Source organism: Serratia sp. CY44782, from assembly GCF_052168715.1.
GTDB lineage: Bacteria > Pseudomonadota > Gammaproteobacteria > Enterobacterales > Enterobacteriaceae > Serratia > Serratia nevei.
This window is the reverse complement of sequence record NZ_JBJNME010000006.1, coordinates 1-54761: the sequence shown is the minus strand read 5'-3', so window position 1 is coordinate 54761 and position 54761 is coordinate 1. Positions and strand designations below refer to the sequence as shown.

Annotated in this window: 61 protein-coding genes (1 of these 61 running past the window's edge); 31 read left to right on the top strand and 30 right to left on the bottom strand. The window is 61.6% G+C overall.

Annotated features, from left to right (window positions below):
• Positions 1 to 278: the 3' portion of a PA4780 family RIO1-like protein kinase gene (locus ACJ8HT_RS12575; protein ID WP_197652193.1), read on the top strand. Its footprint begins 571 nt before the window's first position; the window shows 278 of its 849 coding nt (coding positions 572–849); its start codon lies beyond the left edge, outside the window; its stop codon occupies positions 276 to 278.
• 9 nt (positions 279 to 287) lie between these two features.
• Here the strand turns inward: ACJ8HT_RS12575 and ACJ8HT_RS12570 are convergent, their stop codons facing one another.
• Entirely contained in the window at positions 288 to 506 is a 219-nt protein-coding gene (locus tag ACJ8HT_RS12570; protein WP_038879994.1) for a DUF7661 family protein, read from the bottom strand.
• 69 nt (positions 507 to 575) lie between these two features.
• Between ACJ8HT_RS12570 and ACJ8HT_RS12565 the strand changes: the two genes are divergently transcribed.
• Entirely contained in the window at positions 576 to 1403 is an 828-nt protein-coding gene (locus tag ACJ8HT_RS12565; protein WP_197652194.1) for an AraC family transcriptional regulator, read from the top strand.
• Here ACJ8HT_RS12565 and ACJ8HT_RS12560 read toward each other — a convergent pair.
• The 3 genes from ACJ8HT_RS12560 to lsrG all read right to left on the bottom strand — a co-directional run bounded on the left by ACJ8HT_RS12560 (position 1379) and on the right by lsrG (position 3339).
• Complete coding sequence (locus ACJ8HT_RS12560; protein WP_197652195.1) at positions 1379 to 1969, bottom strand: LysE family translocator; 591 nt, start codon at positions 1967 to 1969, stop codon at positions 1379 to 1381. The two genes, ACJ8HT_RS12565 and ACJ8HT_RS12560, sit on opposite strands and share 25 nt — an antisense overlap.
• 83 nt (positions 1970 to 2052) lie before the next feature.
• Positions 2053 to 2958: an EamA family transporter gene (locus ACJ8HT_RS12555; RefSeq protein WP_197652196.1), complete on the bottom strand. Its 906-nt coding sequence runs from the start codon at positions 2956 to 2958 to the stop codon at positions 2053 to 2055.
• 87 nt (positions 2959 to 3045) lie between these two features.
• Positions 3046 to 3339 (bottom strand): (4S)-4-hydroxy-5-phosphonooxypentane-2,3-dione isomerase, encoded by a 294-nt coding sequence (gene lsrG, locus ACJ8HT_RS12550; RefSeq protein WP_197652197.1) that lies wholly within the window; start codon positions 3337 to 3339, stop codon positions 3046 to 3048.
• A 192-nt stretch (positions 3340 to 3531) separates the two neighbouring features.
• Here lsrG and lsrK point away from each other — a divergent pair, with 192 nt between their 5' ends.
• The 7 genes from lsrK (at position 3532) to ACJ8HT_RS12515 (ending at position 9573) form a co-directional block, all read left to right on the top strand.
• Positions 3532 to 5097, top strand: coding sequence for an autoinducer-2 kinase (gene lsrK / locus ACJ8HT_RS12545; protein ID WP_195873573.1), 1566 nt, complete (start codon positions 3532 to 3534; stop codon positions 5095 to 5097).
• Positions 5098 to 5318: 221 nt separating this feature from the next.
• A complete protein-coding gene (locus tag ACJ8HT_RS12540; RefSeq protein ID WP_197652198.1) occupies positions 5319 to 6503 on the top strand; it encodes an MFS transporter in 1185 nt (394 codons plus the stop codon).
• Between the two features lie 59 nt (positions 6504 to 6562).
• The gene (locus ACJ8HT_RS12535; RefSeq protein WP_070914050.1) at positions 6563 to 7456 is read left to right on the top strand and encodes a LysR family transcriptional regulator; all 894 of its coding nucleotides are present in this window, start codon (positions 6563 to 6565) and stop codon (positions 7454 to 7456) included.
• A 53-nt stretch (positions 7457 to 7509) separates the two neighbouring features.
• A complete protein-coding gene (locus tag ACJ8HT_RS12530; RefSeq protein WP_194572131.1) occupies positions 7510 to 7971 on the top strand; it encodes a GNAT family N-acetyltransferase in 462 nt (153 codons plus the stop codon).
• 54 nt (positions 7972 to 8025) lie between these two features.
• Positions 8026 to 8367 (top strand): HNH nuclease YajD, encoded by a 342-nt coding sequence (gene yajD, locus ACJ8HT_RS12525; protein ID WP_016928619.1) that lies wholly within the window; start codon positions 8026 to 8028, stop codon positions 8365 to 8367.
• Between the two features lie 271 nt (positions 8368 to 8638).
• Positions 8639 to 9274, top strand: coding sequence for an AAA family ATPase (locus ACJ8HT_RS12520; RefSeq protein ID WP_038879975.1), 636 nt, complete (start codon positions 8639 to 8641; stop codon positions 9272 to 9274).
• A complete protein-coding gene (locus ACJ8HT_RS12515) occupies positions 9271 to 9573 on the top strand; it encodes a hypothetical protein (RefSeq protein WP_084826618.1) in 303 nt (100 codons plus the stop codon). Before ACJ8HT_RS12520 ends, ACJ8HT_RS12515 begins: the two co-directional genes overlap by 4 nt.
• Before the next feature lie 48 nt (positions 9574 to 9621).
• Here ACJ8HT_RS12515 and ACJ8HT_RS12510 read toward each other — a convergent pair whose 3' ends face one another.
• Positions 9622 to 10377, bottom strand: coding sequence for a CDP-diacylglycerol diphosphatase (locus ACJ8HT_RS12510; protein ID WP_197652199.1), 756 nt, complete (start codon positions 10375 to 10377; stop codon positions 9622 to 9624).
• 236 nt (positions 10378 to 10613) lie between these two features.
• Here ACJ8HT_RS12510 and ACJ8HT_RS12505 point away from each other — a divergent pair, with 236 nt between their 5' ends.
• A complete protein-coding gene (locus tag ACJ8HT_RS12505; RefSeq protein ID WP_197652352.1) occupies positions 10614 to 11414 on the top strand; it encodes an alpha/beta fold hydrolase in 801 nt (266 codons plus the stop codon).
• A gap of 28 nt (positions 11415 to 11442) precedes the next feature.
• On the opposite strand, the gene ACJ8HT_RS12500 is transcribed toward ACJ8HT_RS12505, so the two are convergent.
• The 5 genes from ACJ8HT_RS12500 to ACJ8HT_RS12480 all read right to left on the bottom strand — a co-directional run bounded on the left by ACJ8HT_RS12500 (position 11443) and on the right by ACJ8HT_RS12480 (position 15559).
• Positions 11443 to 12168: a substrate-binding domain-containing protein gene (locus tag ACJ8HT_RS12500; RefSeq protein ID WP_077267524.1), complete on the bottom strand. Its 726-nt coding sequence runs from the start codon at positions 12166 to 12168 to the stop codon at positions 11443 to 11445.
• Positions 12161 to 12940 carry an ABC transporter ATP-binding protein gene (locus tag ACJ8HT_RS12495; protein WP_089185661.1) on the bottom strand — a complete coding sequence of 260 codons (780 nt, stop codon included), beginning with the start codon at positions 12938 to 12940 and terminating at the stop codon, positions 12161 to 12163. The genes ACJ8HT_RS12500 and ACJ8HT_RS12495 overlap by 8 nt, the downstream gene beginning before the upstream one ends.
• A complete protein-coding gene (locus tag ACJ8HT_RS12490; protein ID WP_197652200.1) occupies positions 12933 to 13934 on the bottom strand; it encodes a FecCD family ABC transporter permease in 1002 nt (333 codons plus the stop codon). Before ACJ8HT_RS12490 ends, ACJ8HT_RS12495 begins: the two co-directional genes overlap by 8 nt.
• On the bottom strand, positions 13931 to 14980 hold the full coding sequence (locus ACJ8HT_RS12485; protein WP_197652201.1) for an ABC transporter substrate-binding protein: 1050 nt from the start codon (positions 14978 to 14980) through the stop codon (positions 13931 to 13933). The genes ACJ8HT_RS12490 and ACJ8HT_RS12485 overlap by 4 nt, the downstream gene beginning before the upstream one ends.
• A 186-nt stretch (positions 14981 to 15166) precedes the next feature.
• Complete coding sequence (locus ACJ8HT_RS12480) at positions 15167 to 15559, bottom strand: hypothetical protein (RefSeq protein WP_060421050.1); 393 nt, start codon at positions 15557 to 15559, stop codon at positions 15167 to 15169.
• Between the two features lie 355 nt (positions 15560 to 15914).
• Between ACJ8HT_RS12480 and ACJ8HT_RS12475 the strand changes: the two genes are divergently transcribed.
• Complete coding sequence (locus tag ACJ8HT_RS12475; RefSeq protein WP_197652202.1) at positions 15915 to 16943, top strand: methyltransferase; 1029 nt, start codon at positions 15915 to 15917, stop codon at positions 16941 to 16943.
• Here the strand turns inward: ACJ8HT_RS12475 and ACJ8HT_RS12470 are convergent.
• From ACJ8HT_RS12470 to ACJ8HT_RS12460, 3 genes are all read right to left on the bottom strand, one after another.
• Positions 16940 to 17863 (bottom strand): DUF7916 family protein, encoded by a 924-nt coding sequence (locus ACJ8HT_RS12470; RefSeq protein ID WP_142109464.1) that lies wholly within the window; start codon positions 17861 to 17863, stop codon positions 16940 to 16942. The genes ACJ8HT_RS12475 and ACJ8HT_RS12470 overlap by 4 nt on opposite strands.
• 71 nt (positions 17864 to 17934) lie before the next feature.
• Entirely contained in the window at positions 17935 to 20232 is a 2298-nt protein-coding gene (gene bglX, locus ACJ8HT_RS12465) for a beta-glucosidase BglX (protein ID WP_070914057.1), read from the bottom strand.
• A 112-nt stretch (positions 20233 to 20344) separates the two neighbouring features.
• Positions 20345 to 21265 carry a LysR substrate-binding domain-containing protein gene (locus tag ACJ8HT_RS12460; protein ID WP_197652203.1) on the bottom strand — a complete coding sequence of 307 codons (921 nt, stop codon included), beginning with the start codon at positions 21263 to 21265 and terminating at the stop codon, positions 20345 to 20347.
• A 118-nt stretch (positions 21266 to 21383) separates the two neighbouring features.
• On the opposite strand from ACJ8HT_RS12460, the gene ACJ8HT_RS12455 reads away from it, so the two are divergent.
• Both ACJ8HT_RS12455 and ACJ8HT_RS12450 read left to right on the top strand, forming a co-directional pair.
• Positions 21384 to 22538 carry a methionine aminotransferase gene (locus ACJ8HT_RS12455; RefSeq protein WP_197652204.1) on the top strand — a complete coding sequence of 385 codons (1155 nt, stop codon included), beginning with the start codon at positions 21384 to 21386 and terminating at the stop codon, positions 22536 to 22538.
• A gap of 34 nt (positions 22539 to 22572) precedes the next feature.
• On the top strand, positions 22573 to 23352 hold the full coding sequence (locus ACJ8HT_RS12450) for an ABC transporter substrate-binding protein (RefSeq protein WP_197652205.1): 780 nt from the start codon (positions 22573 to 22575) through the stop codon (positions 23350 to 23352).
• 34 nt (positions 23353 to 23386) lie between these two features.
• Here ACJ8HT_RS12450 and ddlA read toward each other — a convergent pair whose 3' ends face one another.
• Positions 23387 to 24490: a D-alanine--D-alanine ligase gene (gene ddlA, locus ACJ8HT_RS12445; protein WP_197652206.1), complete on the bottom strand. Its 1104-nt coding sequence runs from the start codon at positions 24488 to 24490 to the stop codon at positions 23387 to 23389.
• A gap of 168 nt (positions 24491 to 24658) precedes the next feature.
• On the opposite strand from ddlA, the gene ACJ8HT_RS12440 reads away from it, so the two are divergent.
• From ACJ8HT_RS12440 to ACJ8HT_RS12420, 5 genes are all read left to right on the top strand, one after another.
• Entirely contained in the window at positions 24659 to 24862 is a 204-nt protein-coding gene (locus ACJ8HT_RS12440) for a ParD-like family protein (protein ID WP_006324220.1), read from the top strand.
• A complete protein-coding gene (map, locus tag ACJ8HT_RS12435) occupies positions 24859 to 25653 on the top strand; it encodes a type I methionyl aminopeptidase (protein ID WP_197652207.1) in 795 nt (264 codons plus the stop codon). The genes ACJ8HT_RS12440 and map overlap by 4 nt, the downstream gene beginning before the upstream one ends.
• Before the next feature lie 125 nt (positions 25654 to 25778).
• A complete protein-coding gene (gene dld / locus ACJ8HT_RS12430; protein WP_197652208.1) occupies positions 25779 to 27485 on the top strand; it encodes a D-lactate dehydrogenase in 1707 nt (568 codons plus the stop codon).
• A gap of 231 nt (positions 27486 to 27716) precedes the next feature.
• Complete coding sequence (locus tag ACJ8HT_RS12425; RefSeq protein ID WP_060421025.1) at positions 27717 to 28142, top strand: PAS domain-containing protein; 426 nt, start codon at positions 27717 to 27719, stop codon at positions 28140 to 28142.
• 5 nt (positions 28143 to 28147) lie between these two features.
• Positions 28148 to 29671 (top strand): flavodoxin domain-containing protein, encoded by a 1524-nt coding sequence (locus ACJ8HT_RS12420; RefSeq protein WP_197652209.1) that lies wholly within the window; start codon positions 28148 to 28150, stop codon positions 29669 to 29671.
• A 13-nt stretch (positions 29672 to 29684) separates the two neighbouring features.
• Here ACJ8HT_RS12420 and ACJ8HT_RS12415 read toward each other — a convergent pair whose 3' ends face one another.
• The 3 genes from ACJ8HT_RS12415 to ACJ8HT_RS12405 are packed head-to-tail and all read right to left on the bottom strand — an operon-like array spanning position 29685 to position 32378.
• Positions 29685 to 30692, bottom strand: coding sequence for a FecCD family ABC transporter permease (locus ACJ8HT_RS12415; RefSeq protein ID WP_197652210.1), 1008 nt, complete (start codon positions 30690 to 30692; stop codon positions 29685 to 29687).
• A complete protein-coding gene (locus tag ACJ8HT_RS12410) occupies positions 30689 to 31645 on the bottom strand; it encodes an ABC transporter substrate-binding protein (protein ID WP_084826628.1) in 957 nt (318 codons plus the stop codon). Before ACJ8HT_RS12410 ends, ACJ8HT_RS12415 begins: the two co-directional genes overlap by 4 nt.
• A gap of 16 nt (positions 31646 to 31661) precedes the next feature.
• Positions 31662 to 32378 (bottom strand): ABC transporter ATP-binding protein, encoded by a 717-nt coding sequence (locus tag ACJ8HT_RS12405; RefSeq protein WP_060421015.1) that lies wholly within the window; start codon positions 32376 to 32378, stop codon positions 31662 to 31664.
• Between the two features lie 600 nt (positions 32379 to 32978).
• Here ACJ8HT_RS12405 and ACJ8HT_RS12400 point away from each other — a divergent pair.
• Positions 32979 to 33830 carry a DMT family transporter gene (locus ACJ8HT_RS12400; RefSeq protein ID WP_197652211.1) on the top strand — a complete coding sequence of 284 codons (852 nt, stop codon included), beginning with the start codon at positions 32979 to 32981 and terminating at the stop codon, positions 33828 to 33830.
• A 57-nt stretch (positions 33831 to 33887) separates the two neighbouring features.
• Here ACJ8HT_RS12400 and ACJ8HT_RS12395 read toward each other — a convergent pair whose 3' ends face one another.
• Positions 33888 to 34478 (bottom strand): Yip1 family protein, encoded by a 591-nt coding sequence (locus ACJ8HT_RS12395; protein WP_004939641.1) that lies wholly within the window; start codon positions 34476 to 34478, stop codon positions 33888 to 33890.
• A 205-nt stretch (positions 34479 to 34683) separates the two neighbouring features.
• Between ACJ8HT_RS12395 and ACJ8HT_RS12390 the strand changes: the two genes are divergently transcribed.
• From ACJ8HT_RS12390 to ACJ8HT_RS12365, 6 genes are all read left to right on the top strand, one after another.
• Positions 34684 to 35151, top strand: coding sequence for an N-acetyltransferase (locus ACJ8HT_RS12390; RefSeq protein WP_197652212.1), 468 nt, complete (start codon positions 34684 to 34686; stop codon positions 35149 to 35151).
• Complete coding sequence (locus tag ACJ8HT_RS12385) at positions 35151 to 35693, top strand: GNAT family N-acetyltransferase (RefSeq protein WP_197652213.1); 543 nt, start codon at positions 35151 to 35153, stop codon at positions 35691 to 35693. Before ACJ8HT_RS12390 ends, ACJ8HT_RS12385 begins: the two co-directional genes overlap by 1 nt.
• A 104-nt stretch (positions 35694 to 35797) precedes the next feature.
• Positions 35798 to 36649 (top strand): DUF1460 domain-containing protein, encoded by an 852-nt coding sequence (locus ACJ8HT_RS12380; protein WP_197652214.1) that lies wholly within the window; start codon positions 35798 to 35800, stop codon positions 36647 to 36649.
• A gap of 130 nt (positions 36650 to 36779) precedes the next feature.
• Positions 36780 to 37592, top strand: coding sequence for a MetQ/NlpA family lipoprotein (locus ACJ8HT_RS12375; RefSeq protein WP_038879912.1), 813 nt, complete (start codon positions 36780 to 36782; stop codon positions 37590 to 37592).
• 158 nt (positions 37593 to 37750) lie between these two features.
• On the top strand, positions 37751 to 38290 hold the full coding sequence (locus ACJ8HT_RS12370) for a GNAT family N-acetyltransferase (protein ID WP_197652215.1): 540 nt from the start codon (positions 37751 to 37753) through the stop codon (positions 38288 to 38290).
• Between the two features lie 103 nt (positions 38291 to 38393).
• Entirely contained in the window at positions 38394 to 38477 is an 84-nt protein-coding gene (locus tag ACJ8HT_RS12365; RefSeq protein ID WP_020825765.1) for a membrane protein, read from the top strand.
• A gap of 42 nt (positions 38478 to 38519) precedes the next feature.
• Here the strand turns inward: ACJ8HT_RS12365 and ACJ8HT_RS12360 are convergent, their stop codons facing one another.
• From ACJ8HT_RS12360 to ACJ8HT_RS12340, 5 genes are all read right to left on the bottom strand, one after another.
• Positions 38520 to 39440 (bottom strand): DUF808 domain-containing protein, encoded by a 921-nt coding sequence (locus ACJ8HT_RS12360; RefSeq protein ID WP_197652216.1) that lies wholly within the window; start codon positions 39438 to 39440, stop codon positions 38520 to 38522.
• 122 nt (positions 39441 to 39562) lie between these two features.
• Complete coding sequence (locus ACJ8HT_RS12355; RefSeq protein ID WP_025301959.1) at positions 39563 to 40480, bottom strand: AEC family transporter; 918 nt, start codon at positions 40478 to 40480, stop codon at positions 39563 to 39565.
• An 11-nt stretch (positions 40481 to 40491) separates the two neighbouring features.
• The gene (locus tag ACJ8HT_RS12350; protein WP_341534867.1) at positions 40492 to 41277 is read right to left on the bottom strand and encodes a TauD/TfdA family dioxygenase; all 786 of its coding nucleotides are present in this window, start codon (positions 41275 to 41277) and stop codon (positions 40492 to 40494) included.
• Positions 41278 to 41665: 388 nt separating this feature from the next.
• Positions 41666 to 42622, bottom strand: coding sequence for an alpha/beta fold hydrolase (locus ACJ8HT_RS12345; RefSeq protein WP_350429748.1), 957 nt, complete (start codon positions 42620 to 42622; stop codon positions 41666 to 41668).
• 79 nt (positions 42623 to 42701) lie between these two features.
• On the bottom strand, positions 42702 to 43106 hold the full coding sequence (locus ACJ8HT_RS12340; protein ID WP_047728359.1) for a VOC family protein: 405 nt from the start codon (positions 43104 to 43106) through the stop codon (positions 42702 to 42704).
• 76 nt (positions 43107 to 43182) lie between these two features.
• Here ACJ8HT_RS12340 and ACJ8HT_RS12335 point away from each other — a divergent pair, with 76 nt between their 5' ends.
• Positions 43183 to 43638, top strand: a complete 456-nt coding sequence (locus ACJ8HT_RS12335; RefSeq protein ID WP_033637538.1) for a GNAT family N-acetyltransferase — start codon at positions 43183 to 43185, stop codon at positions 43636 to 43638.
• A 34-nt stretch (positions 43639 to 43672) separates the two neighbouring features.
• On the opposite strand, the gene pbpG is transcribed toward ACJ8HT_RS12335, so the two are convergent.
• The 3 genes from pbpG to ACJ8HT_RS12320 form a co-directional block, all read right to left on the bottom strand.
• Complete coding sequence (pbpG, locus tag ACJ8HT_RS12330; RefSeq protein ID WP_110157467.1) at positions 43673 to 44602, bottom strand: D-alanyl-D-alanine endopeptidase; 930 nt, start codon at positions 44600 to 44602, stop codon at positions 43673 to 43675.
• 151 nt (positions 44603 to 44753) lie between these two features.
• A complete protein-coding gene (locus tag ACJ8HT_RS12325) occupies positions 44754 to 45857 on the bottom strand; it encodes an adenosylhomocysteinase (protein WP_147839605.1) in 1104 nt (367 codons plus the stop codon).
• A gap of 45 nt (positions 45858 to 45902) precedes the next feature.
• On the bottom strand, positions 45903 to 46847 hold the full coding sequence (locus ACJ8HT_RS12320; protein ID WP_049201103.1) for a GlxA family transcriptional regulator: 945 nt from the start codon (positions 46845 to 46847) through the stop codon (positions 45903 to 45905).
• A gap of 91 nt (positions 46848 to 46938) precedes the next feature.
• On the opposite strand from ACJ8HT_RS12320, the gene ACJ8HT_RS12315 reads away from it, so the two are divergent.
• Together ACJ8HT_RS12315 and ACJ8HT_RS12310 are read left to right on the top strand one after the other, a co-directional pair.
• Complete coding sequence (locus ACJ8HT_RS12315) at positions 46939 to 47616, top strand: DJ-1/PfpI family protein (protein ID WP_197652218.1); 678 nt, start codon at positions 46939 to 46941, stop codon at positions 47614 to 47616.
• Between the two features lie 50 nt (positions 47617 to 47666).
• Positions 47667 to 48230 carry a DedA family protein gene (locus ACJ8HT_RS12310; RefSeq protein WP_060420973.1) on the top strand — a complete coding sequence of 188 codons (564 nt, stop codon included), beginning with the start codon at positions 47667 to 47669 and terminating at the stop codon, positions 48228 to 48230.
• A 3-nt stretch (positions 48231 to 48233) separates the two neighbouring features.
• Here the strand turns inward: ACJ8HT_RS12310 and ACJ8HT_RS12305 are convergent, their stop codons facing one another.
• The gene (locus tag ACJ8HT_RS12305; protein WP_197652219.1) at positions 48234 to 48860 is read right to left on the bottom strand and encodes a LysE family translocator; all 627 of its coding nucleotides are present in this window, start codon (positions 48858 to 48860) and stop codon (positions 48234 to 48236) included.
• Positions 48861 to 48929: 69 nt separating this feature from the next.
• On the bottom strand, positions 48930 to 49823 hold the full coding sequence (locus ACJ8HT_RS12300) for a LysR family transcriptional regulator (protein WP_060420965.1): 894 nt from the start codon (positions 49821 to 49823) through the stop codon (positions 48930 to 48932).
• Positions 49824 to 49935: 112 nt separating this feature from the next.
• Between ACJ8HT_RS12300 and ACJ8HT_RS12295 the strand changes: the two genes are divergently transcribed.
• Both ACJ8HT_RS12295 and ansP read left to right on the top strand, forming a co-directional pair.
• A complete protein-coding gene (locus ACJ8HT_RS12295) occupies positions 49936 to 50373 on the top strand; it encodes a PACE efflux transporter (RefSeq protein WP_047728368.1) in 438 nt (145 codons plus the stop codon).
• A 437-nt stretch (positions 50374 to 50810) separates the two neighbouring features.
• Positions 50811 to 52277: an L-asparagine permease gene (gene ansP / locus ACJ8HT_RS12290; RefSeq protein ID WP_049201110.1), complete on the top strand. Its 1467-nt coding sequence runs from the start codon at positions 50811 to 50813 to the stop codon at positions 52275 to 52277.
• 38 nt (positions 52278 to 52315) lie between these two features.
• On the opposite strand, the gene ACJ8HT_RS12285 is transcribed toward ansP, so the two are convergent.
• Complete coding sequence (locus ACJ8HT_RS12285) at positions 52316 to 53095, bottom strand: HalD/BesD family halogenase (RefSeq protein ID WP_087762121.1); 780 nt, start codon at positions 53093 to 53095, stop codon at positions 52316 to 52318.
• A 116-nt stretch (positions 53096 to 53211) separates the two neighbouring features.
• Here ACJ8HT_RS12285 and ACJ8HT_RS12280 point away from each other — a divergent pair, with 116 nt between their 5' ends.
• Positions 53212 to 54108 carry a LysR substrate-binding domain-containing protein gene (locus ACJ8HT_RS12280; RefSeq protein ID WP_102984111.1) on the top strand — a complete coding sequence of 299 codons (897 nt, stop codon included), beginning with the start codon at positions 53212 to 53214 and terminating at the stop codon, positions 54106 to 54108.
• Here the strand turns inward: ACJ8HT_RS12280 and ACJ8HT_RS12275 are convergent.
• Positions 54093 to 54761, bottom strand: a 669-nt coding sequence (locus tag ACJ8HT_RS12275) for an SDR family NAD(P)-dependent oxidoreductase (RefSeq protein ID WP_442520131.1), incomplete at its 5' end; no start/stop codon positions are given. The genes ACJ8HT_RS12280 and ACJ8HT_RS12275 overlap by 16 nt on opposite strands.

Below are 54761 nucleotides of genomic sequence, written 5' to 3'. Positions count from 1 at the left end.
ACGCCGCCGCCAACAACCACGCCAAAAGCATGTTCGAGCGCGATATCGGCAATCTGGCCGAGTATTACGGCCAGTTCGCGCCGGAACTGCGCGACAGCCAATACGCCAAAGAGATTTGGGCGCTGTATCAGGAAGGCAACCTGACGCCGGACAGCGTCCTCAGCGGCCGGTTCAGCGAAATCCAGAAGCGCGCCGACGTCGGCTCGGTACTGGAAGAGATCCAGGCCGCCAGCGAGGAGCATCAGCGCCGCATGATGGCGCGCAACGCGGAAGAGTAACGCGCCGCGCTATTCGACGCGAAACACGTCCGGCCGCTGCGGCGTCGCCGCCTCGTGATAGATATCCCCCAGATAGCCGGCGATCTCCTCTTCGCGCAGGTCGGCCGGCAGCACGATATCGTAGCTGGGGGCATACTTGCGCTCCGGCAGCGTCACGCGGAACAGCCGCCATTCGTCCCCGATGCGCTTCACGCCCAGCAGACGGCCGAACACGTTAAAAATCATCATCCGCCATTCCCCCCCTTGACGCTTTCAGGCTATAACACTGTGATGCCGCCGCAGTGAAAAGGAAAGCGTATGAGTGAAAAAACGCCGCAGTTCTGGCGCGATCCGCAGTTGCCGTTCGTCGAAGCCCGCGCCATCGCGGATGGCCGCCAGGTGTGCTACAGCCTGCACAGCCACGAATTCTTTTCCATCGGCGCCATCACCGGCGGTGTCAGCACCTATGTCAACGGCGAGCGGCGCATGCAGGTCAGCGCCGGCGATCTGGTTGTCATCAACCCGCAGCAGGCGCATGCCTGCAACCCCATTGCCGATCGCCGTTGGTCGTACATCATGTTCTATCTCGATCTCGCCTGGCTCGGTGCGCTGCAGCAGGAGCTGCTCGGCGGCGACGGTGACCGTTTTGTTCCGTTCAGCCAGCCGCTCAGCCGCGATCCGGCGCTGTTCCACGGCCTGAACCGGCTTTATGCGCTGCTGACGGATCCATTGTGCAGCGCGCTGGAAAAACAGATCGCCATGGTGGAGTATTTCAGCGCCCTGCAGCTCGGGCTGGGTGATGTCCGCCAGCCGGAGACACCGCCGCATACCCGACTGGAAGCGGCGGCGGCGTTTATCGACGCGCACTGCACCCTGCCGCTGACGCTGGACGACATTTGCCGCGCCGCCGCGCTGTCCCCTTCTTACCTGATCCGCGCCTTCCGCCAGCGCTACGGCATGACGCCGCACGCCTATCTGGTCAATCGCCGCGTGCAGCACGGCCATCGGCTGTTGAAGAGCGGCCTGCCGATCGCCGCGGCCGCCAGCGAAAGCGGCTTTGCCGATCAGGCGCACTTCCAGCGCACCTTCAAGCAGCTGCTGGCCGCCACGCCGGGGCAGTATCAAAAACCCTCCGCCAGCAGATAGCAGGCGCTGGCCGCCAACAGCAGCGCCATCGCCCAGTTGAAACGCCGCACGTTGCGCGCCTGCCTGAGGAGGCCGCGCAGCATCGCGCCGACATAGGCCCAGCAGGCCACCGAGGCATAGCAAATCACGAAGTAGAGCCCGGCGAACTGCCACAGCAACAGCATATCGCCGTCGCCGACAAAGGCGCCGAGGCTGGCCACCGACGCCAGCCACGCCTTGGGGTTCAGCCATTGCATCAGCGCACCGTACCAACAGGAAGGCGCCCGCGCCGCGCCGTTGCCCAATCTGCCGTCGTCAAACGCCAGCCGGTAGGCCATAAACAGCAGGAAGGCCACGCCGGCCCACTGAATCAAGCGGGTCAGCGCCGGCCACAGGGTCAGCAGCTGGTGCATGCCCAATCCCAGCAGCACCAGCAACAGGGTAAACCCCAGCGTGGCGCCGAACACGTGACGCTGGGTCGCGCCAAAGCCGAATTGCGCCCCGGCGCTCAAGGCGACGATGTTGACCGGGCCGGGGGTGATGGAGGTCGCCAGCGCAAACGCGGCCATGGAAAGGTAGATATTCATGATGGGCACCTGAGAAAGTATTCACAGGCGCCAGAATGCCGACCGCCGCCGACAACGTATTGAACAGAATTGCCCTGTTCGGTTTAACGCGCGATCGCCGCCCGGCGGCGCGGCAGCCCGAAGGTGTTGACCGCCATGCCGGCCAGCACCAGCAATGCGCCGCCGAACTGCGCCGGCGACAGCGCTTCATCCAGCAGCAGCCAGGCGGCGAACAGCCCGACCAGCGGCACCAGCAGCGTCAGCGGCGCAACCCGCCAGGTTTCATAGCGCCCCAGCAGGCTGCCCCACACCGAATAACCGAACAGCGTGGCGGCGAACGCCAGGTAGGCGACCGCCAGCCAGGTGCCGACCTGCGCATGGCTCAGGCTGCTCAGCACCGCCTGCGGGCCGTCGAACAGCCAGCTGCAGGCCAGGAACGGCACGACCGGGATCGGCGCGCTCCACACCACCAGCGATAAAATATTACGCTGCGGGAAACCGGCCAGGATCTTCTTGTTGGTCAGGTTGCCCAGCGCCCAGGAAAACGCCGCCGCCAGCGTCAGCAGCAGGCCCGCCAGGGGGACCGCGCCGCTGCCCGGCTTATGCAGGCTGGCCTGCGCCAGCACCAGCATGCCGCCGCTGGCGATAGCGATGCCGACAAAATGGTTGACGCGCAGCTTTTCGCCCATCAGCACGACACCCAACAGCAGGGTGAAGAACACCTGCGCCTGCAACACCAGCGAAGCCAGCCCCGCCGGCATCCCCACCTTGATAGCGACGAACAGAAACGCGAACTGTGCGAAGCTCATGGTCATGCCATACAGCAGCAGCCATTTCCACGGGATAGTCGGGCGCGGGATAAAGAAGATCGCCGGCAACGCCACCAGCAAGAAACGCATTCCGGCCAGCAGAAACGGCGGCATGCCCTGTAAACCGAACTTGATCACGACGAAATTCACGCCCCAGATCACCACCACCAACAGCGCCAACAGCCGATCGCGCAATGTCATCCTCGCCCCGCTTATCCCATTGAAAATTCGCTTTAGCTTGCAGGTTACAACCAAACCGGGCGCATGGACACCGGCAAACGCCGGCGATTATTCCGGCATCAGGCCGATAAAGGTGGTCTTCTTGCGCGGGCCGGTCATCAGCGCTTCCAGCTTCTCCACGCACTGCAGGTAGTGCGGGGTCTGCTTGTGCGCCGCCACCGCCTGCTCGTCGCGATAGGCTTCGTAGATGTAAAATCGCGTCGGAATCTGTTCGTCCTGCAGCACGTCGAAGCGCAGGTTGCCCGGCTCTTCGACAGCCCCCAGGTGATTGGCGCGAAAAACTTCGATAAATTCGTCGATCTTGTCCTGTTTAACGTTGATCTCAACCAAAGTGACGTGCATGGCAACTCCTTGTTTAAACGGTGCACCGTAAAGTGACTCTTTCCAACCATAGGTTTATTCCCGTCGATTGCCCACCGCAACGGCAATTTTGCCGTCTGGCTCACAAATCGCGCCGGCGATGCCTGTTTCTCCCCCGGCGGGGTAAGGCGGCGGCATCTATAGTTAACACTCCTCCCCCTGAGAGCATAGGCTATGGATAACTATTTGATGTCGCTGGACGCAGGAACGGGCAGCATTCGCGCGGTGATCTTCGATTTGGCGGGTAACCAGATCGCGCACGGCCAGGCGGAGTGGCAACACCTGGCGGTGCCGGGCGTGCCCGGCTCGATGGAATTTGACCTCAGCCGCAACTGGCAGCTGGCCTGCCAGTGCATCCGCCAGGCCTTGCAGCGCGCCGGGCTGACGGCACAGGCGATACGCGCGGTGGCCTGCTGTTCGATGCGTGAAGGCATCGTTCTGTACGACCGCAACGGCGTGCCGATCTGGGCCTGCGCCAACGTCGATGCGCGCGCCAGCCGCGAAGTCAGCGAGTTGAAAGAGCTGCACAACCACGGCTTCGAACGTGAGGTGTATCAATACTCCGGCCAGACGCTGGCGCTGAGCGCCATGCCGCGCCTGCTGTGGCTGGCGCATCATCGGCCGGACATCTACCGCCAGGCGGCGACGCTGACCATGATCAGCGACTGGCTGGCCAACATGCTCAGCGGCGAGTTGGCGGTCGATCCTTCCAACGCCGGCACCACCGGCATGCTGGATCTGACCAGCCGCGACTGGCGCCCGGCGCTGCTCGACATGGCCGGGCTGCGCGCCGATATCCTGTCGCCGGTGAAAGAGACCGGCAGCGTACTGGGGCGCGTCACCGAACAGGCGGCGCAGGAGAGCGGGCTGCTGCGCGGCACCCCGGTGGTGATGGGCGGCGGCGACGTACAGCTCGGCAGTCTGGGGCTCGGCATCGTGCGCGCCGGGCAGACGGCGGTGCTCGGCGGCACCTTCTGGCAGCAGATCGTCAACCTGCCGGAGCCGGCCATCGATCCAGAGATGAATATTCGCATCAACCCCCACGTCATTCCCGGCATGGCGCAGGCGGAATCCATCAGCTTCTTTACCGGCCTGACCATGCGCTGGTTCCGCGACGCCTTCTGCGCGGAGGAAAAATTGCTGGCGGAGCGGCTGGGGGTCGATGCTTACAGCCTGCTGGAAGAGATGGCGGCCAGGGTGCCGCCGGGCGCCTACGGCGTGATGCCGATCTTTTCCGACGCCATGCATTTTAAAACCTGGTACCACGCAGCGCCGTCGTTCATCAACATGTCGATCGACCCGGAGCGCTGCAACAAACAGACGCTGTTCCGCGCGCTGGAGGAGAACGCCGCCATCGTCTCCGCCTGCAACCTGGAGCAGATCGCCGCCTTCTCCGGCGTGCAGGCGCGCTCGCTGGTGTTCGCCGGCGGCGGGGCCAAGGGCAAACTGTGGAGCCAGATCCTCAGCGACGTCACCGGTTTGACGGTGCGGGTGCCGGTGGTGAAAGAGGCCACCGCGCTGGGCTGTGCGATCGCCGCCGGCGTCGGCGCCGGGCTGTACGAGTCGCTGGCCGAAACCGGCGAGCGCCTGGTGCGCTGGGAACGCGAACACCAACCGGACATGACCCACCACGCGCTGTATCAGGAACAGAAAGAAACCTGGCGGCAGGTTTACGCCGATCAGCTGACGCTGGTGGATAACGGCCTGACCACTTCGCTGTGGAAAGCCCCGGGGCTGTGAACGCCACGCGGCATTCGGTCATAACCTTATGCCGTTTTATTCCTTTCCCCTCAGCGCGGCGCAAGCCGCGTTTTCACTCGCCGCCGGCGATTGTTTCCCCTCAGAAACAGTGTAACCACCGCAAACGGATTTATCCGCGGCTTCGGCCTGCCGTAGATTGTGACTTCGGTCACACCGCGCCCCGAGCGCGGCCTGCGCATTCACCCAAGACGAGCGGCATTATGCTGAATAATAAAGATAAACCTGCATCATCCCCGTGGCCGGCGATCTTCTCGCTGACGGTCGCCTGTTTTGTCATGGTCACCACCGAGTTTCTGCCGATCGGCCTGCTGACCAACATCGCCCCTTCGCTCGGTGTCAGCACCGGCACCGCCGGGCTGATGGTCACCATGCCCGGCATCGTGGCGGCGGTGGCCGCCCCCGCATTAAGCCTGATTTCCGGCCGCCTGGACCGGCGTTTACTGATGCTGGGGCTGTCGCTGCTGCTGATCGTCTCCAACCTGGTGGCGGCGTTGGCCGTCAACTTCCCGATGATGTTGCTGGGCCGCGTGCTGCTGGGCATCTGCGTCGGCGGCTTCTGGTCGTTCGCCGCCAACTACGGCCGCCATCTGGTGCCGGAAGCCAGCCAGGGCCGCGCCACCGCGCTGATCCTCAGCGGCATCTCGGTCGGCGCGGTGTGCGGCGTGCCGGCCGGGGCGCTGATCGGCGATCTGTTCGGCTGGCGCGCCGCCTTCTTCGGCGGTGCGGCATTGGCGGTCGGCGTGCTGCTGGCGCAGCTGCGTTTACTGACCTCGGTGCCGCCTTCCCGGCCGGTCACACCGCGCGATCTGGTTCTGCCGCTGCGCCTGCCGATGGCGCGCATCGGCCTGATCGCCATCGTGCTGTTGTTCATCGGCCACTTCGCCGCCTACACCTATCTGCGGCCCCTGCTGCAACAGGTGTTCGTCCTCAGCCCGTCGGCGATCTCGCTGCAGCTGTTGGCCTATGGCGCCATCGGCCTGCTGGGCACCTTCCTCGGCGAGCGCCTGGGGGAATACAGCCTGCGCGCCTCCTTTATCCTGATCGCCGCCATGCTGGCAGCCATCCTCATCGTCTCGCCGCTGCTCAGCGGCCTTGGCGGCGCCACGCTGATGGTGATGGTCTGGGGGCTGGCCTTCGGCGCGGTGCCGGTATGCGCCACCAACTGGATGTTCGCCGCCGTGCCGCAGGCGCCGGAAGCCGGCCAGGCGCTGCTGGTATGCGTGGTGCAGATCGCGCTGGCCTCCGGCGCACTGCTGGGCGGCGAGGTGGTGGACTGGCAGGGCGTCAGCAGCGCTATGCTGTTCGGCGGCGCACTGATCCTCTCCGCCGCGTTGGTGTTCGGCCTCAGCTTGCGCTCCGGCGTGATTGGCGCTAAACAGTGTTAATCCTTATTTATCCGCAGAAACGCGCCCCGGCCGCCCTCGGGGCGTTGCGCTGAGAGCCTATGGACCATCATCTACTCGCCATCCGGGTGTTTAACCGCGTGGTGGAAACCGGCGGCTTTACCCGCGCCGCCGATTCGCTGGGCATGCCGAAAGCCACGGTGACCAAGCTGATCCAGAGCCTGGAAGATCACCTGCAGACCAAGCTGTTTCAGCGCACCACCCGCAGCGTGTCGGTCACCCGCGAAGGCGAATGCTATTACCAGAATACGGTGAAATGGCTGGCGGATTTGGAGCAGATGGAAGGCTGCCTGACCGAATCGCAAAGCTCTCCGCAAGGCGTGCTGCGCATCGACACCGGCGGCGGCACCGCACGCCGGCTGCTGTTGCCCGCCCTGCCCGATTTTCTGGCGCGCTACCCGCAGATACAGATCGATCTGAGCGTCGGCGACCGCGTTATCGATCTCATTAGCGACAGCACCGACTGCGTGATCCGCAGCGGCCCGCTGGCCGATTCCAGCCTGATCGCCCGCCGCCTGTTCGATCTGGACTGGGTGAGCTGCGCCACCCCGGCCTACCTGGCGCGCCACGGCACGCCGCGCCACCCGTGCGATCTGGAGCAGGGTTTCCCGATGGTGCACTATCGCCATCCGGTCAACGACCGCATCCATCCGCAACGCTATGTCGAGCGCGGCAAAGAGATCGCCATCCAGCAACGCTATCCAGTCAGCATCAACGAAGGCAACGCGCTGCTGGCGGCGAGCCTGGCCGGGTTGGGCATCATCCAGACCTATCGCTTTATGGCGCAGCCGCACCTCGACAGCGGCGAGCTGGTCAGCCTGCTACACGACTGGCAGCCGCCGCCGGAGCAGATGTACGTGGTCTACCCGTCCAACCGCCACCTCAGCGGCAAGCTGCGGGCGTTTATTGACTGGGCGGTGGAGACGTTTCATTAACCGCTCTCGCCGGCTATAGTGGCTTATCTTCCGGGCAACGAAATGGTCGCACCATGCGTATCGAACCTCTGCCGGCACATCGCCGGCGTATTGACGAACTGGCCGAGTTACTGCATCAGGAATGGGGTGCCTTTGCACAATGGAGCAGCCGAGACACCATCAGCCGGCGGCTGGCCGAACGTTGCACGCCCGGGCAGCGGGGCGTCGTGCTGTTGGCGCTGTCGCCGCAACAACAGATTCTCGGTACCGCCAGCCTGACGTTGTATGAACTGGCGGATAAACCGGAGCGCCAATACTGGCTGAGCGAAGTCTTCACTCACCCGCAGCACCGCGGCCAAGGCATTGCCCGTCGCCTGATTGCACGCTGCGTCGAACATGGCCGGGCCCAGGGCATAGACGAACTCTATTTGTACACGCCCGATCAGCAGGCGCTGTATCAGAAACTCGGCTGGCGCTCGCTGGAGCAACGCCAGATCGCCGGCGAAGCCGTCACGGTGATGAGCCGCACGTTGTAACCGCACGCAGTGTGGTATTATTTGTCGCATAGTGATTCACGACGGACGACCACCATGGCCTATATCCCCAAAAACTATGCGAAGCTGGAAACCGGCTACCGCGAAAAAGCGCTGAAACTGTTCCCCTGGGTGTGCGGGCGCTGCTCGCGCGAGTTCGTTTATTCCAACCTGCGCGAACTGACGGTGCACCACATCGATCACGATCACAGCAACAACCCCGAAGACGGCAGCAACTGGGAAATGCTGTGCCTGTATTGCCACGACCACGAGCACTCGAAATACACCGAAGCCGATCAATACGGTTCGACGGTGGTGGCCGGTGAAGACGCGCAGAAAGATGTCGGCGTCGCCACCCACAACCCGTTCGCCAACCTGAAGGCGATGATGAAGAAATAATATCGACAACAGCTTAATGGGCCACTAACTTATTAAGCTGTTAAATTAACAAAACCCGCCTCCGCATCGCCACTTCCCAGAGAATTCCTACTTACCCATCCGGGCCATCCAGCGCAAAATAAGCTGCGCAGTTAACGACATACTGGCTTGGCAAGCCGCCGCAGTTGGTGCATATTGTTCGCGAGTTGTTCTTGTTAACCTGTTTGATTATCAACCTAATAAGCACATTAACTTAATAAGTTATCAGCTTAATAACTTGAGAGATGGCAGCATGATTGTCCTGATTGGCTCGCAAAAAGGCGGCGTCGGCAAATCGACGAAGGCGGTGAATATCGCCGGGTATCTGATTCTTAAGCAAGGCAAGACGGCGATCATCGTCGATGCCGACGACCAGAAATCGATCATGACCTGGTACAACGACCGCCAGAACGTCGAAGGGCTGCCGCACATTCCGGTGGTGGCCGCGTCGGGCAAAATCAAGGAAACGCTGCTGGAGCTGGATCGCCATTACGACTACGTGATCGTCGACACCGCCGGCCGCGACAGCGCCGAGCTGCGCTCCGGGCTGCTGGCCGCCGATCTGTTCCTCTCGCCGCTGCGCCCTTCGCAGATGGATCTCGACACCGTCGGCTATCTGTCGGAGATGTTCTCCACCGCGCAGGAATACAACGAAAAGGTCAAAGGCTACATCGTGCTGAACATGTGTCCGACCAACATCTTCATCAATGAAGCCAACGAAGCGGCGCAGGTGCTGAGCGAATACCCGGAGTTCACGCTGGTGAGCCACCGCCTGTGCGACCGCAAGATTTACCGCGACGCCTGGGGTGAAGCCATCACCGTGCACGAGGCGAACAACGAAAAGGCGCAGAGCGAAATTGAATGCCTGGTGAAAGAGGTGATCCTGTGAAGAAACGCACCCCTACCCACCGCATGTCGGAAGACGAATTCATCAACAGCGCCACTTCGCACACGCTGCCGGTCACGGCGCCCGCGCCGGAAGCCAAACCGGCCGGCCGCAAGCGCACCTACAAGGCGATCTCCGTCAGCCTGACGGACAACCACATTGAAGCCATCGATGAGGTGATCGTGCAGGCGGCGCGCAGCGGCATCGTGCGTATCACCCGCTCCGACATCATCAAGCTGGCCATCGACGGGCTGGCGGAGAAAAGCGAAGCGCAGCTGCTGGAACTGCTGAAGAAGCTTTGAACGCACTACAGCCGCCGGCGAGCCACAGCCGGCGGGTTGTCATCACCTTCAGTTCCCCGCCACCGCGCATTGGTAGTCCTGAATTTCGCCGGCCGAGCCCAGGTTCAGGTCGGTCAACTTCAAACGGTTCGCCAACAGCAGCATCTCGCCCTGTGGGCTGACCGCCAGCGCCAGGCCATAATTGCCGATGCTGTCGCCCTGCTCGACCACATAGTTCTGCAGTAACCGGAAAGGATCTTCCTGGGTTAAATCGGTGCCCGCCAATTTTCTGGCCAGATATTGGTGGCCGACCAATTTCACCGCCAGTGGGCGCCACTGCTGATCTAATTGTTCCGCCTGCTGCCCCAGCGCGTTATAGACATCCTGACGCAGGCAGGCAACGTGAATATGCAGCTGATTCTGAGAGCGGCCATATTTCGAATTGACCGCCAGAGAAAGCCACGCATCTTTTAACGGTTTACCCAGCTCGCCGGATATATGTTCACGGTTATTCCAGGCCTGGACGAAATAAGGCGGCGCGTGCTCCGTCTGCAATGCCGGGCTCTCGATGCCGCTGACTTTTTCGGTTGGCATCACCAGATCGTGATAGGGGCCTTTGCTGTCCTTAAACAGCACATAACCCTCGGTTAAATCAACCTTTAAGCAGGGTGCCGGATCGTCGTTTTGCTGCTGATTGGGCACGCACTGTTGGCTGACGATTTGCCATAGCGCATTTGGATTGCCGCGCCCGAAGAACCACCATAGCACCGCCGCCAGCAGCAAAATGACAAGCAAAATAATTAATAGTCTGAAAAGTCTTTTCATCGCAACACCCTGTTTATCTATTCCATCCAGAATTAACGTCAGCATAAACCAAGGTTCTAAGTGCAACCAGAATATTATCCTTAACGTCACTTTTCATTGACGTCTTGTTATCAAGACAAATTTAAAACAAGGGTTCACCTGAGTAATTTAAAGTAAATTAATACCGCAGGTTGAATATGAGTGTGATATAAGCAGCCGGGACTCTCTTTATATAAGGAATCGATAAGATGCCAACGATGGGCAAATCCCTGCATTACCTCGACGTGGGCTCAGGCTTTCCGTTGCTGCTGGGCCACAGCTATCTGTTCGACCTGAACATGTGGGCACCGCAGTTCGAAGCGCTGGCGAAACGTTACCGCCTGATCGTGCCGGATCTCTGGGGCCACGGCGACTCACCGGCGCTGCCGGCCGGGCGAAACAGCCTGTCGGATATCGCCGCCGACCATTTGGCGCTGATGGATCATTTGGATATCGAAGAGTTTGGCATCGTCGGCCTGTCCGTCGGCGGCATGTGGGGCGCTGAACTGGCGGCGCTGGCACCGGAGCGGGTCAAAGTGTTGGCGCTGCTGGACAGCTACCTGGGCGACGAAACGCCGGAGGCGCGGCAGCGCTATATGGGCATGCTGGACGCCGTTGAACAGGCCGGCGCCATCGCGTCCCCTTTGCTGGAACATGTCGCTTCTCTGTTCTATTCCGATGACGTCCCCGACGCGCTATTGCAATCGCTGTTGTGTCAGTTGCAAAGCCTGCCTGCCGATCGCCTGCGCGAGAGCATCGTCCCGCTGGGCCGGATGATCTTCGGTCGCCCCGACAAGCTGCAGCTGCTGAAAAACATCACCGCCGCCAGCATCGTCATCACCGGTGCGCAGGATAAACCGCGCCCGCCGGCGGAAGGCCAGCGCATGGCCGATCTTCTCGGCTGTCGTCACGTGCTGATCCCCAACGCCGGGCATATCAGTAACAAAGAAAACCCGACGGCGGTCAACGAAACGCTGCTGGCGTTTCTGGCTGAAAGCACCACCCCGCTGTTCTGGTAAGATTCACCGGGCCGCCTGGCCCGGCGAGTCATTCCGCGCGCCGCATAAACCCGTGTCGGCTCAGGATTTCCTGCCCCCGTTCGCTCAAGATAAATGCGGCCAACCGCTGTGCGCCGTCATCCAACAGGCATAAACCGTAATCCGCCTCAATGTCCAGCGGCGGCGCCAACGGCCGTACCGCCAACGTCGGGTAGGCGGCTAAAGCCGGAGCATAGCTGGCGTAGCCGAGAAAAATATCTGCCAGCCCTCCGGCTATCAGATACTCCGCCGCCAGCCGGCCCGCCGGCACCGGGGCGGAATCCATACCCCCAACCAACGGCAGCGCCCGGCGGCGCAACGCTTCGCCTTGCCCCGGCCAGTATTGCTCACAGCGTTCGAAAAGCCGCTGCGCATAATCACCGGAAGGATCTGCCCCCGGTGTCGAGGTGGCAAGGCGCCAGTGCGGATCGAACAGCACCTCCGGCAGCGGACGTTCGGTTAATGCCGGCACGTTGCGAACCGTCACGCAGAGCCGATTGCGCGCAAAAATCTGCACCGCCCCCGCCATCCCAAGATCCGCCAGCCTTTGCGGGTGCGCCAGGTTGGCCGAAGCGAACAGCTGTGGCCGCTCACCATTCTCTATCCGTTGGCGCAACAACCCCGCCGGGCCGAATTCCGCCGTGACTTTTTGCCCGGCGTGCCGCTGAAACGCCGACAGCAGCGGCGCAAACGCCAACCGCAGGCTGCCGGCGGCAAACAGCAGGATATCACTCATCATGTCGCTCCAATTGGCTGCGATACAGCGGCACCAGCGTCGCGTAACGGCGGCCCGCCACCGTTAGCGGCACCCGTTCGATCGCCAGCTCGAACAGGGGCGACAGGGATTGCGCCGTTAACACCTCGCGGCAGGCCCCGAGCCGGCTGCGCCCTTCTTTGCCCAGCAACAAGGCCCGATCGGCCACCGCGTGAGCATGGTTGGGCTGATGCGTGGAGAACACCACCGCCAACCGCTGCTCCCGCGCCAGGCGGGCCATCAGACTCAACACCCGATCCTGGTAATGCAGATCCAGCGCCGAAGTCGGTTCATCCAGAATCAACACCTCGCAGCGCATCGCCAACGCGCGGGCGATCATCACTAATTGACGTTGGCCGCCGGATAGGCTGCCAAACTCACGCTCTGCCAGGTGCTGCAAATCCAACGACTGCAACGCTTCTCTCGCCAGCCGATGGTCCTCGGCTGACGGTGAACGGAACAGGCCGACATGACGCGCCCGCCCCATCAATACGATATCCAGCACCCGATAGGCGAACGGCGGCGCAAAGTGCTGCGGGACAAAGCCCATCTCACCGTGGCGCTCAATCTCGCCGGATTGCGGCGTCAGGCTGCCTAACAACAGCTGCAGCAGCGTGCTCTTGCCACGCCCATTCGGGCCCAATACCGCCAGCACTTCGCCGCGCCGCAGCTGAATGTCCAGATGCTGGAACAGCGGTGCCCCGCCCGGCCAGGCGAAACTCACGCCGCTGGCGGCCAATAAGGTGTCAGTCATGCCAGCCTCTCACTTGCGCGCGGCGCAGCAGCAGCGCAAACAGCGGCGCGCCAATCAGCGCGGTCAGAATGCCCAGCGGGATTTCGCTGCTGCTCAGCGTGCGCGCCAAATCGTCAATCAACAGCATGTACAGGGCCCCCAGGCAAAGCGAAGCCGGCAGCAGGCGCCGGTGATCCGGTCCCACCAGCCGCCTCGCCACGTGCGGGATCACCAAGCCGACCCAGCCGATGCTGCCGCTGACCGCCACCTGGGCGGCCACGATGGCGGCGCACAGCGTCAAAATCAGCCAGCGGGTGCGCTCAACGTTGATGCCCAATGCACCGGCATCCTCATCGCCCAACGACAGCAGATTGATGCGCCAGCGCAGCGCCAACAGCAAGCCGCCGGCCAACAGCAAAGGCACAAACAGCATCAGCAGCTTTTGCCGATCGGCGGTGGCAAAGCTGCCGAGCAGCCAAAACACGATGCTCGGCAGTTTCTCTTCGGTATCCGCCAGATATTGCATCAGGCTGACGCAGGCGGAGAAAAAGCCGCTGAGGATCACCCCCGCCAGTACCAAAGAGAGAATATTGCGCCGCGCAATGGCGCTGGTGAGAGTGAAAATCAGCAGCAGCGCCGCCATACCGAAAACAAAAGCCGACAGCAGCAGCGCCGCCAACGGCAAACTGAGCAGGATAGCCAGCGTGCCGCCAAACGCCGCGCCGGAAGACACGCCGATAATATGCGGATCGACCAGCGGGTTGCGAAAGATGCCTTGCAAAGCCGCGCCGCACAGGGCCAGCGCCGCGCCGGCGCCCATCGCCAACAGCACGCGCGGCACGCGCACGCCCAGGATCACCTGGCGTTGGATAGCATCGATGCCGGCATAATGCTGCCCGGTGAACGGCTCCAGCAAAATCATCAGGCTGTGCGTCATCGGCACCTGAAAGCGGCCAACGCCGAGCGAAAACAGCGCGCAGCACAGCGTCAACAACGCCAACCAGCCCAGCCTCATTGCCCGCTCTGGCAGCAGGTGGCGCGGTAATAACGTTGATAGTAAGCGTCGACCCGCTGCTGCAGATTGATATCGGCAAAACGCTGCGGGTAAAGTTTTTTCGCCATCCACAACTCACCCAGCGCCATCGCCTCCGGCATCGGATATCCCCAGGCCTTGGCGTACTCCGGCATCAGGTAGACCCGCTTATTCTTCACCGCGTCGATCGGCTGCCACTGCGGTGACGTCAGGATCTGTTTCACCACGTCCGGGTAGCGCTCCTGCACGAAAATCACCGCCGGATCCCACTTCAGGACATCCTCGATAGAAACCTGTTTAAACCCCTGAATGTCCTTCGCCGCCACGTTGAGCGCACCGGCGTGCCGCATCATCAACCCGGTATACTTGCCGGCGCCGTAGGTGGTGAGATCGGGGTTGGCCATATACACCCGCACCCGCCGATCTTCCGGCAGATCGCGCAGCCGTTCGGCGACCAGCGTGCGCTGCTGAATGACGTCCTTAATCAGGGCTTCGGCCTGAGGCTGACGCGACATCACTTCGCCGATCAGGCGAATGCCGTCCTGCAGCCCCAGCGTATAGGCCCGATCTTCATCGCTCAGCTCGGGGTTCATTTTGCCCGCCTGATCGGCTGCCTCGCGGCGCAGCGAGACCGCCACCACCGGAATGCCCGCCCGTTCGATCTGCGCAATCATCTCCGGCGGCGCGTAGTTGGCCACGAACACCACCTGCGGATGCAGGCCGAGCAGGCTCTCGATGTTCACCGAAGTCAGATCGCCCGGCATCGGCAGGGTTGCCAACGTCGGCGCCAGCCGCAGGTAGTTTGGCCCCAGCTGCTTTTTCCAACTGCTGAGCACGCCGACCACCTGCGGCATCGCATCAAGCTGCACCAACAGGTTCAGCGTCTGGTGTTGCAGCACCACCGCGCGGGTGATGCGATCGGGCAACGTCACCTGGCGGTTGAGTTGATCGGTGACCTGGCGATCCGCCTGGGCGGCGGTGGAAAACAAAACAAGCGCCAACAGCAGGCGCGGGAGAAAGTTAAACATGGCAGTGACCGGTTGATTATCGTTGTATAGTAAATAATATAGCGATGAGCATGGCGAAACAATCAGCGGGATCAAACCGGATGCGGGTACTCGGGAGGTAAAACGAGGCGTGAATGCGGCCCTGGAAGCGGATCCGTCGGTGTGACGACGGATCCCATCGGCCCTGAAAGGGCGCGTGAAGAAGACTTATTGACCGATAGACGTCAGACCCTGGCGGATCCCTTCGTCAGCCTGCTGGCACCATGTCTGCAGCCCCTGCGGCGCTTCTTTTTCCAACGCAACCACTTTGCCGTCGTCGTTCAGCACATTGCCTTCACGGCCCATCGCTTCGCGCTTGTCGCCGTCACGGGTGTCGACGCCGCCGGGAATAGCCGCCACGTAGGCCACCATTTTCTTGGCGTTGTCGATGCTGTCGGCTTTCAGGAAACCTTTATCGACGCAGTAAGACATCAGCCCGGCGGTATTGCGCGTGATGTCATAAACGTTTTTCAATGCGGCAGGATCCATTCCTTCAGCGTTAGCGGTGTTGAACAGGCCCAGAGTCGCGGCAATCATGCCGGTCAGAATGCTTTTTTTCATTGTTAACTCGTTTTAATAATGAAATAGTTAAGTTTTAATTATTCACAAAAAGAATGTGAACACCGCTACGGTATAACGGCGGCCTAGATTAGCACAACCCTAACGCGTTAATAACTGTGATTAAGTTAACCCCCAATAAAATAAAAACGCACCATAGGGTAATGACCTCCGCCCGGTATCATTTTTTCACGCTCGATATTGGCCGCGCGCAATTCATATTAAAAATAATCTCACCCAGGAATTATTTGCAACGGAAGTGTTGGCCTGCGGTCAATCGCGCTCCCACCCTTTGCTAAAATCACAGGCGTGACATAGCCTGTTAAGACGCGCCATGCCTTAGTGGGAGGGGATTCACATGAACTATTCCGTCCGGCCGCCGCAATGCGACGACAAAACCATTCTCGATATCACGATGAATTTATATCTCTATCCGGCGGTGCTTATCGCGCATCGCCTGGGCATCTTTGAATTTATTGCTTTGCATCCCCGCAACCTGACCGATATATGCGCTCAGGCCAATGTGGAAAGACGCCCGGCGGAAACGTTGGTCATGGCGTTATTGGCATTGAAATTGATAGACAGAGACGGTGAAACATTCTCTCTCACGCCGGAAGCGGAAACCTTTTTGTTAAAAAACAACCCGCATTATTTCGGCTACTTCTGGGATTTGATGGTTGAAAACAGCGAAATTTTCTCGCTGAAAAACCTGGAAAGCGCCATCAGAAAAAATACCTCGCAGGTGTACGGCGAGCAGGAGCTGTTTGAAACCCATACGCTCGACGCCGACAGAATGCGGCGGTTTACCCACGCCATGCACAGCCTGAGCATGGGCTCGGCCAGCGTTTGGCCGGCGCTGTTGCCCCTCGGCGCCTGCCGCGCGGCACTGGATATCGGCGGCGCCTCCGGCGCCCATGCCATCAGCCTGGCGGCCCACTGGCCGACGTTGACCTGCACCGTGTTCGATCTGCCGGAGGTGTGCCCGCTCGCCGCCGACTACGCGCGCCATTACGGTCTCAGCCAGCGCATCGGCACCCACAGCGGCGATATGTGGCACGATCCCTACCCGGCGGCGGATCTGCACCTGTACTCCAATATTTTCCACGACTGGCCGATGGACAAGAACCGCTTCCTGGCGCAAAAGAGCTATGCGGCCCTCCCGCCTGGGGGCAGGATCGTGATCCACGAAGTGCTGTACAACGATGACGGCGACGGGCCACCTGCCGCCGCGGGATACAGCCTGATGATGATGGGATGGACGCAGGGCCGCCAATACTCCGGCAGGGAAATCGGCGACCTGCTGCGCGACGTCGGCTTCGGGCCTGTTCAGGTGCTGCCGTCGCTCGGCTATTTCAGCATCGTGACGGCGCAAAAGCCCCAGGCTTAGCGGTTCACCGAGCGCGCCATGCGGCTGTAGGTATGGCGCACGCCGCGAATCGCCACGCTGTAAGCGAAAATGTTTTCCGGCAGCGCCAACCCCAGATAGCCGGTATCGCCGATATGGTGCAGGTCCGCCCCGGCCATTTTGCTCATCAGCGCAATCTGCCGCACGGTCTGCACGTCGGCGCCCTCTTGCGAGGTGCCGATCGCCGTCATCGCCAGCGCGCCCTGCCGCTGGGCAAAATTGATCAGTGCCGCCACTTTCTCCTGCGACATGCCGGGAATGGTGCCCGGCGCCGGCAACAGCACGATGTCAGCACCGTTCTCCACAAACAGCGCGATGTCCTGCTCACCGATCAGCTGGCTGCCGCTTTCGCGCACGATACCGGCCCCGTGCATCTTGCCGGTCACCAGCACCATCTCGTCGCCCACTTCATCGCGAATCGCTTTCAGCGCGGCGGCGATCGCCTGATTGCTGACGCCGTTGTTCGGGTTGCCAGTCAGCACCAGCATGCGCGCGCCGAGCTGATACAGCTTGCGGGCATTCTCGGCGGTGGCGGCGCGCCCCGCCGTCATCTGCCAGAAATCGTTATGTTCGGTGGCGAAGGCCGGATCGACGGCCTCCAGGTTCACGCCGATAACCCGCCCGGTCAGGCGCTGCAGCGTGCGCAGCGCCTCCTGCGGCGGCACGTCGGCGGGCAGGCCCGCGATGTGCGGATGATCGACGTCGAACAGGTTCAGCAGCAGCAGGTCGGCGCCCTGGCTGGCCGCCAGCTCGGCGTTGGTGACGTTATTGAGCAGCGGCTGAGTGACCGCGATGGTTTCGCTGACCAAAATGCGCCCTTCGCTGGCGCGGATGGCATAGAGCAGGTCGGCTTTGCCGATATCGGCCAGATCGCTGGCGCTGCAGTCCAGATAGCGTTTCATGAGGCAAGCTCCGATGACGTTAGCGGGAATGGATGCCCCCTCGCTCAGCGCGGCGAACGAGGGGGACAGGGTTACTTCAGCGTAAAACTTTGCGCCTGCACGTTGTCGGAGTCCAGGCCGACGAACACGTTAAATTTGCCCGGCTCCGCCCCCCATTTCAGGCTGGCGTTGTAGAACTTCAGATCGTCTTCGCTAATCGGCAGCTCAACCTGCTGCGACTGACCGGCCTTCAGCGTCACTTTCTTGAAGTTGCGCAGCTCTTTTACCGGCCGGCTGACCGAGGCTGTCACGTCCTGCAGATACAGCTGCACCACCGTGGCGCCGTCATACTTGCCGGTATTTTTCAGCGTGACGCTGGCAGTTAGCTTGCCGTTGCGCGCCATCGTCGGACTGGACAGTTTCAGATCCGACAGGCTGAAGGTGGTATAGCTCAGGCCGTAACCGAACGGATACAGCGGGCCGTTCGGCGAATCGAAGTAGCGCGAGGTGTACTTGCCCGGATTCTCCTTGCCGAACGGGCGGCCGGTGTTCAGGTGGTTATAGTACATCGGGATCTGGCCGACCGAGCGCGGGAAAGTCATCGGCAGCTTGCCCGACGGGTTGTAATCGCCGAACAGCACGTCCGCCACCGCGTTGCCGCCCTCGGTGCCGCTGTACCAGGTTTCCAGCATCGCGTCCGCCTGCTCGCTCTCCCAGCTCAGCGCCAGCGGCCGGCCGTTCATCAGCACCAGCACCAGCGGCTTGCCGGTGGCTTTCAGCGCGGCGATCAGATCGCGCTGACTCTGCGGGATCGTGATGTCGGCGCGGCTGGAGGCTTCGTGCGCCATGCCCTGCGATTCCCCCACCACCGCCACGACCACGTCGGCCTTGTTCGCCGCCTGTACCGCTTCGTCGATCATCTGCTGCGGCGAACGGGTGTCGAACGCCACCGCCGGCTCATACTCGTTCAGGTAGTCGATGATGCCTTTATCCTGCGTGACGTTGGCGCCCTTGGCGTAAAGAATGCGCGCCTTGTCGCCCACCGCCCGCTCCAACCCTTCGCGCAGGGTCACCGACTGCTTGACCACTCCGGCGGCCGACCAGCTGCCCATCACGTCGCGCTGGCTGTCTGCCATCGGCCCGACCAGCGCGATGGTCGCCTGCTTGCTCAGCGGCAGCGTCTGCTTATCGTTCTTCAGCAGCACCATCGTTTTGCGTGCCACCACCCGCGCCTCGGCGCGGTGCAGACGGCTTTCGGCGTTGGTGTCCTGCGGGTCGGAACCCGCCGGGCCCAGATGCACATACGGATCGGTGAACAACCCCATGTCATACTTGGTGTTCAGCACGTCGCGGCAGGCGCGGTCGATATCGCTTTCAGGCACCAGCCCGTCTTTCACCAGACCCGGCAGGTATTTGTCGTAAAACTCGTCGCTCATGCTCATGTCGACGCCGGAGGTGATTGCCAACCGCACCGCGTCGCGCGCGTCGGCGGCCACGCCGTGTTTAATCAGCTCTTTAATTGCGCCGTGGTCGCTGATGGTGATGCCTTTAAAGCCCCACTGGTCGCGCAGCAGGTCTTTCAGCAGCCACGGGTTGGCGGTCGCCGGCACGCCGTTCACCGAGTTGAGCGACACCATCACCCCGCCGCTGCCGGCATCCACCGCCGCTTTGTAAGGCGGCAGATAGTCCTGATACATGCGCAGCGGGCTCATGTCGACGGTGTTGTAATCGCGGCCGCCTTCGACGGCGCCGTACAACGCAAAGTGCTTAACGCTGGCCATCACCGAACCGGGCTTGGCCGGGTCGCCGTTCTGGAAACCGTCGACCATCACTTTGGCGATTTTCGACACCAGCCAAGTGTCTTCGCCGAAGCCTTCGGAGACCCGGCCCCAGCGCGGATCGCGGGTGATATCGACCATCGGTGCGAAGGTCATGTTGAGGCCGTCATCGCTGGCCTCCTGCGCCGCCACGCGGGCGCTGAGCGCAATGGCTTCCAGATCGAAGCTGGCCGCCAGCCCCAGGCTGATCGGGAACACGGTGCGCTGGCCGTGCACCACGTCATAGGCGAAGAACAACGGAATTTTGAGGCGACTGAGCTGCATCGCCTGATCCTGCATCACCCGAATGTCCGGGCGGGTGACGGTATTAAAGATGGCGCCGATCTGCCCTTTGCGGATGCCCTCGCGGATCGCTTCTTTCGGGTTATCCGGCCCGACGCTGATCAGCCGCAGCTGGCCGATCTTCTCTTCCAGCGTCATCTGCTTCATCAAATGGGACACGAAGGCGTCGCGCTGCTGGGCGTGAATGCCCTGCGTTATCGGCGTTTCCTGCGCAAAAGCCGGGCTGAGGGCCAGACCGGACAACATACTCACCACACAAAGCCATTTCATCTTGTTTTATCTCAGGCGTGTTTCCGCCGCCAAAGCCGCGGGGTTTAATCAGAGTGAAGAAACAGTTTGCCACACTCTGTTTCATCGCCAAGGGAATTCGCATCGGTAATGTTTACAAAGCATTACAGGTTATCGGCAGGTAATTCTGCAGCCGGGCGCGGCTGTCGGCGGCCTCCGCCGTCAGAAAATCGATCAGCGGCGCCAACGCCGGCGGCGGCGCCCCGCGTTCAGGATAGACCAGATAATAGGCCGCGCCGCTGCTGACGCAGAGCGGGAACGGCGTGACGACGCGCCGCACCTGAATATCCTCCTCCAGCAGGCACAGATCGCCGATGGCGATGCCGAACCCCTGCAGCGCGGCGCTCATCGCCAGATCGAGAGTATCGAAATGCTGAGCCTTGCCGGACGGCAGCGCATCGGCCCCCGCCGACTTCAGCCAGCGCAGCCAGTCGCGCCGATCGCGCGTCGGGTGCAGCAGGGTTTTGTCCGTCAAATCCGCCAGCCGGGGCACTGGCGGCAGAAACGTCGGCGTGCAGACCGGCGTGAGGATTTCGTCGAACAGCAGGTGCGCGGTCAGCTTTTTACCCGGTGGCCGGCCGAATACCACCGCGGCGTCAAACTGCTCGGTGCTGAAATCCAGACCGTGCGACACCGAGGCGGTCAGCTCGATATGCATGTCCGGCCGTTCATTCTGCAGGCGAATCACGCGCGGCAGCACCCAGCGCATCGCGCAGGTCGGGCATTTGATGCGCAGCGCCCCCGGCGGGGCGGCGGCACGCGTCAGCGCCTCGTCCAGCTGCCCCAGCGCCTGCTGCACCGGCGCCAGCAGCTGCGCGCCCTGCGGCGTCAGCGCCAAACCGCGCGCCTGGCGGCTGAACAGCGGATAACCCAGGCGCTGCTCCAGCCCAAGAATTTGCCGACTGACCGCCCCCTGCGTCAGGTGCAGCTCCCGGGCGGCATGGGTAAAGTTGAGGCGTTGTGCCACCACCACGAAGGTTTTCAACACGTCGAGCGACGGCAGGGATATCGGCATAGCGGGCCTCGATTAGGTATGATCGTAGTGCATGGCAAGTATGACAAACTTTCCCTTGTCCGCCTACGCCGACTGATGCTTAATCGCTCAACACTTCCCTGTTTGCCTGGAGCCCATCATGCAGAGCGCCTGTTCATCCCGCTCGAAGCTGCCGGACGTCGGCACCACCATTTTCACCGTCATTGGCCAACTCAGCGCCGAACATCAGGCCCTCAATCTGTCGCAGGGCGCGCCCAACTTCACCGGCGACCCGCAGCTGATCGAGGCAACGGCGCAAGCCATGCGCGCAGGTCATAACCAATACGCGCCGATGAGCGGCGTGGCAGCGTTACGTGCTGCTCTGGCGGAAAAAGCTGAACGATTGTATGGCGCACGCTATGACGCCGACGAAGAAATCACGGTGATCGCCAGCGCCAGCGAAGGGCTGTACTCGGCGATCAGCGCGCTGGTGCATCCCGGCGACGAGGTGATCTATTTCGAACCGGCGTTCGACAGCTATGCGCCGATCGTGCGCCTGCAGGGCGCCACGCCGGTGGCGATCAAACTGTCGCTGCAGGATTTTCGCGTCGACTGGGACGAAGTGGCCGCCGCCATCAACGGCAAAACGCGCATGATCATCGTCAACACGCCGCACAACCCGACCGGCGCGGTGTTTGACGAGCACGACATCGAACGCCTGACTGCCCTGACCCGCGACACCGACATCGTGATCCTGTCCGACGAGGTCTACGAACACGTGGTGTTCGACGGCGAAATTCACCACAGCATGGCGCGCTACCCGCAGCTGGCGGAACGCAGCGTGATCGTGTCGTCGTTCGGTAAAACCTACCACGTCACCGGCTGGCGCGTCGGCTACTGCCTGGCGCCGGCGGCGCTGATGGACGAGATCCGCAAGGTGCACCAGTTTATGGTGTTCTCCGCCGATACGCCGATGCAGCACGCCTTCGCCGCCGCGCTCGCCAACCCGCAGAGCTACCTGGGGCTGGCGGCGTTTTACCAACAAAAGCGCGATCTGCTGGCCAGCGCCTTGCAGGATTCGCGCTTTGAGCTGCTGCCCAGCCGCGGCAGCTTCTTCATGCTGGCCCGTTTTAGCGCCTTCAGTCACGAAAGCGACAATGATTTCGCCGTACGCTTGATCCGCGAAGCGAAGGTGGCGACGATCCCGCTGTCGGCGTTCTACAGCGACGGCACCAATACCGGCCTAATCCGGCTGAGTTTTTCCAAAGATAACGAGACCCTGCTGGAAGGCGCACGCCGCCTGAGCCAGGCGTAGTTTTTTGTCCGACCATGGGAAAGGGGCACTGCCTATGAAAGCTTTGAAAACGCTGTTCGCCGCCGGATGCCTGCTGGCCGCCGGCTCTTCGCTGGCGGCGGAAAACAGCCTGCGCTTCGGCCTGGAAGCGCTGTATCCGCCGTTCGAATCCAAGTCCGCCAGCGGCAAACTGGAAGGGTTCGACATCGAACTGGGCGATGCGGTGTGCGCCGCCGCGCAGTTGAAATGCAGCTGGGTGGAAACCTCGTTCGACAGCCTGATCCCGGCGCTGCAGGCGCGCAAGTTCGACGCCATCAACTCGGCGATGAACGTGACCGAACAGCGGCGCCAGGCGATCGCCTTTACCGACGCCATCTATCAGGTGCCGAACCGCCTGATCGCCAAGGCCGACAGCGGCCTGCTGCCGGACGCCAAATCGCTGGCGGGCAAACACGTGGGCGTGCTGCAAGGATCGATTCAGGAGATCTACGCCAAAACCCATTGGGCGCCAGAAGGCGTGGACGTGGTGTCTTACCAGGATCAGAATCAGGTTTACCTTGACCTGGCGGCCGGTCGGCTTGACGCCACGCTGGTGATGGCGCCGTCGGGGCAAAGCGGCTTCCTGTCGCAGCCGGACGGCAAAGGCTTCGCCTTCGTCGGCGAGGCGGTGCGCGACGACAAAATCCTCGGTGAAGGTATCGCCTTCGGCCTGCGTAAAGGGGATGAGGCGCTGAAGCAAAAACTGGATGCCGCCATCGCCAAAGTGAAACAGCAAGGCACGGTGGCGGCGCTGTCGAAGAAGTATTTCGGCGACATCGACGTGACGGTGAAGTGATAGACGGGGGCGGCACCGCCGCCCCCTCCCGCGTTTAGCGATCGAACACCGAACTGTTCAGCGCGCGATCCTGCTGGTGGCGCTCCAGCGCCAATTCGATCAGGCGCGTGATCAGCGCCTGATAGCTGACGCCACTGGCGGCCCACAGCTTGGGATACATGCTGATGTTGGTGAAGCCCGGCAGCGTGTTGATTTCGTTGATTACCACCTGGTTGTCCGGCGTCAGGAACACATCCACCCGCGCCAGCCCGAAGCACTCCAGAGTGCGGAACGCCTTCAGCGCCACCTCGCGGATGTGGTCGCTCACTTCCGGCGCGATTGCCGCCGGCACCACCACCTGAGCGCCCTGCTCATTGATGTATTTGGTGTCGTAAGAATAGAAGGCGTCGCTCAGCACGATCTCGCCGCACACGCTGGCCTGCGGATCGTCGTTGCCCAGCACCGCGCACTCGATCTCGCGGCCGACGATCGCCGACTCCACCAGCACCTTGTGATCGAAGCTGAAGGCCAGCGATACCGCCGCGTCGAACTCGGCGCAGTTTTCCACCTTGCTGACCCCGACCGAGGAGCCCTGGTTGGCCGGCTTGACGAACAGCGGCAGGCCGAGGTGCTCGCTCAGTTGCTCAAACGTGAATCCGGCGCGGTTGGCGCGCGTCAGGGTGACGAACGGCGCCACCGCCAGCCCGGCGTCGCGCAGCAGGCGCTTGGTCACGTCTTTGTCCATGCTGACCGCCGAACCGAGCACGCCGGCGCCGACGAACGGCATATTGGCCATGCGCAGCAGCCCCTGCAGCGAACCGTCCTCCCCCAGCGTGCCGTGCACGATCGGGAAGATGACGTCCAGTTGGCCCAGCGCGCCGGCGCTGCCCGCTTCGATCAGCTGTTGTTTTTCCTGGCCCGGGATCAGCGCCACGTTTTTGTTCGAGCGGTTCAGCGCGATCAGCGCCGGGTTCTCGGCGTTGAGCAGGTAGTTGGAGGCGTCGTTGATGTGCCACTGCCCCTGTTTGTCGATCCCCAGCAGCGTGACGTCAAACTTCTCTTTGTCGATTGCATCCACAATGTTTTTGGCCGACTGCAGCGACACCTCATGCTCCGCCGATTTACCGCCAAAAATCACCCCAACACGTAGTTTAGTCACGCCTTAAATCCTTCTGAAAAATCATGGCAAAAAAGTCGTTCATCACAATAAACGCATTGTCTGGCGGCGGCAATCGTTGTTGCCAGAATCTTCTTACGCCACAGAATGCCACATCGCCACCATCCAAAGCGTATACACTTCGTATATCGTTCACTTAGGGAGACGCCGATGGGCATCGTAAAAATTTCGGACGCGCTGCATGACGATCTGCGCCTCGCCAGCCTGACCATGACGCGTTCGATCAACGCGCAGGCTGAATACTGGATCAAGATCGGCATGCTGGCGGAGTTCCATCCGGAACTGACCTACCCGCAGCTGGTAAAAAAAATGATGAAAGATAATGCGCTGACGCTGAAGGAGATTGTCGGGTGAAACAGATTGTGATTAAAACGCCGGAAGAGATTGCCAAAATGCGCCATTCCGGCGCCCTGCTGGCGAAAGTGTTTGCTATGCTCGATGAGGTCATCGTCGAAGGCATCTCCACCATGGAGATCAACGACCGCGCCGAGGCGTTTATCGTCGACGAGCTGAAGTCGCGCCCGGCCAGCAAGGGGCAGTATGATTTCCCCTATGTGCTCAACACCTCAATCGACGATGTGGTGTGTCACGGGGTGCCGTCGGCCAGCAAAATCCTGCGTTCCGGCATGATTATCAACGTAGACATCACGCTGGAAAACAGCGGCTATATCGCCGACTCCAGCAAGATGTACTGCGTCGGCCAGGTGACGCCGCTGGCCAAACGGCTGGTGAACAACGTCTATGAATCGATGTGGCAGGGCATTCGCGCGGTAAAACCGGGCGCTACCCTGGGCGATATCGGCCATGCCGTCCAGCGGCACGCCGAGCAGGCCGGCTACAGCATCGTGCGGGAGTATTGCGGCCACGGCATCGGCCGTGACATGCATGAAGAGCCGGCGGTATTGCACTACGGTCACCCCGGCAGCGGTATGGTGCTGCAGGAAGGCATGGTGTTCACCATCGAGCCGATGATCAATCAGGGCGACCGCCGCATCAAGCAGAAGAAAGACGGCTGGACGGTGGTGACGCGCGACAAAAAACTGTCGGCGCAGTGGGAGCACACCGTGGCGGTCACCGCCGACGGCGTGGAGATCCTGACACTGCGCGACGAAGAGCGCCGGGCCGGCTACGCCGAGCGCTACTAAACCCGCAAGCCATTAGCCTGGCAAGCTGATAGCTTAATAAGTTATTTAATTGATAACCTCTTAGCTTATATGCGGCACTCCGGCGCCGCGGTTAAAGCGACGGGGATGACAGGGAGACAGGCAGCATGCAGTCAGGCAATCAGGCATTTATCAACCAGCTTAAAGACATCGTCGGCGGCCCGCAGCTGTTGACCGGCGATCGCAACACCGAGCGCTATCGCAAGGGGTTCCGCTCCGGCGAAGGCCAGGCGCTGGCGGTGGTGTTTCCCACCAGCCTGCTGCAGCTGTGGCGCATTTTGCAGGCCTGCGTGGCCGCCGACAAAATCGTCATCATGCAGGCCGCCAATACCGGCCTGACCGAAGGATCGACCCCCAGCGGCAACGACTATGACCGTGATATCGTCATCGTCAGCACCCTGCGCCTCGACCATATTCAGGTGCTGGATAACGGCAAGCAGGTGGTCGGCTTCCCCGGCAGCACCCTGCACCACCTCGAGAAATTGCTCAAGCCCTACGGCCGTGAACCGCATTCGGTGATCGGTTCCTCCTGCATCGGCGCCTCGGTGATCGGCGGCGTGTGCAACAACTCCGGCGGCTCGCTGGTGAAACGCGGCCCGGCCTATACCGAAATGGCGCTGTACGCCCAGCTAGGGGAAGACGGCCAGCTGCGCCTGGTGAACCATCTGGGCATCCGCCTCGGCGACACACCGGAAGAGATCCTCACCCGGCTGGAAAAAGGCGACTATCGCCCGACAGACGTCGAATACGGCGAGCTGCGCGCCTCGGATAACGAGTACGCCAGCCGGGTGCGCGACGTCGATGCCGACACTCCTTCCCGCTTCAACGCCGACAAACGCCGCCTGTACGAGGCCTCCGGCTGCGCCGGCAAGCTGGCGGTGTTCGCGGTGCGGCTCGACACCTTCGAGAAAGAAGGCAAAGAGCAGGTGTTCTATATCGGCACCAACGACACCGCGGTGCTGACTGAACTGCGCCGCCACATGCTGAGCCAGTTCGAAAACCTGCCGGTGGCCGGTGAGTACATGCACCGCGATATCTTCGACATCGCCGAGGTGTACGGCAAAGACACCTTCATGATGATCGACAAGCTCGGCACCGATCAGATGCCGCGCTTCTTCACCCTGAAAGGCCGCATGGACGCCAGCCTCAACAAGCTGCCGCTGCTGCCGCACAATCTGACCGATCGGCTGATGCAGGGCCTGAGCCATCTGGCGCCGAGCCACCTGCCGAAGCGCATGAAGGAATACCGCGAACGTTTCGAACATCACCTGCTGCTGAAGATGGCCGGCCCCGGCGTAGACGAAGCGCAGCGCTACCTGACCGAGTACTTCGCCCAGGCCGAAGGCGCTTTCTTCGCCTGCACGCCTGACGAAGGCAAAAAGGCCTTCCTGCACCGCTTCGCCGCCGCCGGCGCCGCCGTGCGCTACCATGCGGTGCACGCCGACAAGGTGGAGGATATTCTGGCGCTGGATATCGCCCTGCGCCGCAACGACACCGACTGGTTCGAAACCCTGCCGCCGGAGATCGACAGCCAACTGGTGCATAAGCTGTATTACGGCCACTTTATGTGCCACGTCTTCCATCAGGACTACGTGGTGAAAAAGGGCGTCGACAGCCACGCGCTAAAGGAAAAGATGCTCGAGATCCTCAACCGGCGCGGCGCCGAGTACCCAGCGGAGCATAACGTCGGCCACCTGTACCACGCCAAGGCGGATCTGCAGGCGTTCTACCGCACCGCCGATCCGACCAACAGCTTCAACCCCGGCATCGGTAAAACCAGCAAACGCAAAGGCTGGGCCGAAGACCCCCGCTAAGACCGCTCAATTAGCCCGCCGCCGCACCCGGCGCGGGCTTCCTCTCCCCCTGCCTGCCTCGTCGTGATCTTTCTGCCTCGTTAAAGATGTATTTTTATTGCAACTTATAAATTTCCCGATTACCATTCACCGCACAATCGCAAATGAGAATCAATTACAAAGCTGTCATGACGGATACATGGCATCCGCCGTGGCAATCACCGCGAAGTTGTTAATGAGAAGGAACCTACCATGAGTCAGACCCTCGATTCCGCCCAGCTGTTGTCCGCGCTCGATAAAGTGATGGTGATCTCCACCACCGATCTGCAGGGCACCATCACCTACGTCAACGATCTGTTTTGCCAGCTGACCGGCTTTTCCCGGGAAGAGCTGGTGGGCCAGCCCCACAGCATCGTGCGCCACCCTTCCGTGCCGAAAGCGGTTTACAAAGCGATGTGGGACACCATCAAGGCAGGCGGCATCTGGACCGGCATCATTCCGAACGTCGGCAAAGGCGGCGTGCTGTACGTGGTCGACACCACGGTGCAGCCGCTGTATGACGCCCAGGGCAATATCGCGGCCTATATCAGCATCCGCCGCGTGATCAACGACCTGATGACCGACTTCGAATCGGTGGAATTCGCCAAAGAACAGTTCGACAACCACTACGACAAGTAACCGCCATGGCCGACCTTATCGAACGCATCCTGATTGGTTACGGTTCGGAGTCGGGCAACGCCCGGGCGCTGGCGATGCGCCTGGGTGAACAAAGCAGCCTGCAACCTTACCGCCCCGTCGTGAAAGAACTCAACGCCATCCAGCCCGCCGATGTGGGCGAACGTGACGCCCTGCTGATCGTCTCGAGCTCATTTGGCGACGGTGAACCGCCCGCCAACGCCGAGCGTTTTTCCGACGCGCTGGCGCAATGGCCGGATCGCCACCGGTTGCGCTACGCCATCTTCGGTCTCGGCGACACCGCGTACCCGCATTTCTGCGGCTTCACGCAGGCGCTGGATGCACGTCTGACGCAATACGGCGCCCGCGCCATCATCAATCGCGTCGACGCCGACGTTAACTTCGAACCGTTCTTCGCAACCTGGCTGACGACGCTGGAGAAGGTGCTGGCCGGCGATGCCCAGGCCGGCCGCGATTTGCATCTGCGCGTGACCGCCTACGGCGAAGACCATGCGTTCAGCGCCGCCCTTCTCGAACGGCGGCCGCTCAGCGCACGCACGCCGCAGGCCTGGCACCTGCGGTTGAATATCGCCGGCAGCGGCATCGTTTACCGGGCTGGGGATACCGTCTATCTGTTGCCGGAGAACGACGAAGGATTATTGACCCGGCTGGCTGGCTGGCTCGGCAGGCCAGAGGCCGCTGACACGCTGCGCCGCCGGGAACTGCGCCAGCTCAGCAAAACGACGCTGCGCGAACTGGCGCAGTTGGCCGACAGCGAAGAGCTCAAAGGCTTGCTCAAGATCCGCCAGCGCAAAGCCATGGAGAGCTATCTGTACGGCGCCGATCTGCTGGACGTACTGCACGATTTTTGCCCGCCGCAGACGGTCACGCTGGAGAACCTGTTGGCGCTGCTGCCCGTTTGCCTGCCGCGCGCCTACTCCATCGCTTCGGCAACGCGGGCAGAGAGCCTCGACCTGTGCGTGCGCGACGTACGATATGAACGCGACGGCCGCACCCGGCGCGGCACGGCGACCGGCTGGCTGCTCAGCCAACCCGGCCCTTTCCGCCTCTTCTGCCGCGCTAACCCCGGCTTTTACCTGCCGCGCGATACCACTGTGCCGGTGCTACTTATCGGTACCGGTACCGGCATCGCGCCCTTGATAGGCTTGCTGCGCGAAATGGCCGCCCAGGATGAACGGCGCGAAACCGTGCTGATCTTCGGCGAAAAACGGCGCGATGAAGACTTCCTGTATCGCGAGGAATTGGCTGCACTGAACGCCGCGGGCGTACTCACGCGCCTCATCACCGCCTTCTCGCGCGACGCCGCCGCCAAATATTATGTGCAGCATGCGATCGGCGAGCATGCCGATGCCATCAGCGGCTTGCTGCGGCGGGGAGCGCATGTCTACCTGTGCGGCAATCGCCAGTATCTGGAACATGCCGTGGCGACGGCGCTGGAGCAAGCCTGCGGGGCGGAAAACCTGTGGCAGACGCTGATTGAGCAGCAGCGCCTGCATCTGGAACTCTATTGAGACAGGGTGGCGTTCATCGTTCCGCACGCAGCAGCAAGGACACGATGAACGCGCCCCCCAGCCCGGCCGTAATGATGCCGATAGGCAGCTCCTGATTGGGGATCAGACTGCGGCTGAGCATGTCGCCGCCGGTCAGCAGCGTCGCCCCCAGCAGGCCGCACATCGGCACGGCCAAACGGTGGCGCACGCCCACCAGGCGCCGAGCCAGGTAGGGCACCATCAGCCCGACAAAGCCGATCACGCCCGTCAGCGAAACGAGAAACGCCGTGGACAGTGCGCAGCACAGAAAGGTCTCGGTGCGCAGGCGCGCCACGTTGACCCCCATCGAATGGGCGGTTTGCTCGCCCGCCAGCAGCGCGTCCAGCGCCCGCCAACGCAGCGCCGTAAACCCGGCCAGCAGCACGAAACTCACCAGCGGAATGAACAGATTATCCCAACGCGCCAATCCCAGCCCGCCGAGCGACCAGAACAACACCGAACCGGCCGCCCGCTGATCGCCGGAAAACACCAGGTAGCTGGTGAGCGCGCTGAACAAAAACGAGACCGCCAGGCCGCAGACGATCAGCTGCTCGGCGCGCCTGACCCGGCCGACGCGAAACAGGATCATCACCGCCAAGGCGGACAAAACGCCGCCGGCGAAGGCGGACAGCGGCAACGTCAGCGCGCCCAGCGCATCGCCGAAGCGCGTGATGACCAGCACCGCGCCGGCGGAGGCGCCGGAGGAGAGCCCAAACAAAAAAGGATCGGCCAGCTCATTGCGGGTGGTGGTCTGCAGCAGCGCGCCGGTCATCGCCAGCCCGGCGCCGGTCAAGGCCGCCAGCAAGGCTCTGGGCACCCGCAGTTGCACGACGATAGTGTCCAGCATGCCGGAGAGGGGCGCCGATGAAAGCCCCAATGCCGCCATCGTCTGCCGCCATGACAGCGCGACGCTGCCCAGCTGCAGGCTCCAGATCATTAACCCGCACAATACCGACAGCGCCAACGGCGCGAGCAGCATAAACCGCCGGGTCGGTGAGTTCATTCAGCCTCCGGCGCGTACAGCGCCCGCGCCAGCTTTTCCACTGCGCCGATGTTGGCCGGCCCCGGCGTCAGCTCCGCATACTGCAGTTTCAGATAGCGATGGTGCCGTACGGCAGGCGTTAATTTCATCAACGGGTGGGACTCGAGGAAGCGCCGCAGCGCATCGGCGCCCGATCCGGTCTGGTAATCCAGCAGAATAATGAAGTCGGGCTCGGCCGCCGCTACCGCCTCCCAGGACGCCGTCGTCCAGCTCGCCGGCAAGCCGTCCATCACGTTGCGGCCACCCGCCGCTTCGATGATCGCCGTCGGCATCGCGTATTTGCCGCTGGTGAAAGGCTTCTCCTCCCCCGAGTCATAGACGAACACCTTGAGCGGCGCCTGGCCCGCCGGCCTGGCGGGCAGCGCAGCCAACCGGCGCTGCCAGCCCTCAACCAGCGCGGTGGCCTCTTGCCGCTTGCCGAAAATCTTGCCGAGCTTCAGCTCATCGTCATACAGCAGATTCATATCGGCCTTCTGCGGCCGCCCGCCGGCCTGTACGCAGCTCTCGCTCAGCACCAGCGTTTTGATGCCGTACGGGGCGAGCTTCTCCGGCGTGACGTCGCCGCCGATCTTCATGCCGTAATTCCAGCCGGCGAAAAAGAAATCCGGCTGTGCCGCCAGCAGCGTTTCCAAAGCGGGATATTTCGGCGCCAGTTCGGGAATGGCGCCCATCGCGGCCTTGAAGTCGGGCGTCAGTTTGTACCAGCCGGTGATGCCGGTCAGCCCGACAATGCGATCCTGCAGATGCAGTGCAAAGGCCATCTCGGCCATGTTGATGTCGTTGATGACGGCGCGCTGCGGCGCCTGGTTGAAGGTGACCGGCACACCGCAGCTTTCTACGGTGACGGGAAAATGTTCGGCCGCCGCCGACCTGGCGGCCAGCAGCAGAAGCAGGATGAATACGCGTGCGTTCATGTTTCTCTCTGGTTGATCAAGCACAATGGGGAACGTCAAAAATGCGCAGCGTTTTCCCGCTGACGGGATGCGCCACCTTGAAACTGTTCATGCCGAATACCGGCAAAATCACCGGAGTTTGCAACACCGCCTCGGGCGTACCACAGGCTACCTGGCGGCTTTCGTTCAGCACCAGGATCCGATCGGCAAATGCCTCTGCCACGGGCAAATCGTGCAGCACCGCAATCACGGCAATCTCTTTATTTTTCACTAACGACAGCAGCGCCGAGCGCCCGGGCGGATCGAGGTGATTGGTCGGTTCATCCAGCAACAACAGATCGGGAGACTGCGCCAACGCCCGGGCCAGCGCGGCGCGCTGGCGCTGGCCGCCCGAGAGCCGTCCCAGCGGATGGTGCCTGAGCGGCGCCAGCCCGGTTTCCCCGATGGCTTCGTCAACGATGCGTTTTCCCGCCGCAGAGCGTTCGCCATGCGGTAAACGGCCCAACGCCACGTAGTCCTCAACCGACAGCCGCAAATCCGGCGAATCGTTTTGTGCCAGAAAGGCGATGCTTTTGGCGCGTTCCGCCGCCGGCCACTCGGACAAGGCCCGCCCTCGCCAGTGAATGCCGCCGCTGTCCGGCCGCGTTTCGCCGATCAGGGCACGCAACAGGCTGGACTTGCCGCTGCCGTTAGGGCCGATCACCGCCAGCTTCTCACCGGCGCGCAGCGCGAAATGGATGTTGTCGAGTATCAATGCCCCGCCGTGGCCGGTCAGGCTAACTCCATCAACGTGGAGGATGTCGTGAACTGGATTCATCATGCATTAATTGTTATATTATAACATATCAATATTTTTATCACGATTGCCCGCCTTCTGCAAAAGCGAATCGCAACGTCTTTTGCCGCACACGCTGCGTGAACCGAGGCAGGGAGCAAGCCGCGCCCCCAGCGTCAACACTGCGCGGCCAAAGCAACATAGCACAGCCTCTTATTAATGATAATGATTTTCATTATCAATTAAATCATGATGATTTCCGATTGCGCATCCCGGCGAACTTGGTTATGTTTGAAGCGATTAGTTTCATTGCCGATTTTCAGGAACTCACATGACCTACCTGGCGCACAGCACAGATCCGACAGACGCGACCGTTCCGGCCGTCGTTTTGCTGTGTGCTTCCTCCGCTCCACCCGCCGTTTCCTCTGTCGTTTCAGCGGTTGCCGCTTACCCGCCACGCATTGTGGTTGTGCGCTAAGCCAAACCGACTTTTTACCTCCGGCTTATTGATCTGTTGCGTTCAGGCGTAGACCGCCGCGCGCGCCGGAGCCTGTAATTTTCACGACAGGTGAAATTGACATGCGATTACCTTCTCTCTGGGCCAATGCCGGCCTGGCTACGCTGTTCGTCCTGCTTTGGAGCAGCGGCGCGATCTTCTCCCGTTGGGGGTTGGAGCACGCCTCCGCCTTCGCTTTCCTGTTCTTCCGCTGCGCCATCGCGCTGGCGGTGCTGTTGGCCATCGGCCTGTGGCAGCGCCAGTGCCTGCCCGCTCCCGGCACCCGCCGGCGCGTCGCGCTGATTGGCGTGCTGATGATCGGCAGCTATCAAATCTGCTATCTGCTGGCGCTGGAACTGGGTATTACGCCCGGCGTGCTGGCGACGTTGCTCGGCGTACAGCCGATCCTCACCCAGTTCATCACCGAACGGCGCTGCACCGGGCTGCGGGCGCTCGGCCTGGCGCTGGCAATGGTCGGGCTGACGCTGGTGGTGTACCAAAGCCTGATGGTGGCCCACTTCTCGCTAAGCGGCATGCTGTTCGCCTTTATCGCGCTGGGCTGCATGACCGCCAGCACCCTGCTGCAAAAAGGCATGACGCAGCCGCCGCTGGCGGTCTTGCCGCTGCAGTATGCCGTCGGGTTGCTGATGTGTACGCTGGCGCTGCCGTTTGAGCCGCTTCGGGTCGAATGGCGGCCGGCGTTCGTGCTGCCGCTGCTGTGGATGGCGGTGGTGATCTCGGTGCTGGCGACCTTCTTGCTGTATCGCTTGATCCAGCGCGGCAACCTGGTGCAGGTCACCAGCCTGTTCTATCTGATCCCGGCGGTGACCGCCCTGCTGGACTACCTGCTGCTCGGCCACGCGCTGGCGGCGCTGAGCCTGCTGGGCATGGCGGGCATCGTGCTCGGCGTGATGCTGGTTTTCCGCCGCGTATAAAAGCAAAAGCCCCCGCGCCGTTCCACCGGTGCGGGGGCGATAACAACAGCCGTTAACTCAGAACAACCAGGAACCGTACCCCCACAGCAGCACCGTCACCCCAAGCAACAACTCGAGCAACAGGATACCGATAGCGAAGGTCGAGCTGGAGAAGATGAACCCTTCCTTACTGTCGATATTCAGGAAGTGCGGGATCCCCAGATTCAGCAGATAGCCCGAATAGCACAGGCCGATAATGCCGACAAACAGACACAGCCAGACGACCGGATAGAGCGCCACAATCCCGCTGAGGAACATCGGGGTCGCCACGTAGCCGGCGAACACCATGCAGCGGTGCAGGCTGGGGCGCGATTCATAGCGCCGCGCCATCCAGTGAATGACTTTCCCCATGGCCGCTACGCCCGCCAGCATCAGCAGGTAAAACGCCACGGCGGTATAAAGCGCGGTAAACATGTCGAGCCTGATGGCATGTCCCTCGCCGGAGAGCCAGCCCAACTGGGTGGTGCCGATAAAGGCGCAGACCACCGGGATTGCTGCCAAGAGCAACACGTGATGGGTGTATAGGTGCGAGACGCTTTCATTCTCGCTTTTGATCTGTTCGAACTCGGCGCTGGGATGCGCCAGAAGTCCCCAAACATGACTGACCATGAGACACCTCCTATCTCGCCGTAGGCCGCGATCGGCGAACGAATTTCACACCTCCGACGGACAGCTACCCGTGCGAGGATTGCGGCCACGGGGCTCTCTCCCCTGTACTAATTATAGTCTTTCGGCGAAAAAACGTGCGGAAAGCGCAACGCCGCAACGCTTTGTCTTATACTCCCACCATAAAAACCAGGCTGCGAGGAAGGTCATGTCATCCGTTATCACCACCCGCCAGGCGGGGATCGTCGACGTCGACGTCGGGCGCAACGTCACCGTTGTCGAGCCCTGCAATCTGTACGGCTGCCGGCTCGGCGACGATGTCTTCGTCGGCCCGTTCGTGGAAATCCAGCGCCACGTCAGCATCGGCGCGCGCAGTAAAATTCAGTCGCACAGCTTTATCTGCGAATACGTCACCCTCGGCGAAGCGTGCTTTGTCGGCCACGGCGTCACCTTCGCCAACGATCTGTTCAAAGACGGCGCGCCCAATGCCGATCCGGCCAGCTGGGGGCGCACGCGCGTCGGCGATCGGGTATCCATCGGCTCCGGCGCCACGATCCTGGCGGTGGAGATCTGCAGCGACGCGGTGATCGGCGCCGGGGCGGTCGTGACCCGCGATATCACCCGCAAGGGAATTTATGCCGGCAACCCGGCGCGCCTGCTGCGGGAGCTGCCATAATGACCCTGGCCATCCGCATCGCGGCCATTGAGGCGCTGCCCGATGATTACCTGACGCGCGGCGATTTCGGCTTTACCATCCGCAGTTACGCCCTGCCGCAGTTCGACAGCCCGGTCGACAGCTGGCCAACCCGGCCGGTGGCGCCGTTTCGTAAACAGTATCCCCTGGCGCCGTTCGCCAACCAAGACAGCGTTACCTTCCTGGCGTATCGCCAGGACGAAGCCGTTGGCCACATCACGCTGAGCAAAAACTGGAACGGTTACACCCTGATCGACGAGATCGCGGTCAGCGCTCACGCGCGCCGTCAGGGCATCGCCGGGGCGCTGCTGGACTGCGCCAAACAGTGGGCGCGGCAGCAGGAAACCTCGGGTATGATGCTCGAAACGCAGAACAACAATCTGGCCGCCTGTCGCTGCTACCAGCATTACGGGTTTATTCTCGGCGGCATCGACCGTTTGCTGTACCGCGCCGAGCCGGAGATCGCCGATCACGAAATCGCGCTGTTCTGGTATTTGCCGTTCAATAGCGAAATCGGTTACTGATTTATCGGCCGCCATTGAGGCTATGTTTACTTTTTAACCCCTACCATCGGATGAGAACTGTTATCACTTACTCTGATAATTCAGCGACACCCAGGGAGGGCCGTATGAACCAGAACAAGGTTGTTTTACTGATGTTAGCTATCGCCATGAGCGGATGCGCCGATCGCCCCGCCGCCGTCTCCCCCGCAACGCCGCCGACCGACGTCACCGTTTCGCCGCCGGGCGTGCAGCCGGAGATGGACGCCAGCACCCGCAGCAAGCTGCGTGAGATCCTCGCGCTGCGCGCCGGTTGGCCAGCCGCACAGCCGCATGGCCGCACCGTCGATTTGATTTCGCGCGAGTTTCTCGGCAGGCCCTATCTCGCCAACCGCCTGATCGGCTCGCAGAGTACGCCCGAGCAATTGGTGATCGACTTCCGCGGGCTGGATTGCTTCACCTACATCGATTATGTGGAAGCGCTCAGCACCGCCCGCAGCGAGGGCGAGTTCGTACAGCGTCTGGTAGACATTCGCTACGTCGACGGCAAAATCGCCTTCCCGCAGCGCAAACACTTCTTCACCGACTGGGCACAGCGGCCGCACCAGGTGGCCGAAGACATCACCGCGCAGCTCAGCCCGCACGCCGTCACCCTCGTGAAAACCCTCAACCGCAAGGCGGACGGCAGCAGCTACCTGCCCGGTTTGCCCAACGTACAACGCAGCGTGACCTATATCCCCAGCGACAACGTCGACGACAAGGTGCTGGCCCAGCTGCGCACCGGCGATTACATCGGTATTTACACCAACCTGGACGGGCTGGACGTGACCCACACCGGCATCTTCGTGATGACCGACAGCGGCCCGGTGCTGCGCAACGCCTCTTCGCGCAAGGCCAACATGCGGGTGGTCGATTCGCCCTTTATGGATTACGTGATGGCTACGCCGGGCATCGTGGTGCTGCGTTCGCTCAGCCGATAACCCCCCGCCGCATAACGGCTATAAGCTATAGCCGTTTATGCTGAACGAGCGTTTGACTTCATCGGCGGTTCAGGCTTAGCTGTAAGGACAAAAAACAACTGATTTTATTGTTCTTTTCAGGGAGACTTCGATGACCTTACGCTGGCGTATCACCCCTCTGGCGGCGGCCTTCGCCGCCGTATTGGCGCTTCAGGGCTGCGATCAAAAAACCGATCAGAACCATATCAAGGTCGGCGTCATCAACGGCGCGGAACAGGACGTGGCGGAAGTCGCCAGGCAAGTGGCGAAAGAGAAATACGGGCTGGACGTCGAGCTGGTCGGCTTTAGCGGTTCACTGCTGCCGAACGACGCTACCGACAAGGGCGAACTGGATGCCAACGTGTTCCAGCACCGCCCGTTCCTCGAACAGCAAAACAAAGATCACGGCTATAAGCTGGTGGCGGTCGGCAATACCTTTGTCTTCCCGATGGCCGGCTACTCCAAAAAGATAAAATCGCTCAAAGAGCTGCCGGACGGCGCGGTGATCGCCATCCCGCTCGATCCGACCAACCTGGGGCGCGCCCTGCTGCTGCTGGAAAAAACCGGGTTGATTACGCTGAAACAAGGCAAGGGGTTGTTGCCCACCGCCCTGGACATCAGCGCCAACCCGCACCATTACCAAATTATGGAGCTGGAAGGCGCGCAGCTGCCGCACGTGCTGGACGATCCAAAGGTCACCGTCGCCGTCATCAGCACCACCTACATCAACCAGACCGGTCTGACGCCGACCAAAGACGGCATCTTCATCGAAGATAAGGACTCGCCGTACACCAACATCATCGTCACCCGCGAAGACAACAAGGACGCGCCGAACGTGCAGAACTTCATCAAGGCCTATGAGTCTGACGAAGTGGCCAAGGCCGCCGAAAAAATCTTCAACGGCGGCGCGGTGAAAGGCTGGTAATTCCGGGCACAGCGCCACAGGGGCTCTCCCCAAAGAGCTCCTTCCCGCTCACCATCGCCTTTTCTTATCTCACCATAAGAAAACCCGATTTACCCCGGCGGTGAGCGGCGCGCATAATGGCGTTTATCCGCTGATTTCCAAGGTAAACAGGCATTACCATGACGCTCTCCGCTCCCGTACTCAGCCTCCTCGATGCCACGCCGGACGATATGGCCGCCGTGCTGCGCATTTACACCCACCACGTGCTGTACGGTGCCGCCTCGTTTGAAGAACAGCCGCCGACCCTGGCGGAAATGCAGCTGCGGCTGAGCAAGGTGCAAGAAGCCGGGTTGCCCTGGCTGGTGGCGAAGAGCGAAGGCCATATTGTGGGCTACTGCTATGCCACGCCGTATCGCCCCCGGCCGGCCTATCGTTTTACCGTGGAGGACTCGGTGTATATCGCCGAGGGGCAACAGGGCAAAGGCGTCGGCAAGGCGCTGCTGAGCGCGCTGATCGCCCGCTGCGAGCAAGGCCCCTGGCGCCAGATGCTGGCGATCGTCGGCGATTCCGCCGCCAACCGCGGCTCGCTGGCGCTGCACCAGTCGCTCGGCTTTACCAGCGTCGGGACGTTAAAGGCCGTGGGGTTCAAACTGGGAGAATGGCGCGATACCCACATCATGCAGCGTGCGCTGGGCGCGGGCGACAATCAGCATCCCTGAATGCATGGCGACGCACGATAGAGAGTTAGCGTCTATAGTGAAGAGTGATTTCATTGAGTTAGCGCCAATCGCGCACGCCATTTAACCGATAAGGGAGAAGTGAATGAAAATTATTCTGTGGATTGTCGCCATCATTTTCATCGTGGGTTTATTGACGATTACCGGCGTTTTCAAACTGATTTTTTAAAGCGTCTGCACCGTCCCGCCCCTCTCGGGGCGAGACTTTTCATCATGCCTTGAAACGCGCGCGTACCGCGCCCAGCGCCGACATCATCGCCAGCACCACGCCGCCGGCCACCAGCCCGAACGCCACGTTCAGCAGTGCCGGAACCACACCTTGCAAAAGATGGCCAAACGTCGGCACCACGGTGGTGTACGAGGCCCAGTCTTCGAACAGATGATGCACCGGCGGCAGACCGTGGGTCAGGATGCCGCCGCCGACCATAAACATGGCGACCGTACCGACGATCGACAGCGTTTTCATCAAATAAGGCGCGGCACGCACGATGCTGCCGCCGAGGGAGCGCGCTAACGCGCTGCTTTTGCGGCTCAGATACAGCCCCAGATCGTCCAGCCTGACGATGCCGGCGACGATGCCATACACGCCGAGCGTCATCACGACGGCGATGCCACACAAAACGATCACCTGCTGGCTGAAGGTGGCGCCGGCAACGGTGCCCAGCGTGATGGCGATAATCTCGGCGGAGAGCACGAAATCGGTGCGTATTGCGCCTTTCACCTTGCGCTTCTCATAGGCCGCAGCGTCCTCATTGGCGCCGGGCCCGTCCGATTTTTCCTCCTGCGCCGCCTTGCCGTGGCTCAGGCTGTGAAACACCTTTTCGAACCCTTCGTAGCACAGGTAGGCGCCGCCCACCATCAGCAGCGGCGTAATCGCCCAGGGTGCAAAAGCGCTGATCAGCAGCGCCAGCGGCACCAGGATCGCCTTGTTGATCAACGAACCTTTGGCGACGCTCCACACCACCGGCAGTTCGCGATCGGCTTTAACGCCGGTGACCTGCTGCGCATTGAGCGCCAGATCGTCCCCCAGCACCCCGGCGGTTTTTTTTGCCGCCATTTTGCTCATTAACGAGACGTCGTCCAACAACGAGGCGATGTCGTCGATGAGGGTAAGTAAGCTACTTCCTGCCAAAATGATTCATCCTTTTCATATTCACGGGCCATTCTATTTTTAGCATAGCGGTAAAGTGTCATGAAAGGATATGAGAGGATTGCGGAAAACGCCGGGCGGGCGAATGCCGCCCGGCGCCGGCGTTAGAGCGCTACGCTGCCCAGGATGAACGTCACGGTGATAACCGACAGCAGCGTCGTCCAGGTGATAATAGAGGCCATCGCTTCATGATCGCCCCCCATTTGCCGCGCCAGAATATAGGCGTTGCCGGCGCAAGGCACGGCGGAATAGAGAATGGCGATGCTGGCCGGCACGCCGGTGGCACCGAAATAGTGCACCAGCGCAATGGTAATCAGCGGCATGGCCACCAGCTTCAGCACGGTCGCATAAGAGATGGAAACCAGCTTGCGGATATGCATGCTGACGATCAACCCTGCGCCGACCGACATCAGGCTCAGCGGCGTGGCGGCGTTGGAGAGATAAACGAACAGCTGTTTAAGCGCGCCGGTGATGTGCAGGTTGCACAGGTTCATCAGCACCCCGAACAACGCGCCGATGATCAGCGGGTTTTTCGTCAGCGCCAGCAGCGCGCCGCTCAGGCTTTTCTTGCTGCCGGTGCCGTAGTGGTTCATCACCAACACGCTCATGATGTTGGTCAGAATGATCATGTACGCCACGAAGAAACCGGACAGCGCCACCCCTTCGCTACCGAACAGCGATTGCGACAGCGCGATGAATACATAAGAGTTGTATCTGACTCCGCCCTGAAAAATGGAGGTAAACAGATCGGCCGACGTATTGAAGAACAGTTTGCCAACGAAAATAATCAACGCGATGGCCAGCGTGGAAACAATGGTCGCCACAACGGGATAAAAGCTGTCCGCGCCGCTAAAATCCGCCTCGCTGATATCCAATATCAACAGCGCCGGAAAAAACAGGTAATAAACGAATTTGTCTGAGAAGCCCCAAAATACGGCGACGTCTTTAACATAGAGTTTTGACAAATAGCCCAGCACGATTAACAAAAAAATCGGCAATATAGAAAGAAAAACGTTCAGCATGAATAATAACCTTAAATCGAGAAAATGCGCTCTTCAACCTGATTGAGGTTGCGGTGATTCCACAAGCTTGCCGAAATGAAGACGCGTTGCACCCAGCGCAACGGCGTATCTCTTTCATCGAAAGAAGGCGTGAATTTATCGCGCGAATGCAGCGCAAAGCGGTTATCGATATACACCAAATCGCCCGGGCAAATATCGATGCCGATGGCGTTTTCTTTCACCAGCCCGTAGAAACGCTCCAGCGCGGCTTCCGCTCGTGGCGTGCTGGCCGCAATCATGCCGGGATAGAAGACGGCGCTCACATCCGGCAATACGTGATTTTGCGAAATCAGCGGCACCAGCGCGGTTTCTTCCCGCCCGGCCTGCGTGGATTGGCGCCAGCGGTAAGGCAGTTTGATGCTGTACAGCGGGCTGGCCAGCGTTTCGACGTCCTCGCGGCTCAGCTGAGCGATCGCCAAACGCGAATCGGAGATGCGCGTCATCGGGCTGTGCGGATCGCGGCGCACACCGGTCAGCAGCAGGCCCATCGGCGAGACGTTGAACTGTTCCAGGTGTTTCAGCGCCGCATTTTCAATATGGAAGTCCAGTTCAACATCGAACCCCAGACCGGTATACTCTTTTTTGGCTTCGCGTTTGGGGATCAGATTATTAATCAGCTCCTTCCCCTCGAAATACATCGAGTAGGGCTCGCCGATTAATGAAGAAATACCCACCAACAGGTTTTCGCTGATATTCCCGGATTTGGCCGAAGGCGTGTATTGATTTGGACAAGGGGAAAAGAAAACTTCTTTATCCACCGGCACATTTTTTAAAATAAGATAAGGCCGCGGTTTGATTGACGCCTTTTGCTGGCTTAATGCGGCGCTTAATCTGTGGGGCAAATGGGTAATCATCGCCGTTCGTATAGCGTGAATATACGCATCACCGCCGGCGGGATCGTAAGCAATTTTATCTAATGCCGAAAATAACTCGTTTCGTTCCTGATCCGTCAATTGAAAGACGTTTTGGTAATCCATCCTGAGCATTCCTTGACAATAAGAATATCATTAGCAAGCCTAATGAAAGCGGCAGGATGTTAACACTTTGCAATCAAATTCATAAAGATTTATTAACTAATTTCGTGATCTTAATCACCACTCCTCCGTCCAGTTAATGGCGGAGAAGAAGTGATTAAGAAACAAACAGCTACGCGGATACGTCTCCATCATACGCGACAGCGAATACGCGCGAGAGGTAGCGCAGAACATGACCGTGGGCCTCAAAGACGCACGATAAATGCGTACTGCCCTCAAGCAAGCCAAAGGCAACATGCACGCTGCCGTGCTGTTCGACGAAACGCTGCAAGGATTGCGCGCTGAACAACTCATCCTGCACCGCCGCCAGCAGCAAGGTCGGTAATCGCAGCGCCGCCAGTTGCTTTGCCGGGGTGCGTGGCGTCAACGCGTTAGCCATATTAACGCTGTAGTGGCAGACAAAATCGGGGGCGGCGGCCAGCACGGCCGGGGGAAAATTCAGGCTGACCGCCCGAGATTGCCCAAACCACCGTCCACCGCTGAGCGCATTGGCCACAAAGGGCCATTGGCGCACCTGGGCAAAACGGGCCGCCGCCGGCAAATCGCGGGCCATCCCGGAAAATGGCCCCAGCTCGGGCGCCAGCAGGGTCAGGCTGTCCGCCTGCTGTTCACAAGGATAGCGGGTCAGGTAGTTGAGCAACATCCCGGCGCCGCTGGAATGGCCAAGCAGGTGCCTGCGCGCTAACGGAAAACGAAGGCGCATTTCCGCCAGGATGACATCGACATCGCGCCAAATACGCTCAGGCCGCTCAACCGTCCCCCGCTCTCCCGTGGAATCGCCATGCCCGCGAATATCGACCAGGCACACCGCGAGCGTTGGCTCGGCGGCCAGCTGGCGCGCAAGAATGTCATACCCGGCGGCGCTGTTAACCCCGCCGCCGTGATAAACCACGATCACGTCTTCGCTCTCGGCAGTTTGCCGATACAGGCGGTAGCTCAATCCCTCAACGCGGCCGGACGACGTGCCCACCTGTGCCCCCGGCCACTCGCCGTAAGACTTCGCTTGCTCAACATAGCGGTCAAAATCAATCAATTCGCACCTTTCCATGATGTTGTCGGTATTCCCCACGGCAGAGTTCCTGCCCCGGCGATAAGCATATGAAACAACAGCAGGAACTACCATGCCTTTTGCACGCTCCCCCTTAGTCTCAGGGCAGATCCCCCGCCGGCACATTGAGCTGCCAGGAGAGCCCAAAGCGATCGTTGAGCCAGCCGAAGCGGGCGCTGAAGCCGTAGTCGTCGAGCGGCATCAGCACCTTGCCGCCCTCCGCCAGGCGGTGGAACGCCTGCTCCAGCGCCTCTTCGTTAGGCAGGTTGATGAACAGCGACACCGCCGGGGTGAAGCTGAAATCATGGCTGATCGGGCTGTCGATAAACACCAGGTTCTGCCGGTCGAAATCGATGGCGGCATGCTTGATCAATCGCCGGCCGTCCGGCGTCGGGTCGTAATGCTGCACCTGCATGAGCCGAAAACGCGCAAACACCTGGCTGTAGAGGTCGATCGCCTGCTGCGCCTCCCCCTGGAACATGACAAAGGTCGAAACCTGACTCATAACATCCTCTCCGGCAATCGTTGTGGTATTAATGGAGGATAGCGGATTACCGTTGAAGCGGCGGAAAGGAGCAACCATGAGCATCATTCATCGCCTGGCGCAGCCGGACGATCTCAACGGCCTGTTGGCTCTGTATCGCGAGCTGCGCCCACAGGATGCGCCGCTGCGTACCGACGACGCACGCCGCACCCTGCAACGCCTGCTGGACGATCCGGCGATCCGTCTGGTGGTGGCGGCAGACGAGGAACAGCCGATCGCCACCTGTATGCTGGCACTGATCCCGGGGCTGGCGCACCAGGCGCAGCCGTTCGGCGTCATCGAGCACGTGGTGACGGCAGAGCCCTATCGCGGCCACGGCGTGGCGCTCGCGATGATCGAATACGCGCTGCAGCTGGCCTGGCGCAAGGGCTGTTACAAGGTGATGCTGCTGTCGGGGCAGCAACGCACCGGCGCGCACCAGCTTTATCTCAAAGCGGGTTTCGACGGCGATCGTGAGCGGGGATTTGTCATCAGGCGGCCCGAGGGCCGATAGCGGCCTGCTGCAAACGAGCAGGCCGCCAGGCGGGTCATTCGGTGGCGTTTTTCGCCAGGCTGGCGTCTTTTTGCCGACGATAGTCGCGGGCGGCGGCCGGGATCGGCGTCACCTTGCCGGTTTCAATCCAGCTGCGCAGCCGGTTGGCGTCGGCGAAGTGGGTATATTTGCCGAAGGCGTCCAGCACCACCAGCGACACCGAGCGGTTACCGATTACCGTACGCATCGCCAGGCAGTGGCCCGCCTGGTTGGTGAAGCCGGTTTTGGTCAGCTGGATGTTCCATTTCGGGTTATACACCAGATGGTTGGTGTTGCGGAACGGCAGCGTGTAGTTCGGATCTTTGAAGCTGGCCATGCGCTCGGTGGTGGTGCTGAGCTGGCCAATCAACGGGTATTGCTTGGTGGCGATCAGCAGCTTGGTCAGATCGCGCGCTGTTGACACGTTATGAATAGAGAGCCCGGTCGGTTCCACATAATGGGTATTGGTCATGCCCAGCGCCTTGGCCTTGGCGTTCATCGCTTTGATGAAGGCGTTGTAGCCCCCCGGATAGTGGTGCGCCAGGCTGGCGGCGGCGCGGTTTTCCGACGACATCAGCGCCAGCAGCAGCATGTCCTTACGGCTGATTTCGCTGTTCAGCCGCACCCGCGAATAAACTCCTTTCATCTCCGGCGTCTGGTGGATATCCACCGCCAGCATCTCGTCGAGCGGCAGATGCGCGTCCAGCGTGACCATGGCGGTCATCAGCTTGGTGATCGAGGCGATCGGCACCACTTCATCCGGGTTGCGCGCGTACATCACCTTATGGGTTTGCATATCGACGACCATCGCGCTGCCGGAGGCCAGCTCCGGCTGGGTGGCGTGCAGGGCGGCGGCGTTGTCGCTGGCCAGCGCGCGCGGCGCAAAGCCTGCACCCACCTGCAAAGCGAGCAGGGTCAGAACCAAAACACGTATTTTCACAGGCATTACTCTGAAATGGGGGCTTAAACTCAGCGAATTATATGTGAGGGTTCAGCGCTTGGCACTGGGATTATAGGGCGGATTTGTGACAAATTCTGTCGGCCGAAAAACGACGCAGCCCGCGGGCGCTCTGGGATGAACGCCCGCGTAGAAAAAGTTACAGCGCCGGCTGCCAGGCCGACTGCGGCAGCAGGTACAGCCCCGGCGTTTGCCGCGCCCCCGCGCCGACGATATGGCCGATGCCGGCCGCCATCACCGCCAGCGTCACGTCGAAGGCGTTGAGGCTGTCGCCGTAGCCGGCGGTCAGGTTGAACATCGAACCGTTAGCCAGCAAATAGACCGTCTTCTCATTGAGTTGGTAAGCGTTCACATAAGGCATCGGCTCGTGGTGCGGCAGGCCCTTGAGGAAGCCGACGTCGATCTCTTCCGCCACGTGGCCGACGTTAAGGATAAACACGCCGTCCTGCGCCTGTTGCAGATGCTGCGCCGAGAGCACGTTTTTCGCGCCGGTCGCGGTGGCGATCACGTCCGCCTGCGCGACCGCGCTCGCCAAATCCACTACCTGCCAGCCGTCATAACGCGCCTGCAGCGCGCGCGCCGGATCGATTTCCGCCACCATCACCTGGCCGCCGTAAGCCCTGGCCGCCGCCGCCGTCCCCTGCCCGACCAGGCCATAGCCGATCACCAGCACGCGCTTTTCGTGCAGCGTCAAATGGGTGGTCTGGAAGAAGGTGTGCCAAGCGGTCAGCCCAACCATATGCCGATTGTGCAGCCCCTCTTTCACCGGCAGATCGTCCCAGTTGAAGATCGGGTAGCGCGGCGCCACGCCGTTCAAACGGTTGATGCCCGATCCGGTGGCTTCCAGCCCGGCGACGATCTGCGGGCCGTTCGGCGATTGGTGCAAGCGGGTGGTCAAATCCGCCCCCATTTCGCACAGGTGAGTCGGCTGCCAGGCCAGCGCGCGGTCGAAAGATTCCGACCACTCGCCGGCGCTCATGTCGCGCCAGGCATAGGCCTGCGCGCCCCGCCGTTCCAGCCAGGCCACCACGTCGTTCTGCACCGTGGTGGGATTGCAGGTGGTCAGGAAGATCGCTGCGCCCTTGTCCAGCAGGCCGGCCACCAGCGGCGCCATTTTCAGATCCAGGTGCATATTGCACGCCAGTCGTACCCCGTGCAGGTCCGGCAACGCCGCCACCGCCGCCCGGGTGCGCGGCATATGGCGCATCGCCCAGTTCAATTCGCTCTCAAAGTCCTGATACATCCGTTGCTCCTCTGGTGTGCCCCGCCGCCAGGCGTGGCAAAAAAGTTATCCCGCGCGGCCGAGCCGGCGGATCGCCTGCGGCGACAGGCCAAATACCCGGATAAACGCCCGCCTCATGCGCTCCGGATCGCTGAATCCCACCGAACGGGCGATCGCCTCCAGCGGCTCGGCGCTCTCTTCGATGCGTACCCTGGCCGCCTCCACCCGCAGCTGTTCGATCACCTTGGCCGGCGTCTGCCCGGTTTCGGCGCGGAACAGCCGACCGAACTGGCGCTCGCTCAGGCAGGCGGCGTCAGCCAGATCAGCCACCGACAGCGGCAGGTGCAAGTGCTCGCGCGCGAACGACAGCGCGGCGCGCATGCGATCCGACGACGGGTTCAACGCCAGCAGCAGCGAGTACTGCGACTGCCCGCCGGGGCGCCGGTGATAGACCACCAACTGCCGCGCTACGCCCGCCGCCATCGTGGCGCCAAGGTCGTCTTCTATCAACGCCAGCGCCAGATCGATGCCGGCGCTGATGCCGGCCGAGGTCCAGATATCGCCGTCGCGAATGAAGATACGGTTGCTGTCGACGCGGATGCGCGGATAACTCTGCTGCAGCCGCGCCGCATGATACCAGTGGGTGGTGGCGCGCTTGCCGTCCAGCAAACCGCAGGCCGCCAGAATAAACGCGCCGGTGCACACGCTGGCGATGCGCCGCGCTCGCCGGCTGTGGGTCGTCAGAAACGCCACCAGCGCCGGCGACTGCGCCGCCATCACGTTGCCGCTGCCGCCGGCCACCACCAGCGTATCGAAACGCTCGTCGCCGCATGGCTGCGTGGCGATCTCCACCCCGGCCGAGCTGGCGACCATCCCGCCCTGCGGCGAGATCGCCACGCAGCGGTAGGCCGGCGGATCGGTAAACTGGCTGACGTTATCGAACGCCGCCAGCGGGCCGGCAAAGTCCAGCAGGTTGAAACCGGGAAAAACCACAAAACCGATCGTTTTCATGATGGCGCTTTTTGAGGGTTATCTGTCATATCAGCCAAAAACAGGGCGGCTATTATGGCCCAGGTCCAACGATAAAAATGAGGCGAATGTCATGTCTGAACCACTCGTGATTGTATTTCCCATCTATCAAGGCGTCACCCAGCTCGACTTCACCGGCCCACTGCAGTTTCTGCGCCACATGCCGGGCGTGGAAATCATCGTCGCTTCGGTAGACGGCGCGGATGTCGAATCGGAAGGCTTGCACTTCACCCAGCTGCGCCCGCTGCCGGAGATCGCGCGCTGCGACGTGCTGTGCGTGCCGGGCGGCAGCGGCTGCACCCAGGCACTGCAGGATAAAGCGTTCATGCAGCAAATCCGGCGGCTGGGCGCCGATGCCCGCTACCTGACCTCGGTGTGCACCGGTTCGCTGATCCTGGCCGCCGCCGGCTTGCTGTCGGGCAAACGCGCCGCCTGCCACTGGTCGATGCGCGACAGCCTGGCGCTGTTCGGCGCCATACCCAGCGCAGCACGCGTAGAGCGCGACGGCAACGTGATCAGCGGCGGCGGCGTCACCGCCGGCATCGACTTTGCGCTGACGCTGATCGCCGAACTGCACGGCGAAGACACTGCCCAGACGATCCAACTCTATCTGGAATATGCCCCGGCCCCGCCGTTCACGGGCGGCACGCCGGAACTGGCCCCGCCGCACATTTACGCCAAGGTACAGGCACAAATGGCGGAAAGCCTGGCGCAGCGCAGAGCGTTGGTGGCCCAGATCGCCCAAGGCTAGCGATCGGGCGTATACTTGCCCTTATGCGTCAGTCACATAAGGAGTAAGGAATGACCGATTTGGCCCACTACATTACGGACTACGGCTACTGGGCGTTGTTTATCGGCTGCCTGGCTGAGGGAGAAACCATCACGCTGCTGGGCGGCATCGCCGCCCACGAAGGGCTGCTGCACTGGCCGTGGGTGATAGCCGTGGTCGCGCTCGGCGGCACGTTGGGGGATCAGCTGCTGTACTTCACCGGCCGCCGGTTCGAAGGCCGGGTCATCTCGCGGCTCAAGGGGCAGGAAAAACGCATCGCGCGCGCCAGAAGGCTGATCGCCCGCCACCCGATGCTGTTCGTTATCGGGGTGCGCTTTATGTACGGTTTCCGCATCATCGGCCCGGTGCTGATCGGCGCCAGCCGCCTGCCGCCGTCGCGCTTCGTGCCGCTCAACATCCTCGGCGCCATTCTTTGGGCGACGATCTTCGTCATGCTCGGCTATTTTGGCGGCCAGGCGATCGAAAGCTTCTTTACCGGCTTCAATAAAAAACTCTCCAGCCTGCTGTTTGTCGCGCTGGCGATTGCCGCCATCCTGCTGGTGCGCTTCTGGTGGCGCAAACGCCACGCGGAGTGAAGCTCAGCGGCTAAGCATCAGTTTGATACCCAACAGCGCCAGCACGCCGCCGCTCAGGCGATCGAACCAGGCCTTGAAGCGCAGATAAATCCGGCGCGGACGCGGCGAAGAGAGCACGAAGGCGACAAAGGCGTACCACGCCACATCGACCGCCAGCGCGATTAAGGGCAGCGCCACATACATCCACGGCGCAATCGCGTGGCTGAGCAACGCGGCGAACACGCTGGCAAAGACGATGGCCGTATTCGGGTTGCCCAACTGGGTCAGCAGACCGGTGGTGAAGGCTTTACGCCATCCCAGCGGCTGCCCGCCCACTCCATCCACGTTCAGCGGCCGGTTGGCGCCGCGCAACATGTTGAACGCCAGATAGATAAGATAGGCGCCGCCCAACAGCCTCAACGTCCCGTAAAGCCACGGCAGCGCCAGCAACAGCGACTGCAGCCCAAGCAGGGCCAACAGTGCAAAGACAAAGCATCCGACGCCCATTCCCAGCGCGACCGCCATGCCGTCGCCACGTGAGGAAGCCACCGCCGTACGCGCCACCAGAATAAAGCTCTGCCCCGGGCTCATCGCCCCCAGCGCAATCGCGCCGGTAATGCTTATTATTGACAGCGCCGTCTCGCTCAACATGCCCACTCTCCCGTTGTCATTTTTTATTCAAACTAGCGCAGAGCTGAAAACAAAAGCAATAACGGTGCGTCAAGATCCCTGCGGCGCCGCGCGCATCAGCTCGACCAGCTCGCGCGCCGCCTTGTCCAGCGGACGGCTCTTCAGCCAGATCAGATGCATCGGCAAGCGCAGCTCGTTCTTGGTATTTTTGAATTTCAGCCGCACCAGCCGCCCCTGCGCCAGCAGCGGCTCGGCCAGCGACAGCGGGAAATTGCCCCACCCCAGGCCCGCTTCCACCATGTTCAGCGCCATCGGCAGGCTGTCGGTGCGCCAGTAGGCCTCCGCCACCTGCGGGCGCAGATCGCCGATCGGCAGATCGCGGCTGGCCACCATGATCTGCCGCACGTTGATCAGATCCTCGAGAAACAGCTCGCCCGCCGCGCCCTCCAGCGCCGGATGCTGCGGCGATACCATCGCCACCAGCGACTCCGCGCCGACGGAGTGGAACTGCTCCGCGCTGTTGATGTTCAGCCCGCCGAACGCCAGGCAGACGCCAATGCGCCCCTGATGCAGCATATGCAGCACGTCGTCCTGCGGCGCGCTGAGCACTTCGATGTTCAGCAGAGGATAACGCTGCGACAGCGTTTTCACCGCCGCCAGCAGGCCGGCGCCGTTGATGTCCGACGCCACGCCGATCGAAAGCGTGCTTTCCAGCCCCTGGGAAAGTTCGATGGCGTGCACCTGCAGCTGCTTGAGCTGCCCGGCGATCAGGCGGGCGTGCGGCGCCAGGGCCAACGCCAGCGCGGTCGGCGTCGGTTCGCGGTGCGAGCGATCGAACAGTGCGAAACCGAGCTCCGCCTCCATGTTGGCGATGCCCATGCTGACGGCGGACGGTACGCGCCGCAGCGCGCGGGCGGCGGCGGAAAACGAACCGCGATCGAGCACCGCCAGAAACAGTTCGATATTGTCGCTGGAAAAGTTCATCGCTTAACCTGTCAGTAAAACTGACAGCTCCTGACTTTTTCTATCAATGTGATTGACGCTATCTTAGCCGCCGTCGCCACAGAGGCAACTAAAAACAGATCGGGAGAAAACAATGCAAGGCGTCAAACGCAAACTGGTGTATGTCACCGCTTATGAACTTATCGGCATGACGATCTCGGCGCTGGGGCTGGCGCTGCTGTCGGGCCACGCGCCGAGCAGCACCGGGCCGCTGGCGGTGGTGATCACCACCCTCGCAGTCAGCTGGAACTTCATTTACAACTACCTGTTCGAGTGGTGGGAAAGCCGCCAGGCGTCGCGCACCCGCACCCTCAAGCGCCGCATTTTGCACGCAGTGGGCTTTCAGCTGACGCTAGTGGTGTATCTGATCCCGCTGATCGCCTGGTGGATGGGCATCACGCTGTGGCAGGCGCTGCTGCTGGACATGGCGCTGATCGTCATCATTCCTTGCTACACCTTCCTGTTTAACTGGGCGTTCGACAAGCTGTTCGGCCTGCCGGCTTCGGCTCTGCCGGCCGGTGAATCCGCCTAAAAACCCCCCGTCGTCCGATTCGCCTGCGCACGCCCATCGCCGCGCAGGCGCCACCGCTTTATTTTCCTCCCGCCTTTGCCCCCGCGCGAAATAACCTTCAAATCCATTTAGTTTGCACGGTAATTATTATTCTGTGATTTCAATCACTTTTATCGTTCGATATTTCCGTGTTGATAATGAGACTCATCTTACTGAATAATATGCGCTTTTGTTTTCAGTTTAAAAAATACACACAATTGCTCACGCTTTGCGCACAGGTTTTTTTGCCACATTTATCGGGAAACGGTAGCATGCCACGCCGTTATTTAACGGCAGCTGTATACACAATAAACAGCGGAATGATGCTACGACCTCATTCTCATTACGATTGCTGATGGCAATCGTTTGCCCTGCAGCTCAGGGCGGAGTTCATCATAGACAGGTAAACAGGACGGATAATGCACTCACAAAAAAAGTCGGCGGACGATAAACACGCCGCCAGACGACGCTGGCTAGACTCCCATGAATCCGGTTATCACAAAAGCATGGGTAACCGGCAGATCCAAATGATCGCCATCGGCGGTTCGATCGGCACCGGCTTGTTCCTCGGTACCGGCGGCCGTCTCGAACTGGCCGGGCCGGCGCTGGCGCTGGTCTATCTGGTGTGCGGGATCTTCTCTTTCTTCATCCTGCGCGCGCTGGGCGAACTGGTGCTGCATCGCCCTTCCAGCGGCAGCTTCGTTTCTTACGCCCGCGAATTTCTCGGTGAGAAAGCCTCTTACGTCGCCGGCTGGATGTATTTCCTCAACTGGGCGATGACCGGCATCGTCGACATCACCGCGGTAGCGCTGTACATGCACTACTGGGGCACCTTCGCCGACGTGCCGCAATGGCTGTTCGCCCTCGGCGCGCTCGGCATCGTCGCAACCATGAACATGATCGGCGTGAAATGGTTCGCCGAAATGGAATTCTGGTTCGCGCTGATCAAGGTCGCCGCCATCGCGCTGTTCCTGATTGTCGGCGTAGTGTTCCTCGGCACCGGCACCCCGGTCGCCGGCCACACCACCGGCATGCACCTGATTACCGAAAACGGCGGCATGTTCCCGCACGGCCTGCTGCCGGCACTGGTGCTGGTGCAAGGGGTGATCTTCGCCTTCGCCGGCATTGAGCTTATCGGCACCGCCGCCGGCGAGTGTAAAGATCCGGCCAAAATGATGCCCAAAGCGATCAACAGCGTGATCTGGCGTATCGGTCTGTTCTACGTCGGCTCCGTGGTGCTGTTGGTGCTGCTGCTGCCGTGGAACGCCTATCAGGCCGGCCAAAGCCCGTTCGTCACCTTCTTCAGCAAGCTGGGTGTGCCTTATATCGGCACCATCATGAACATCGTGGTGTTGACCGCCGCGCTGTCCAGCCTCAACTCCGGCCTCTACTCTACCGGCCGCATCCTGCGCTCGCTGGCGATGGGCGGCTCCGCGCCGAAGCTGATGGCCAAAATGAGCAGCCAGCAGGTGCCTTACGCCGGCATCCTGGTCACCTGCGGCATCTACGTGATCGGCGTGGTGCTCAACTATCTGGTGCCGTCGCAGGTGTTCGAGATCGTGTTGAACATCGCTTCGCTGGGCATCATCGCCTCCTGGGCATTTATCATCGTTTGCCAGATGCGCCTGCGCAAAGCCGTGCGCGAAGGCCGCGCACAGCCGGTCTCGTTCAGAATGCCGGGTGCGCCGTTCACCTCCTGGCTGACGCTGGCGTTCCTGCTGATCGTGGTGGTGATGATGGCGTTCGACTACCCGAACGGCACCTGGACCATCGCCACCATCCCGGTGCTGGCGGTGCTGCTGACGCTGGGCTGGTTCGGCCTGCGCAAGCGCGCGCAGGAAGTGAAGCTGGAACAGCAGGCTCACGAAGAACAAAACCCGCACTGATTCGACAAACCGCCCTCCGGGGCGGTTTTTTTTATCCGCTATAACCGGCCGTAGAACGTCATTCTGGCGCTTTCCGACAGCATCACGTCTGGCTGCGCATTGTAGGCCAGCACCACCAGCATGCGCGTGATGTCACCTTCGGTCGGCGTCACCCGGTGCATGGCGTTGCGCCCGCGAAACAGCACCAAATCCCCCTCCTCCATCGCCAACCGTTTGGCCGCCCGCTCCCCGTCCAGCACCTGCGTGACCCCGGCATAGTTCATCTCGCCGCGATCGGCGTCGCGCAGGTTCTCCACGTACTCGAAGCGCCCGCCCGCCGCCGGTTTCTGGATCAGCAGCGTGATGGCGAACGACGAGTTGTCGAAGTGCCAGCCCAGCTCCTGGCCGGTGTGGGCGTAATGCAGGTTGATCGACGACAGCCGATCGGCGTAGGGATACAGCTGCGCCTCATCCAGCACCGCGCAGAGAAACGCGCGAAACGCCGGAGCGTCGTACAGCGCACGCAGCGGCGACTGCGGCGGAATATCTTCGTCGGTAATGCAGCCTTTGGACGACACCACCAGCCGGTTACGCGCATGATCGGCCGGCAGCGCGTCGTCGTGCGGCCGCAGATACACGTTGTGTTTGCTGGTGGCATAAAACGCCGCGTGGTGCTGTTCGGCGCCTTCCAGCCGCACCGTCGCCAGCGCGGCGGCGCGCAGAAATCCCGGCAGTACTAACGCACCGCTGCGCTCCAGCGTTTGCCGGCAACGGGCGCGGAACTCGGCGTCGTCGATGGGATGGGCGGGCAGATCGATAATATCGGCAAGTTGCGGCATGACATTCCCCTCGTGTGCGATAGCCGGATGCCTCTCACTGTAGCGAATGGCGCATTGCCGCCATAACAAAAATACGTTATGGATAAGCTAACCAATTCTTAGCGATAGTCCTGCCCATGCACTCACCGTCCCGCGCGCGCTTGCCTAAGCTGAGCGCCATTCTGGCGTTCGAAACCGCCGCCCGCACCGGCAGCCTGGCCCGCGCGGCGGATACGCTGGCGCTGACCGCCGCCGCCGTCAGCCAGCAGATCCGCCAGCTGGAGCAACACCTGGGGATCACGCTGTTCATCCGCGCCAAAAGCGGCGTCACGCTGACCGAACAGGGCGCGGACTACCTGGCCTACGTGCAGGAGGCGTTCGAAACGCTGCGCGTGGCGCAGCAGCACGTCGAGCGCCAGCGCGGCAAACAGGCGCTGACGGTATTCGCCCTGCCGGCGTTGGCCTCCAAGTGGCTGAACCCGGCGCTGGGCGACTGGCTGGCGCAGTGCCCCGACGGCGATCTGCGGCTGCACGCGACCCATGCGGCGGTCGATTTCGCCCATTCGGCGGCGGACTTCGCCCTGTGCTTCGGCGATCAGGACTATCCGCTGCTGGAAAAGGTGCGGCTGTTTCAGGATCGGGTGCAGCCGGTGTGCAGCCCGGCGCTGCGCGATCGCGGCGACTGGACGCAGCTACCGCTGATCCACGTCGACTGGGGCAAAGAGAGCCAGTTTCTGCCGGGCTGGCACGAGTGGTTCACCGCCGCCGATCGAATGCCGCCGGCGCGGCGCGGGCTGACCTATAACCTGACTTCGCTGGCTATCGACGCCGCCGTGCAAGGGCGTGGGGTGCTGCTCGGCCAGCGGCGGCTGATCGCCCGTGAACTGGCGGAAGGCCAGCTGGTCACCCTGGCCGAACCGGCGCTACCGCTCAGCAAACCCTACTACGTGGTTTACCCACCGCGCACGCTGGAAAAGCCTGGCGCAGCGGCGTTTCTCAGTTGGCTGCAGGCGCTGGCTCAGCGCGCGGTATAACCGCCGTCGATGCTGTAAAACGCGCCGGTGGTGAAACTGCTGTCGTCCGAGAGCAGGAAAGCCACCGTTTTCGCCACCTCTTCTCGCGTCGCCATTCTCCCCAGCGGGTGCGAAGCGGCCATCTGCGCCCGCGCTGACGCCGGCAGCGCCCCCATCGCCGGCGTATCCACATAGCCCGGCCCGACGGCGTTGATGCGCACGCCGCGCGTGGCGAACTCCAGCGCCGCCGAACGCGTCAGGCCCAACACGCCATGCTTGGCGGCGGTATAAGGCGCAATCCCGGCAATGCCCACCACGCCGTTGGCAGAAGAGAGGTTCACTACCGCTCCGCCGCCGCCGGCGACGATCGCCGGCAGGCCGTACTTCATGCCGAAAAACGTGCCGCTCAGGCAGGTGGCGATCACTTCATGCCAGTCTTCGACCGCGTATCGATCGATGTCCACCTCGTGCGGGCCGGTGATCCCGGCGTTGTTGACCAGCAGATGCAGCGCGCCGCAGCGCCGCACCGTCTCTTCAATGCCCTGCTGCACCGACGGCGCATCGCGCACGTCCATCCGCAACGTCATCACCCGTCGACCGTCAGGATCGAGCCGCGCGGCGGCTGCGGCGAGAGGCGCGGCGTGGCGGCCGGTCATCACCACCGTGGCGCCACG

Coding starts and splice junctions, on each gene's coding strand:
- ACJ8HT_RS12570 (WP_038879994.1), bottom strand. CDS start 506: ATGATGATTTTTAACGTGTTCGGCCGTCTGCTGGGCGTGAAGCGCATC.
- ACJ8HT_RS12565 (WP_197652194.1), top strand. CDS start 576: ATGAGTGAAAAAACGCCGCAGTTCTGGCGCGATCCGCAGTTGCCGTTC.
- ACJ8HT_RS12560 (WP_197652195.1), bottom strand. CDS start 1,969: ATGAATATCTACCTTTCCATGGCCGCGTTTGCGCTGGCGACCTCCATC.
- ACJ8HT_RS12555 (WP_197652196.1), bottom strand. CDS start 2,958: ATGACATTGCGCGATCGGCTGTTGGCGCTGTTGGTGGTGGTGATCTGG.
- lsrG (WP_197652197.1), bottom strand. CDS start 3,339: ATGCACGTCACTTTGGTTGAGATCAACGTTAAACAGGACAAGATCGAC.
- lsrK (WP_195873573.1), top strand. CDS start 3,532: ATGGATAACTATTTGATGTCGCTGGACGCAGGAACGGGCAGCATTCGC.
- ACJ8HT_RS12540 (WP_197652198.1), top strand. CDS start 5,319: ATGCTGAATAATAAAGATAAACCTGCATCATCCCCGTGGCCGGCGATC.
- ACJ8HT_RS12535 (WP_070914050.1), top strand. CDS start 6,563: ATGGACCATCATCTACTCGCCATCCGGGTGTTTAACCGCGTGGTGGAA.
- ACJ8HT_RS12530 (WP_194572131.1), top strand. CDS start 7,510: ATGCGTATCGAACCTCTGCCGGCACATCGCCGGCGTATTGACGAACTG.
- yajD (WP_016928619.1), top strand. CDS start 8,026: ATGGCCTATATCCCCAAAAACTATGCGAAGCTGGAAACCGGCTACCGC.
- ACJ8HT_RS12520 (WP_038879975.1), top strand. CDS start 8,639: ATGATTGTCCTGATTGGCTCGCAAAAAGGCGGCGTCGGCAAATCGACG.
- ACJ8HT_RS12510 (WP_197652199.1), bottom strand. CDS start 10,377: ATGAAAAGACTTTTCAGACTATTAATTATTTTGCTTGTCATTTTGCTG.
- ACJ8HT_RS12505 (WP_197652352.1), top strand. CDS start 10,614: ATGGGCAAATCCCTGCATTACCTCGACGTGGGCTCAGGCTTTCCGTTG.
- ACJ8HT_RS12500 (WP_077267524.1), bottom strand. CDS start 12,168: ATGAGTGATATCCTGCTGTTTGCCGCCGGCAGCCTGCGGTTGGCGTTT.
- ACJ8HT_RS12495 (WP_089185661.1), bottom strand. CDS start 12,940: ATGACTGACACCTTATTGGCCGCCAGCGGCGTGAGTTTCGCCTGGCCG.
- ACJ8HT_RS12490 (WP_197652200.1), bottom strand. CDS start 13,934: ATGAGGCTGGGCTGGTTGGCGTTGTTGACGCTGTGCTGCGCGCTGTTT.
- ACJ8HT_RS12485 (WP_197652201.1), bottom strand. CDS start 14,980: ATGTTTAACTTTCTCCCGCGCCTGCTGTTGGCGCTTGTTTTGTTTTCC.
- ACJ8HT_RS12480 (WP_060421050.1), bottom strand. CDS start 15,559: ATGAAAAAAAGCATTCTGACCGGCATGATTGCCGCGACTCTGGGCCTG.
- ACJ8HT_RS12475 (WP_197652202.1), top strand. CDS start 15,915: ATGAACTATTCCGTCCGGCCGCCGCAATGCGACGACAAAACCATTCTC.
- ACJ8HT_RS12470 (WP_142109464.1), bottom strand. CDS start 17,863: ATGAAACGCTATCTGGACTGCAGCGCCAGCGATCTGGCCGATATCGGC.
- bglX (WP_070914057.1), bottom strand. CDS start 20,232: ATGAAATGGCTTTGTGTGGTGAGTATGTTGTCCGGTCTGGCCCTCAGC.
- ACJ8HT_RS12460 (WP_197652203.1), bottom strand. CDS start 21,265: ATGCCGATATCCCTGCCGTCGCTCGACGTGTTGAAAACCTTCGTGGTG.
- ACJ8HT_RS12455 (WP_197652204.1), top strand. CDS start 21,384: ATGCAGAGCGCCTGTTCATCCCGCTCGAAGCTGCCGGACGTCGGCACC.
- ACJ8HT_RS12450 (WP_197652205.1), top strand. CDS start 22,573: ATGAAAGCTTTGAAAACGCTGTTCGCCGCCGGATGCCTGCTGGCCGCC.
- ACJ8HT_RS12440 (WP_006324220.1), top strand. CDS start 24,659: ATGGGCATCGTAAAAATTTCGGACGCGCTGCATGACGATCTGCGCCTC.
- dld (WP_197652208.1), top strand. CDS start 25,779: ATGCAGTCAGGCAATCAGGCATTTATCAACCAGCTTAAAGACATCGTC.
- ACJ8HT_RS12425 (WP_060421025.1), top strand. CDS start 27,717: ATGAGTCAGACCCTCGATTCCGCCCAGCTGTTGTCCGCGCTCGATAAA.
- ACJ8HT_RS12420 (WP_197652209.1), top strand. CDS start 28,148: ATGGCCGACCTTATCGAACGCATCCTGATTGGTTACGGTTCGGAGTCG.
- ACJ8HT_RS12415 (WP_197652210.1), bottom strand. CDS start 30,692: ATGAACTCACCGACCCGGCGGTTTATGCTGCTCGCGCCGTTGGCGCTG.
- ACJ8HT_RS12410 (WP_084826628.1), bottom strand. CDS start 31,645: ATGAACGCACGCGTATTCATCCTGCTTCTGCTGCTGGCCGCCAGGTCG.
- ACJ8HT_RS12400 (WP_197652211.1), top strand. CDS start 32,979: ATGCGATTACCTTCTCTCTGGGCCAATGCCGGCCTGGCTACGCTGTTC.
- ACJ8HT_RS12395 (WP_004939641.1), bottom strand. CDS start 34,478: ATGGTCAGTCATGTTTGGGGACTTCTGGCGCATCCCAGCGCCGAGTTC.
- ACJ8HT_RS12390 (WP_197652212.1), top strand. CDS start 34,684: ATGTCATCCGTTATCACCACCCGCCAGGCGGGGATCGTCGACGTCGAC.
- ACJ8HT_RS12385 (WP_197652213.1), top strand. CDS start 35,151: ATGACCCTGGCCATCCGCATCGCGGCCATTGAGGCGCTGCCCGATGAT.
- ACJ8HT_RS12380 (WP_197652214.1), top strand. CDS start 35,798: ATGAACCAGAACAAGGTTGTTTTACTGATGTTAGCTATCGCCATGAGC.
- ACJ8HT_RS12375 (WP_038879912.1), top strand. CDS start 36,780: ATGACCTTACGCTGGCGTATCACCCCTCTGGCGGCGGCCTTCGCCGCC.
- ACJ8HT_RS12370 (WP_197652215.1), top strand. CDS start 37,751: ATGACGCTCTCCGCTCCCGTACTCAGCCTCCTCGATGCCACGCCGGAC.
- ACJ8HT_RS12365 (WP_020825765.1), top strand. CDS start 38,394: ATGAAAATTATTCTGTGGATTGTCGCCATCATTTTCATCGTGGGTTTA.
- ACJ8HT_RS12355 (WP_025301959.1), bottom strand. CDS start 40,480: ATGCTGAACGTTTTTCTTTCTATATTGCCGATTTTTTTGTTAATCGTG.
- ACJ8HT_RS12340 (WP_047728359.1), bottom strand. CDS start 43,106: ATGAGTCAGGTTTCGACCTTTGTCATGTTCCAGGGGGAGGCGCAGCAG.
- ACJ8HT_RS12335 (WP_033637538.1), top strand. CDS start 43,183: ATGAGCATCATTCATCGCCTGGCGCAGCCGGACGATCTCAACGGCCTG.
- pbpG (WP_110157467.1), bottom strand. CDS start 44,602: ATGCCTGTGAAAATACGTGTTTTGGTTCTGACCCTGCTCGCTTTGCAG.
- ACJ8HT_RS12325 (WP_147839605.1), bottom strand. CDS start 45,857: ATGTATCAGGACTTTGAGAGCGAATTGAACTGGGCGATGCGCCATATG.
- ACJ8HT_RS12320 (WP_049201103.1), bottom strand. CDS start 46,847: ATGAAAACGATCGGTTTTGTGGTTTTTCCCGGTTTCAACCTGCTGGAC.
- ACJ8HT_RS12315 (WP_197652218.1), top strand. CDS start 46,939: ATGTCTGAACCACTCGTGATTGTATTTCCCATCTATCAAGGCGTCACC.
- ACJ8HT_RS12310 (WP_060420973.1), top strand. CDS start 47,667: ATGACCGATTTGGCCCACTACATTACGGACTACGGCTACTGGGCGTTG.
- ACJ8HT_RS12305 (WP_197652219.1), bottom strand. CDS start 48,860: ATGTTGAGCGAGACGGCGCTGTCAATAATAAGCATTACCGGCGCGATT.
- ACJ8HT_RS12300 (WP_060420965.1), bottom strand. CDS start 49,823: ATGAACTTTTCCAGCGACAATATCGAACTGTTTCTGGCGGTGCTCGAT.
- ACJ8HT_RS12295 (WP_047728368.1), top strand. CDS start 49,936: ATGCAAGGCGTCAAACGCAAACTGGTGTATGTCACCGCTTATGAACTT.
- ansP (WP_049201110.1), top strand. CDS start 50,811: ATGCACTCACAAAAAAAGTCGGCGGACGATAAACACGCCGCCAGACGA.
- ACJ8HT_RS12285 (WP_087762121.1), bottom strand. CDS start 53,095: ATGCCGCAACTTGCCGATATTATCGATCTGCCCGCCCATCCCATCGAC.
- ACJ8HT_RS12280 (WP_102984111.1), top strand. CDS start 53,212: ATGCACTCACCGTCCCGCGCGCGCTTGCCTAAGCTGAGCGCCATTCTG.